The sequence below is a fragment of the Gordonia sp. 852002-50395_SCH5434458 genome (assembly GCF_001665905.1).
Lineage (GTDB): Bacteria > Actinomycetota > Actinomycetes > Mycobacteriales > Mycobacteriaceae > Gordonia > Gordonia jacobaea.
Genome location: NZ_LZTC01000003.1, coordinates 1 through 57,671 on the forward strand (window position 1 = coordinate 1; position 57,671 = coordinate 57,671).

At 65.4% G+C, this 57,671-nt stretch carries 49 protein-coding genes and 1 pseudogene (1 of these 50 running past the window's edge); 31 read left to right on the forward strand and 19 right to left on the reverse strand.

Annotated features, from left to right (window positions below; translation table 11 throughout):
• Nucleotides 1-81 precede the first annotated feature (81 nt).
• Nucleotides 82-858 (reverse strand): methyltransferase domain-containing protein, encoded by a 777-nt coding sequence (locus tag A5785_RS00240; protein WP_064864049.1) that lies wholly within the window; start codon nucleotides 856-858, stop codon nucleotides 82-84.
• 69 nt (nucleotides 859-927) lie between these two features.
• Between A5785_RS00240 and rnhA the strand changes: the two genes are divergently transcribed.
• The 6 genes from rnhA (at nucleotide 928) to A5785_RS00270 (ending at nucleotide 5,174) form a co-directional block, all read left to right on the forward strand.
• Nucleotides 928-1,416, forward strand: a complete 489-nt coding sequence (gene rnhA, locus A5785_RS00245; protein ID WP_049699485.1) for a ribonuclease HI — start codon at nucleotides 928-930, stop codon at nucleotides 1,414-1,416.
• The gene (locus tag A5785_RS00250) at nucleotides 1,416-2,351 is read left to right on the forward strand and encodes a D-isomer specific 2-hydroxyacid dehydrogenase family protein (protein WP_064864051.1); all 936 of its coding nucleotides are present in this window, start codon (nucleotides 1,416-1,418) and stop codon (nucleotides 2,349-2,351) included. Before rnhA ends, A5785_RS00250 begins: the two co-directional genes overlap by 1 nt.
• Nucleotides 2,317-2,823, forward strand: coding sequence for a gluconokinase (locus A5785_RS00255; protein ID WP_231894139.1), 507 nt, complete (start codon nucleotides 2,317-2,319; stop codon nucleotides 2,821-2,823). The genes A5785_RS00250 and A5785_RS00255 overlap by 35 nt, the downstream gene beginning before the upstream one ends.
• Before the next feature lie 29 nt (nucleotides 2,824-2,852).
• Complete coding sequence (locus A5785_RS00260) at nucleotides 2,853-3,320, forward strand: MerR family transcriptional regulator (protein ID WP_064864053.1); 468 nt, start codon at nucleotides 2,853-2,855, stop codon at nucleotides 3,318-3,320.
• On the forward strand, nucleotides 3,317-4,318 hold the full coding sequence (locus tag A5785_RS00265) for an aldo/keto reductase (RefSeq protein WP_064864054.1): 1,002 nt from the start codon (nucleotides 3,317-3,319) through the stop codon (nucleotides 4,316-4,318). Before A5785_RS00260 ends, A5785_RS00265 begins: the two co-directional genes overlap by 4 nt.
• Before the next feature lie 64 nt (nucleotides 4,319-4,382).
• Entirely contained in the window at nucleotides 4,383-5,174 is a 792-nt protein-coding gene (locus A5785_RS00270) for an SDR family oxidoreductase (RefSeq protein WP_064864056.1), read from the forward strand.
• Nucleotides 5,175-5,186: 12 nt separating this feature from the next.
• Here the strand turns inward: A5785_RS00270 and A5785_RS00275 are convergent, their stop codons facing one another.
• Nucleotides 5,187-5,759 (reverse strand): YdeI/OmpD-associated family protein, encoded by a 573-nt coding sequence (locus tag A5785_RS00275; protein WP_064864058.1) that lies wholly within the window; start codon nucleotides 5,757-5,759, stop codon nucleotides 5,187-5,189.
• A gap of 44 nt (nucleotides 5,760-5,803) precedes the next feature.
• On the opposite strand from A5785_RS00275, the gene A5785_RS00280 reads away from it, so the two are divergent.
• Together A5785_RS00280 and A5785_RS00285 are read left to right on the forward strand one after the other, a co-directional pair.
• Nucleotides 5,804-6,472, forward strand: a complete 669-nt coding sequence (locus tag A5785_RS00280; protein ID WP_064864060.1) for a hypothetical protein — start codon at nucleotides 5,804-5,806, stop codon at nucleotides 6,470-6,472.
• 157 nt (nucleotides 6,473-6,629) lie between these two features.
• On the forward strand, nucleotides 6,630-7,622 hold the full coding sequence (locus tag A5785_RS00285; RefSeq protein ID WP_064864062.1) for a type IV toxin-antitoxin system AbiEi family antitoxin domain-containing protein: 993 nt from the start codon (nucleotides 6,630-6,632) through the stop codon (nucleotides 7,620-7,622).
• Here A5785_RS00285 and A5785_RS00290 read toward each other — a convergent pair.
• The 5 genes and pseudogenes from A5785_RS00290 to A5785_RS00310 all read right to left on the reverse strand — a co-directional run bounded on the left by A5785_RS00290 (nucleotide 7,559) and on the right by A5785_RS00310 (nucleotide 15,031).
• Nucleotides 7,559-9,513 (reverse strand): annotated as a pseudogene (locus A5785_RS00290) (ABC transporter ATP-binding protein). The gene A5785_RS00285 and the pseudogene A5785_RS00290 sit on opposite strands and share 64 nt — an antisense overlap.
• Complete coding sequence (locus tag A5785_RS00295; protein ID WP_064864064.1) at nucleotides 9,510-11,243, reverse strand: ABC transporter ATP-binding protein; 1,734 nt, start codon at nucleotides 11,241-11,243, stop codon at nucleotides 9,510-9,512. The pseudogene A5785_RS00290 and the gene A5785_RS00295 overlap by 4 nt, the downstream one beginning before the upstream one ends.
• A 71-nt stretch (nucleotides 11,244-11,314) precedes the next feature.
• Nucleotides 11,315-12,115, reverse strand: a complete 801-nt coding sequence (locus A5785_RS00300; protein WP_049699380.1) for a family 1 encapsulin nanocompartment shell protein — start codon at nucleotides 12,113-12,115, stop codon at nucleotides 11,315-11,317.
• A 64-nt stretch (nucleotides 12,116-12,179) separates the two neighbouring features.
• Entirely contained in the window at nucleotides 12,180-13,256 is a 1,077-nt protein-coding gene (locus tag A5785_RS00305) for a Dyp-type peroxidase (RefSeq protein WP_049699486.1), read from the reverse strand.
• A gap of 98 nt (nucleotides 13,257-13,354) precedes the next feature.
• Complete coding sequence (locus A5785_RS00310; RefSeq protein ID WP_416259141.1) at nucleotides 13,355-15,031, reverse strand: FAD-binding dehydrogenase; 1,677 nt, start codon at nucleotides 15,029-15,031, stop codon at nucleotides 13,355-13,357.
• Nucleotides 15,032-15,377: 346 nt separating this feature from the next.
• Here A5785_RS00310 and A5785_RS00315 point away from each other — a divergent pair, with 346 nt between their 5' ends.
• A complete protein-coding gene (locus A5785_RS00315) occupies nucleotides 15,378-16,337 on the forward strand; it encodes an alpha/beta hydrolase (RefSeq protein WP_049699381.1) in 960 nt (319 codons plus the stop codon).
• A gap of 275 nt (nucleotides 16,338-16,612) precedes the next feature.
• On the opposite strand, the gene A5785_RS00320 is transcribed toward A5785_RS00315, so the two are convergent.
• From A5785_RS00320 to A5785_RS00335, 4 genes are all read right to left on the reverse strand, one after another.
• Nucleotides 16,613-18,175 (reverse strand): DUF3068 domain-containing protein, encoded by a 1,563-nt coding sequence (locus tag A5785_RS00320; protein ID WP_064864066.1) that lies wholly within the window; start codon nucleotides 18,173-18,175, stop codon nucleotides 16,613-16,615.
• An 89-nt stretch (nucleotides 18,176-18,264) separates the two neighbouring features.
• Nucleotides 18,265-19,635 carry an ABC1 kinase family protein gene (locus A5785_RS00325; protein WP_064864068.1) on the reverse strand — a complete coding sequence of 457 codons (1,371 nt, stop codon included), beginning with the start codon at nucleotides 19,633-19,635 and terminating at the stop codon, nucleotides 18,265-18,267.
• 110 nt (nucleotides 19,636-19,745) lie between these two features.
• Nucleotides 19,746-20,102: an ArsR/SmtB family transcription factor gene (locus A5785_RS00330; protein ID WP_049699384.1), complete on the reverse strand. Its 357-nt coding sequence runs from the start codon at nucleotides 20,100-20,102 to the stop codon at nucleotides 19,746-19,748.
• Nucleotides 20,103-20,111: 9 nt separating this feature from the next.
• Complete coding sequence (locus A5785_RS00335) at nucleotides 20,112-21,401, reverse strand: MFS transporter (RefSeq protein WP_231894138.1); 1,290 nt, start codon at nucleotides 21,399-21,401, stop codon at nucleotides 20,112-20,114.
• A 78-nt stretch (nucleotides 21,402-21,479) separates the two neighbouring features.
• On the opposite strand from A5785_RS00335, the gene A5785_RS00340 reads away from it, so the two are divergent.
• From A5785_RS00340 to A5785_RS00365, 6 genes are all read left to right on the forward strand, one after another.
• The gene (locus A5785_RS00340; protein ID WP_064864070.1) at nucleotides 21,480-23,567 is read left to right on the forward strand and encodes a heavy metal translocating P-type ATPase; all 2,088 of its coding nucleotides are present in this window, start codon (nucleotides 21,480-21,482) and stop codon (nucleotides 23,565-23,567) included.
• 76 nt (nucleotides 23,568-23,643) lie between these two features.
• The gene (nadB, locus tag A5785_RS00345; protein ID WP_064864072.1) at nucleotides 23,644-25,311 is read left to right on the forward strand and encodes an L-aspartate oxidase; all 1,668 of its coding nucleotides are present in this window, start codon (nucleotides 23,644-23,646) and stop codon (nucleotides 25,309-25,311) included.
• A gap of 133 nt (nucleotides 25,312-25,444) precedes the next feature.
• The gene (locus A5785_RS00350; RefSeq protein ID WP_064864074.1) at nucleotides 25,445-26,308 is read left to right on the forward strand and encodes a hypothetical protein; all 864 of its coding nucleotides are present in this window, start codon (nucleotides 25,445-25,447) and stop codon (nucleotides 26,306-26,308) included.
• A gap of 110 nt (nucleotides 26,309-26,418) precedes the next feature.
• Nucleotides 26,419-26,754, forward strand: coding sequence for a metal-sensitive transcriptional regulator (locus A5785_RS00355; RefSeq protein ID WP_064864076.1), 336 nt, complete (start codon nucleotides 26,419-26,421; stop codon nucleotides 26,752-26,754).
• A 50-nt stretch (nucleotides 26,755-26,804) separates the two neighbouring features.
• On the forward strand, nucleotides 26,805-27,008 hold the full coding sequence (locus tag A5785_RS00360) for a heavy-metal-associated domain-containing protein (protein WP_005203212.1): 204 nt from the start codon (nucleotides 26,805-26,807) through the stop codon (nucleotides 27,006-27,008).
• 1 nt (nucleotide 27,009) lies between these two features.
• Nucleotides 27,010-29,286, forward strand: a complete 2,277-nt coding sequence (locus A5785_RS00365) for a heavy metal translocating P-type ATPase (protein ID WP_064864078.1) — start codon at nucleotides 27,010-27,012, stop codon at nucleotides 29,284-29,286.
• 85 nt (nucleotides 29,287-29,371) lie between these two features.
• Here A5785_RS00365 and A5785_RS00370 read toward each other — a convergent pair whose 3' ends face one another.
• The gene (locus A5785_RS00370) at nucleotides 29,372-30,832 is read right to left on the reverse strand and encodes an FAD-binding protein (protein ID WP_064864080.1); all 1,461 of its coding nucleotides are present in this window, start codon (nucleotides 30,830-30,832) and stop codon (nucleotides 29,372-29,374) included.
• 94 nt (nucleotides 30,833-30,926) lie between these two features.
• Here A5785_RS00370 and A5785_RS00375 point away from each other — a divergent pair, with 94 nt between their 5' ends.
• From A5785_RS00375 to A5785_RS00410, 8 genes are all read left to right on the forward strand, one after another.
• A complete protein-coding gene (locus A5785_RS00375; protein WP_064864082.1) occupies nucleotides 30,927-32,519 on the forward strand; it encodes a molybdopterin-dependent oxidoreductase in 1,593 nt (530 codons plus the stop codon).
• 85 nt (nucleotides 32,520-32,604) lie between these two features.
• Nucleotides 32,605-33,936, forward strand: coding sequence for a PE-PPE domain-containing protein (locus A5785_RS00380; protein WP_064864084.1), 1,332 nt, complete (start codon nucleotides 32,605-32,607; stop codon nucleotides 33,934-33,936).
• 229 nt (nucleotides 33,937-34,165) lie between these two features.
• A complete protein-coding gene (locus tag A5785_RS00385) occupies nucleotides 34,166-35,263 on the forward strand; it encodes a Re/Si-specific NAD(P)(+) transhydrogenase subunit alpha (RefSeq protein WP_005203205.1) in 1,098 nt (365 codons plus the stop codon).
• Nucleotides 35,263-35,568 (forward strand): NAD(P) transhydrogenase subunit alpha, encoded by a 306-nt coding sequence (locus tag A5785_RS00390; RefSeq protein ID WP_005177965.1) that lies wholly within the window; start codon nucleotides 35,263-35,265, stop codon nucleotides 35,566-35,568. The genes A5785_RS00385 and A5785_RS00390 overlap by 1 nt, the downstream gene beginning before the upstream one ends.
• Nucleotides 35,565-37,082 carry an NAD(P)(+) transhydrogenase (Re/Si-specific) subunit beta gene (locus A5785_RS00395; RefSeq protein WP_082937967.1) on the forward strand — a complete coding sequence of 506 codons (1,518 nt, stop codon included), beginning with the start codon at nucleotides 35,565-35,567 and terminating at the stop codon, nucleotides 37,080-37,082. The genes A5785_RS00390 and A5785_RS00395 overlap by 4 nt, the downstream gene beginning before the upstream one ends.
• A gap of 73 nt (nucleotides 37,083-37,155) precedes the next feature.
• Nucleotides 37,156-39,294 carry a DUF308 domain-containing protein gene (locus A5785_RS00400; RefSeq protein ID WP_064864086.1) on the forward strand — a complete coding sequence of 713 codons (2,139 nt, stop codon included), beginning with the start codon at nucleotides 37,156-37,158 and terminating at the stop codon, nucleotides 39,292-39,294.
• 85 nt (nucleotides 39,295-39,379) lie between these two features.
• A complete protein-coding gene (locus A5785_RS00405; protein ID WP_197494597.1) occupies nucleotides 39,380-40,417 on the forward strand; it encodes a YdcF family protein in 1,038 nt (345 codons plus the stop codon).
• Between the two features lie 124 nt (nucleotides 40,418-40,541).
• Nucleotides 40,542-42,866: a SulP family inorganic anion transporter gene (locus A5785_RS00410; protein WP_197494598.1), complete on the forward strand. Its 2,325-nt coding sequence runs from the start codon at nucleotides 40,542-40,544 to the stop codon at nucleotides 42,864-42,866.
• Here the strand turns inward: A5785_RS00410 and A5785_RS00415 are convergent.
• From A5785_RS00415 to A5785_RS00425, 3 genes are all read right to left on the reverse strand, one after another.
• Entirely contained in the window at nucleotides 42,838-43,578 is a 741-nt protein-coding gene (locus A5785_RS00415; RefSeq protein ID WP_049699395.1) for a metallophosphoesterase, read from the reverse strand. The genes A5785_RS00410 and A5785_RS00415 overlap by 29 nt on opposite strands.
• Nucleotides 43,579-43,750: 172 nt before the next feature.
• Entirely contained in the window at nucleotides 43,751-44,545 is a 795-nt protein-coding gene (locus A5785_RS00420; RefSeq protein ID WP_064864089.1) for a dienelactone hydrolase family protein, read from the reverse strand.
• A gap of 89 nt (nucleotides 44,546-44,634) precedes the next feature.
• Nucleotides 44,635-47,115, reverse strand: a complete 2,481-nt coding sequence (locus tag A5785_RS00425; protein ID WP_064864090.1) for an ATP-dependent DNA ligase — start codon at nucleotides 47,113-47,115, stop codon at nucleotides 44,635-44,637.
• Nucleotides 47,116-47,206: 91 nt separating this feature from the next.
• On the opposite strand from A5785_RS00425, the gene ku reads away from it, so the two are divergent.
• The 6 genes from ku to A5785_RS00455 all read left to right on the forward strand — a co-directional run bounded on the left by ku (nucleotide 47,207) and on the right by A5785_RS00455 (nucleotide 52,777).
• A complete protein-coding gene (ku, locus tag A5785_RS00430; RefSeq protein ID WP_442902827.1) occupies nucleotides 47,207-48,190 on the forward strand; it encodes a non-homologous end joining protein Ku in 984 nt (327 codons plus the stop codon).
• Nucleotides 48,187-49,659: a flavin-containing monooxygenase gene (locus A5785_RS00435; RefSeq protein ID WP_064864094.1), complete on the forward strand. Its 1,473-nt coding sequence runs from the start codon at nucleotides 48,187-48,189 to the stop codon at nucleotides 49,657-49,659. Before ku ends, A5785_RS00435 begins: the two co-directional genes overlap by 4 nt.
• A 29-nt stretch (nucleotides 49,660-49,688) precedes the next feature.
• Nucleotides 49,689-50,990: an MFS transporter gene (locus tag A5785_RS00440; RefSeq protein ID WP_049699400.1), complete on the forward strand. Its 1,302-nt coding sequence runs from the start codon at nucleotides 49,689-49,691 to the stop codon at nucleotides 50,988-50,990.
• Between the two features lie 23 nt (nucleotides 50,991-51,013).
• The gene (locus tag A5785_RS00445; RefSeq protein WP_231894311.1) at nucleotides 51,014-51,760 is read left to right on the forward strand and encodes an SGNH/GDSL hydrolase family protein; all 747 of its coding nucleotides are present in this window, start codon (nucleotides 51,014-51,016) and stop codon (nucleotides 51,758-51,760) included.
• Between the two features lie 121 nt (nucleotides 51,761-51,881).
• Nucleotides 51,882-52,253, forward strand: coding sequence for a DUF4267 domain-containing protein (locus tag A5785_RS00450; protein WP_049699491.1), 372 nt, complete (start codon nucleotides 51,882-51,884; stop codon nucleotides 52,251-52,253).
• 35 nt (nucleotides 52,254-52,288) lie between these two features.
• Nucleotides 52,289-52,777: a cupin domain-containing protein gene (locus A5785_RS00455; RefSeq protein ID WP_064864142.1), complete on the forward strand. Its 489-nt coding sequence runs from the start codon at nucleotides 52,289-52,291 to the stop codon at nucleotides 52,775-52,777.
• On the opposite strand, the gene A5785_RS00460 is transcribed toward A5785_RS00455, so the two are convergent.
• The gene (locus A5785_RS00460) at nucleotides 52,766-53,707 is read right to left on the reverse strand and encodes a LysR family transcriptional regulator ArgP (protein WP_064864098.1); all 942 of its coding nucleotides are present in this window, start codon (nucleotides 53,705-53,707) and stop codon (nucleotides 52,766-52,768) included. The genes A5785_RS00455 and A5785_RS00460 overlap by 12 nt on opposite strands.
• Nucleotides 53,708-53,777: 70 nt before the next feature.
• Between A5785_RS00460 and A5785_RS00465 the strand changes: the two genes are divergently transcribed.
• Nucleotides 53,778-54,398, forward strand: a complete 621-nt coding sequence (locus A5785_RS00465) for a LysE/ArgO family amino acid transporter (RefSeq protein ID WP_064864100.1) — start codon at nucleotides 53,778-53,780, stop codon at nucleotides 54,396-54,398.
• A 255-nt stretch (nucleotides 54,399-54,653) separates the two neighbouring features.
• On the opposite strand, the gene A5785_RS00470 is transcribed toward A5785_RS00465, so the two are convergent.
• The gene (locus A5785_RS00470) at nucleotides 54,654-55,301 is read right to left on the reverse strand and encodes a response regulator (RefSeq protein ID WP_064864102.1); all 648 of its coding nucleotides are present in this window, start codon (nucleotides 55,299-55,301) and stop codon (nucleotides 54,654-54,656) included.
• A gap of 16 nt (nucleotides 55,302-55,317) precedes the next feature.
• On the reverse strand, nucleotides 55,318-56,460 hold the full coding sequence (locus A5785_RS00475; RefSeq protein WP_064864104.1) for a sensor histidine kinase: 1,143 nt from the start codon (nucleotides 56,458-56,460) through the stop codon (nucleotides 55,318-55,320).
• A 123-nt stretch (nucleotides 56,461-56,583) separates the two neighbouring features.
• On the opposite strand from A5785_RS00475, the gene A5785_RS00480 reads away from it, so the two are divergent.
• Complete coding sequence (locus A5785_RS00480) at nucleotides 56,584-57,093, forward strand: hypothetical protein (protein ID WP_064864105.1); 510 nt, start codon at nucleotides 56,584-56,586, stop codon at nucleotides 57,091-57,093.
• A gap of 135 nt (nucleotides 57,094-57,228) precedes the next feature.
• Here A5785_RS00480 and A5785_RS00485 read toward each other — a convergent pair whose 3' ends face one another.
• Nucleotides 57,229-57,671, reverse strand: partial view of an MMPL family transporter gene (locus tag A5785_RS00485; RefSeq protein ID WP_064864107.1) — the final stretch only. 1,798 nt of this gene lie beyond the right edge of the window; the window shows 443 of its 2,241 coding nt (coding positions 1,799-2,241); its start codon lies beyond the right edge, outside the window — the gene reads right to left on this strand; it ends in the stop codon at nucleotides 57,229-57,231.

Here is a 57,671-nt window from a genome sequence, read left to right on the forward strand (position 1 = left end):
GGTGAGCGGCCGATCGCGGAGGACCGAGTAACGCAGTCGGCCCGCCTTCTGATCGGCGCGCAGGACGTGGTGCGGGCGGGGTCAGCGGGGGAGGTAGGCCACGGCGAAGGTGCGGCGGTAGGGCAGCACCGTGCCCCAGTCGCGGGCGGGGTAGGCCGCGCGGAGTCGGAGCTTGAGTTGTTCGCTGAACTCGTCACGCAGTTCGTCGGGAAGCGCCTCGAGGAAGGGACGCGCGCCGGTGCCGGAGATCCAGTCGAAGACCGGGTCGTCGCCCTTGTCCTTGAGTATGTGCAGATACGTCGACTCCCACGCGTTGACCTCGTAGCCGCGCTCGGCGAAGAAGTTCAGGTAGAAGTCGGGCTCGAGCCAGGGGAGTCTGCGGACGTCGCCGAGGTACTGCGCGTACGGCTCCTCCTCAGCGAGTTCGTTGAGGCTGCGATAGGTGGCGGCACCGGTGTTGTTGGGAACCTGGATTGCGAAGGCGCCACCGTCGTTGAGGTGGGGCAGTAGCCGCTCGATCGCGACTTCCTGATCGGGGACCCACTGGAACACCGCGTTCGACAAGAACAGGTCGACGGGTTCGGGAGGTGTCCACTCGGTGAGGTCGGCGACGTCGTAGTTGGCCAGCCCGTCCATGTTCTCTCGGATGGCCTCGGCGATCATCTCTGTCGAGGCGTCGATCCCGAGGACCAGGGCTTCGGGCCAGCGTTCGCGTAGGTGCTTGGTGTGCTGCCCAGGCCCGCATCCGAGATCGACGATGGTCGACGGATTGGTCGGCACCTCGGCGATCAGATCGAGGAAGGGGCGGGCACGAGCGTCGGAGAATTGTAGGTATCGACTCGGATCCCAGACCGGCATGCAACCAACTCTATGCAATTCACAGCGATCATGGCAGTGGGTAACCTGGGAGGAGTGTCAGAGACTCTCGTGAACGATGGTGACAACGCACTGGTGACGGCCGCATCGGCTGCCGCAGACGTCGTCGAAATTTCTACCGATGGCGCCTGCCTGGGGAATCCCGGGCCGGGCGGATGGGGTGCGGTTCTGCGATACCGCGGTCATGAGAAGGAAATCTCCGGCGCTGAACCCGATACCACCAATAACAAGATGGAATTGACGGCAGCGATCGAGGGACTCGCGGCACTGACCAAGCCGTCGAAGGTGATCCTCTACACCGACTCGAGTTACGTGCGAAACGGCATCACCAAGTGGGTGAGTGGCTGGCAGCGCAACGGCTGGAAAACAGCAGACAAGAAGCCCGTGAAGAATGCAGACCTGTGGCGCCGCCTCATCGAGGAGGAGAAGGTGCACGAGGTGACCTGGAAATGGGTGAAAGGTCATGCGGGAGACCACTACAACGAGATCGCCGACACGCTCGCAACATCTGCCGCAAAGAAACTCGCTGGGCGTGAGTGATGAGTTCGGCCGCCTCGCATACTGATTCGACGATCTCGGTCGCCGTCCTCCCCGAGCGCGATCAATACATCGCCGCGGCACTCGACGACGCCGACGCGACGCAGACCGACCTCGACGCCGCACGGGTTCTGATCTGGCTGGGAGGCGCGGCGGGGTTCCCCGATCTCCCCGACACAGTCGAATGGGTAGCACTGAAGACGGCGGGGATCGAAGAGTTCGTCGCCGCGGGTGTTCTCGACGACAAGCGCGTGTGGACGAATGCGTCCGGCTTCTATGCCGAGAACGTCGCCGAGCACGCACTCGCGCTCTTGCTGGCCGGTCTTCGGCAGATCAACACCTCGGTGCGGTGGGGCTGGGACAAAGACCACATCGACCCCGCGGTGCGCACACTGCGCGGGGCGACCGTGGCGATCATCGGTGCGGGTGGCATCGCGAGATCGCTGATTCCTCGTCTGAAGGCCTGTGGCGCTTCGGTTCTCGCGGTCAATCATTCGGGACGCGAGGTCGACGGCGCCGAGCGCACGTTGCCGTCGTCGCGGATGGATGAGGTGTGGTCGTCGTGCGATCACGTGGTCCTCGCCGCCCCGTCGACTCCCGAAACCCATCACCTGATCAACGGAAAGGTGTTGGCGCAGTTGCCTTCCCATGCGTGGGTGGTCAACATCGCACGCGGACCTCTCGTCGACCAACAGGCGCTGTACTGGGCGCTCAAGGGGCATGAGATCGCGGGCGCTGCACTTGACGTGACCGATCCCGAACCGCCTGCGCGAAACGATCCGCTGTGGTCGCTATCGAACGTGATCATCACACCGCACATCGCCAACCCATCGTCGGGTCTCACTCGCGAGCTCGCGCCGTGGATCGCGGAGAACATCCGCCGGTTCCGCGCAGGAGACGATCTTGTGTCCACCGTGGCGGCTGGTCGCGATTACTGAGTCCCCCATCGTCGTCTGCGGTGTGTCGGGGTGTGGGAAGAGCACGGTCGGCGCGGCGCTTGCTGCACGGTTGAAGGCGCCGTTCGTCGACGCCGATGACCTTCATCCGGCCGCGAACATCGCGAAAATGGCTGCGGGACATCCACTCACCGACGCCGATAGGATGCCCTGGCTCGAGGTGGTCGGTACCTGGCTCGCCGAGCATGACGACGGCGTTGCCGCCTGTTCGGCACTGCGTCGCAGCTATCGGGATCGACTGCGCCGTAAGGCGCCCGGAGTGTTCTTCGTGATGCTCGCCCTCGACCGTCACGCTGCACTGACACGCGTACGCGGGCGGCGAGACCACTTCATGCCCGCGGCGCTCATCGACTCGCAGTTCGCCGCACTCGAACCACTCGGACCCGACGAGCAGGGGATGACCGTCGACGCCACGCTGCCGCTCGAGGTGATCGTCGATCAGGTGTTGCGTTAGAGCGCGCTCTAAGGCCTAGCGTTGCTGTCATGAGTACAGATCACCTCATGAGCAGGGCGTTGGCCACGTTGAACGAACTCGACGGTCCGCTGTCGGTCGAGGTCATCCACCGCCTGGTCGAAGCGGACGAGATCGACGAACCGCTGACCATTGCCCAGGCGGCGGAGATGCTCGACGTCTCGGCGCACACACTGCGGTACTACGAGCGGATCGGACTCGTCTCCGTGCCCCGCGATGCGTCGGGAAACCGGCGCTACGACGCCGACGCCGTGCGGAGGCTGGTCTTCCTGACACGAATGAGGCTGTCGGGCATGGCCATTCGTGACCTCCAGCACTACGTCGAACTGGTCGACGAGGGCGAAGACACCGTCCCGGAGCGGCTCGAGATGTTGCTGGAACATCGCGACACGATTCGACGCCAGATCTCAGAACTCACGCTCTCGCTGGCAGCAACCGAATACAAGATCGCCACCTACGGCGGAAGGACTCAGCCATGACCGCATCAACAGACTCGACAACCGCGAACCGCAGGCGCATCGGCTCCCTTGAGGTCTCACCGCTCGGATTGGGTTGTATGGGAATGAGTTTCGCCTACGGCGAGGCCGATCAGGACGAGGCGAGGTCGACGCTGCATCACGCTCTCGACGTCGGGGTCAACCTGCTCGACACCGCAGACGTCTACGGTGCGGGAGCCAACGAAGAACTTCTCGCGGGAGTTCTGGCCGACCGCAGAGACGACGTGGTGCTCGCGACCAAGTTCGGCATCGTGCTCGACCCCGAAACCGGTTATCCCAACGGCGAAGTCGACGGTTCGCCTGCGTATGTGCGGTCGGCGGTCGACGCCTCGCTGCGACGTCTCGGCGTCGACACCATCGACCTCTACTACCTGCATCGTGTCGACCCGAAGCTGCCTATCGAGGAGACTGTCGGGGCGATGGCAGAGTTGGTGGCCGCCGGAAAGGTTCGGGAACTCGGGATCAGCGAGGCCAACGCCGACACCCTGCGTCGCGCAGCGGCGGTGCATCCCATTGCCGCGCTGCAATCGGAGTGGTCGTTGTTCAGCCGGGACGTCGAATCGTCGGATGTTGTCGCCGCACGCGAACTCGGCGTCACGATGGTCCCCTACAGTCCGCTCGGCCGCGGCATGTTGACGGGATCTGCTGCGGCAGTGCAGGTTTCCGACGGTGACTTCCGTTTGACGCTCCCGCGGTGGCAGGCCGAGAACCTCGACCACAACCTCGCGCTGGTCGACGAGATACGTGCAGTGGCAAGCGAGGTCGACGCCACCCCGGGGCAGGTCGCGTTGGCGTGGCTGCTCGCTCAGGGTGGCGACGTCGTGCCGATCCCCGGCACCAAGCGCACTCGCTACCTCGACGAGAACCTCGGCGCGCTGTCGGTGGAGCTGAGTTCGGATCAGCTCGAGCGATTGTCGACGCTGCGCCCCGCGGGCGACCGCTACCCCGACATGGACTGGGTGGCGGGCAGGTCGTCGTAGTCCGTGCCGCACTCCTGCGCCAAAATCTAGAACGTGTTGCAGTTCTGTGGCATTGTCGGGAGTCGTGATCCTGGACAGATTCCGACTCGACGACACCGTCGCGGTCATCACGGGCGCGGGCCGCGGCCTCGGAGCGGCGATCGCTATCGCGTACGCCGAGGCGGGCGCCGACGTGGTGATCTCAGCACGCAGCGAAAGCGAACTGGAGAAGGTGGCCGCGCAGGTCGCCGACCTGGGCAGGCGTGCGCGCGTCGTCGTCGCCGACCTCTCCAATCCAGACGCTGCGGCAGCCCTCGCGCAGACCGCCGTCGACGCGTTCGGACGGCTCGACACCGTCGTGAACAACGTCGGCGGCGCGATGCCACGACCGCTGCTCGACACCTCGCCAAAGAATCTGAGCGACGCCTTCGGTTTCAATGTGGCCAATGCTCATGCGCTGGTGACGGCCGCGGTTCCGCTGGTGTTGGAGACGGCCGGCTCGGGATCGATCATCAACATCACCTCTGCGATGGGGCGGCTGCCGGGCCGTGCGTACGCGGCGTACGGAACGGCCAAGGCCGCGCTCGCGCACTACACGCGGCTCGCGGCGATGGACCTCAATCCGCGTATCCGGGTCAACGCCATCGCGCCTGGGGCGATCCTGACGTCGGCCCTCGATATCGTGGCGGCCGACGACACGATCCGGGCGGCAATCGAGAACTCGACACCGATGCATCGGCTCGGCGAGCCCGAAGACATCGCCGCCGCGGCCGTCTACCTCGCGTCGCCTGCCGGTGCCTACGTGACCGGAAAGGTTCTCGAGGTCGACGGCGGAATCATCGCTCCGAACCTCGATCTCCCGATCCCCGATATGTAGGACGGGTTCGCCTTACGACGGCCGTTCGTTGCGGGATGCACGCTCGACGATGGTCGCGATGCGAGCGGACTTGGTCTCGGGTTTGCGTGCCATCGCGATCTGGGTGAGCGCCAGCTTCCGCGCACTCGGCGGAAACGCGTCCCAGTGCTCGCGCGCCTGCGGCGTCGCGTCGAGTGCCGCGGTCAGCTCGGGGTGCTCAACACCCGCCTCCGCGTCGTCGAGGAGATTCCAGAGGCCGCGCGCCTTGGCGTCGTCGATCACGGCCTGGCCGGCGGGTTGCATGCGGCCGGCGGCGCGGAGTTCGGTCACCCGCTTCTTGTTCGACGCCGACCACGCGCTGGAGCGGCCCCGGCGCGTGAACCACATTCCGCGACGCTGCTCGTCGAGTGTGCGGGTGTGGCCGTCGATCCATCCCCAGCACAGCGCCTCGCGGACGGTTTCGTCGTAGTCGAGGGCGACGCGGCCGGAGTCCTTGCGCCAGAACACCAACCAGATTCCCGACGACGAATCGTGGTTGTCCGCGAGCCAGTTCCGCCAGTCGTCGATGGTGTCGAAGACGTGCGTAGGGGCGTCCGCTTTGGCCATGTCCACACGGTAGTCGCGGCCGCTGACGTGGGTACTGTTGTCTCATGGATCAGTTCTTGCACTTCATGGGCAATAACTGGTGGCTGATTTTCCCGATTGGCGGAGTTATCGGCGGTTGGGCCGGGTCGGTCGCCCGCTACAACGAGAAGCGTCGACGCGACAAGATCGAACTCGCCCGGGTCAAGGCGAGTGCGCAGACCGAGCAACTACGACTCACCCAGGCCGACAAGTCAGCCATCACCAAGGTGCTCGAGAAGCACGACGCGATAGATCAGCGATGGTTCGATTTTGAACTCGACCTGGCGACACTGATCGAGTTCCCCATGATGACCGACATGCGCGAGCCGCTGACGCTGGCGTTTCATCGCGCGAAGATCCGCGCCGACGATCTGCGCCCGGCGTCGGCCGACCAGAAGCTCGACCCGCTCGAGTTCGAGCGCTACCGCGACGCCGTCGGCGACTACGCAGCGGCCTTCGACGCGGCCGAACGCGAGGCGCGGCGTCGCAAACAGTCCGACTTCTCGCCCATCGAGCGCGAGTCGCTCGACCGCGCGCGCAAGCTGATCTCCGTCGCCGCAGACGCCGCCGCCACACCCGCGGAACGCCAGGCCGCCTACCGCAAGGCCCGCCAGGAGCTCGACGGACTCATCGACGTCCCGGATGTCGCCGCCGCCCAGATCGAGCAGCGAATCGCGGGCGAGCTGGAGCGCTGAGCGGGCGCTGCGTCGAGGAAACACGTGTTTCTGACAGATGCGCGCGGAACTTCGCGCGCATGTGTCAGACGCGCGTGTTTCTTTCGGCCCGGCTGTCGGTTGTGCACAGGCCCGGAATCGGGTGGATCCAGATCGGCGTTGTCGACGTCGGATATGCATGGACACTTTCCCGGTCAACGAACACGGATTGATACTGCGACGCACGGCGCTCGACGCGGGCGCCTCCGATCGACAACTCACGCGAGCCGTCGACGCGGGCACTCTCGTGCGGGTGTGGCCCGGCGCCTACGTGCTGCCCGACAAGAGCCGCACGCCGGAGGTCAAGCATCGGCTGAAGGCGGTCGCGGCAACGCTGCTGTCCGAATCCGACGTGCCGCTGAGCCATCAGTCGGCGGGAGTGCTCCACGGGATGTCGCTGTTGTTCCCCGACCTGTCGCGGGTCCACCTGACCACCGGGCACAAGACCGGCGGGCGCATCGAAACCCAGCGACATCTGCACTCCGGTCGTCTGGGGCCCGACGACGTCACGGCGATCGACGGCATCACGGTGACGTCGCTGGAGGTCACCGCCGTCGACATCGCGTGCAGCGGCAACTTCTTCCAGGCACTGGCCGTGCTCGACTCCGCGCTCCGGCTCGGTGCTGACCGCGAGAGGATGTCGGCGCTCCTCGATTCTCGACGTCGTGGTGTCGCCGTCGCACGAAGGGCGCTTGCGTTCGCGAGCCCACTGGCCGACAACGCGGGCGAGTCGTGGGGCAGAGGTCAGATGATCGTCGCCGAACTGCCGGTCCCGCGTCTGCAGCGAGAATACTTCGACGCCGACGGCCGATTCGTCGCCAAGGTCGACTACGACTGGGAGGGCAAGCTCGTCGGCGAGTTCGACGGTATGCGCAAGTACACCAAGGATCTGGGCGACGACGAGACCGCGCTCGACGTGATGAAGCGCGAGAAGGCCCGCGAAGATGGCGTCAGGCGCCTCGGGCCGATGGTGATCCGATGGGTCTGGGCCGATCTGCGACAAAACCGCATGGTGCCGATGGTGCGAGAGTGGCTGGAGCGCTTGGAGATTGGCGGAATGGGTAGCGCTCAAGCCTCCGAGTCGACGGCCCCGGCGAACTGGCTGCGGTACAGCCGGCAGTACGCGCCCTGAGCGGCGAGGAGCTCGTCGTGGTTGCCCTGCTCGACGATGTGCCCATCCTCCATCACCACAATGACGTCGGCATCGCGGATGGTCGAAAGGCGGTGCGCGATAACGAAACTCGTACGGTCGGTGCGCAGTGCCGCCATCGCCTTCTGGATGAGCAGCTCGGTGCGGGTGTCGACGGAGCTGGTGGCCTCGTCGAGAATCAGGATGGTCGGGCGTGCGAGGAAGGCGCGCGCGATCGTGATGAGCTGTCGCTCACCGGCACTCACGCCGCCGCCCTCGTCGTCGAGCATCGTCTCGTAGCCGTCGGGCAGGATGCGGACGAAGTGGTCGACGTGGCTCATGCGCGCGGCCTCGAGGACCTCCTCGCGCGACGCGGTGGGGTCGCCGTAGGCGATGTTGTCGTAGATGGTTCCGCCGAACAGCCACGAATCCTGCAGCACCATTCCGGTGCGTTCGCGTAGGTCGTCGCGGGTCATCTGACGGGATTCGACGCCGTCGACGGTGATGGTTCCGGAGTCGACGTCGTAGAAGCGCATGATGAGGTTGACCAGGGTGGTCTTGCCCGCGCCGGTCGGCCCGACGATGGCGACCATGTGGCCGGGACGCGCGACGAGTGAGAGGCCGTCGATGAGCGGCTTGTCGGCGACGTAGCGGAACGAGACGTCGTCGAATTCGATGAGCCCACGGTCGTGCTCAGGCGTCTTGGGGTTCTTCGGGTCGGGGGTCTGCTCGTCGGCGTCGAGGATGTCGAAGATGCGCTCGGCCGACGCGACGCCGCTCTGCAGCAGGTTGACCATCGACCCGATCTGCGTGAGTGGCTGCGTGAACTGTCGCGAGTACTGGATGAACGCCTGCACCTCGCCGAGGCTCAACGCACCCGATGCCACGCGCAGTCCGCCGACGACCGCGACCGCCACGTAGTTGAGGTTGCCGAGGAACATGATCGTCGGCATGACGGTGCTCGAGATGAATTGTGCACGCCAACTCGACTGGTAGAGCTTCTCGTTGCGCTCGTCGAATTCCGATTCGACGTCGGCCTGGCGGTTGAACGCGGTCACCAGTTCGTGCCCGGTGAACGCCTCTTCGACCTGTGCGTTGAGCTTGCCGGTCGACGACCACTGCGCGAGGAAGTGCGGCTTGGAGCGTTTGGCGATCAGCGCGGTTGCACCCGCGGCGAGCGGCACGGTGACGAGCGCGATGAGCGCCAGCAGTGGCGAGATCCAGAGCATCATCACCAGGATCGCGATCACCATCAGGATGGAGTTCAGCAACTGGGAGATGGTCTGCTGCAACGTCTGTGACAGATTGTCGAGGTCGTTGGTGACGCGACTGAGCAGATCGCCGCGTGCGGTGGTGTCGTAGTAGCTCAGCGGGAGGCGGTGGATCTTGGCCTCGACCTCTGCGCGCAGATGCTTGACGGTTCCGACGACGACGATGTTGAGCAGATACGCGCCAGCCACGACAACAGCGACGAGCCGATGTAGAGCGCCAGCACGATCAGCAACACGCGGCCGACGTCGCCGAAGTCGATGCCCACGCCCGGGGTGACGTTCATCGAGTTCACCATGTCGGCGAGGGTGCCGTTGCCGCGCTCACGCAGCCCCTCGACGGCCTGCGCCTTGGTCGTTCCCGCGGGGAGCATCTTGCCGACGACGCCGTCGAAGATGATGTTGGTGGCGTCGCCGAGCACTCGCGGTGCGAACGCCGTGAGGATCACCGATCCGATGATCGACAACACGACGACGCTCATCGACGTCCGGTAGGAGAACAGCAGTCCGATCAGCCGCTTGATCGACGGACCGAACGATCGCGCCTTCGCCACGACCGGCCCCGCAGCCATCGGGCCGCGGCCGGGCCCCGGGGATGCGGGGGCGCCGCCGCCAGCGCGGGTCATGCCGACTCTCCGATCGCGAGCTGCGACTCCGCGATCTCGCGGTACGTCTCGGAGGTCGCGAGAAGTTCGTCGTGTGTGCCGATCCCGACGATCCGACCGCGATCGAGCACGACGATCTGCTCGGCGTCGACGATGGTCGAGATGCGTTGGGCGACGATGATGACGGCGGACTCCGACGTCGCGGGCGCGAGTGCGGCGCGGAGGCGGGCGTCCGTGGCGACGTCGAGTGCCGAGAACGCGTCGTCGAAGAGGTAGACCGACGGTTTGCGCACCAACGCGCGGGCTATTGCGAGGCGCTGACGTTGACCACCCGACACGGTGGTGCCGCCCTGGGAGATCGGGGTGTCGAGGCCGTCGGGCATGCGCTCGACGAAGTCGGCGGCCTGCGCGATCCGCAACGCCTCCCATATCTCGTCGTCGGTGGCGTCGGGTTTGCCGTTGCGAATGTTCGACGCGACGGTCCCCGAGAACAGGTACGGGCGCTGCGGGACGAGGCCGATGGCGTCGCGCAGGGCGTTGGGGTCGAGGCGTCGGACATCGGTATCGCCGACACGAACCTCACCGGCGGTGACGTCGATGAGTCGGGGCACCAGACCGACGAGCGTGGTCTTGCCGGAGCCGGTCGAGCCGACGATGGCGGTCGTGGTGCCGGGTTCGACGCGAAAGCTGATGTCGGACAACACGGGATCGTCGGCGCCCGGATAGCGGAACTGAGCCCCCCGGAACTCCACAGTCGACGGTTGCGCGGCGAAGGGCACCGGGTTTTGCGGTGCTCCGACGGAGGTCTCGGTGTCGAGGACCTCGCAGATGCGCTCGGCACAGACCGTCGCGCGTGGCGCCATCATTGCGAGGAACGACGCCATCATCACCGACATCAGGATCTGCATGACGTAGGTGATCATCGCGGTCAGCGCACCGATCTCGATGCTGCCGTCGGACACCAGGTGGCCGCCGAACCAGATGATCGCGACGATCGTGACGTTCGTGATCAGCATGACGGCGGGGAACATCAACGCCTGCATGCGGCCGACACGCAGCGTGGCCTGGGCGAGGCTGTCGTTCGCGGTGGCGAAGCGGTCGATCTCGTAGCGTTCGCGCACAAACGCCCGGACCACTCGGATGCCCGTGATCTGTTCACGCAGAACACGATTGACCGCGTCGATACGCTCCTGCATCGCGCGGAAGCCGGGAATCATGCGCGCGATGATGACCCCCATCGCGACCGCGAGAACGGGCACCGCCACGACGAGCACCCACGACAACTGCGACCCCACTTTGATGCCCATGATGATGCCGCCGATGCACATGATGGGCGCCATCACCAGGATGGTGGTGCTCATGACGATCAACAACTGCACCTGCTGGACGTCGTTGGTGGTGCGGGTGATCAACGACGGCGCGCCGAACGTCCCCATCTCCCTGGCCGAGTAGGTGTTGATCCGGTGCAGCAGGTCGTGCCGGATGTCGCGTCCGGTCGCGAGCGCTGCCCGCGAGCCGAAGTACTGGGCGATGATGGTGCACACGATCTGGGCGATCGTGATGACGAGCATGACCGCACCGATGCGCAGGATGTACGACGTGTCGCCCTTCGCGACGCCGTTGTCGATGATGTCGGCGTTCAGCGTCGGCAGGTACAACATGGCCACCGTCGCGACGAGCTGCAGTATCACGACGGCGAGCATGTGCCAGGGGTACCGCGAGAGGTATGTCCTGATCAGGCGGGTCAGCATGTGGCGCTCACTCACACGACGCTAGCAAGGTGTGCCGACACGGTGCGAGGGAAATACCCCGGGGGCTCGCGTCAGGCGGACGTCAATGCGACTGCCGCTTCACCGGTGTAGGTGAGGTAGGTGAAGGACTCCTGGAAGTACAGGTTCACCACGTCGGCGTCGTGCGAGTCGTAGCCGATCGAGACATCCTGGCCGATCGTCAGCTCGAAATCGCCTCCACGCGTGGACAATACGAACGCTCCGGTGATCGCGGGCGCCCACACGATCTCGCCGTCGATCAGACGCTGAATGTGCTGGCGGACCGGGTAACCGTGATTCGACGTCTCGTTGACGAGGTTGTACACATCGGCTGCGAGTGCGATGGAGTACGGCCCGTCGATCGACGCGAGCTTGAGCGTCGAGAGCGCCGCGCTGAACGCCTCGGGGTAGTCACGCACGTCCTCGGGCAGCGGGATGGGGGTTGCGGTGGCCTCGGCGCGGATGCCCGAGATGCCTGCGGCGGCGTAGCCCTCGAAGATCGCGCGGTCTTCGGCCAGCGCGAGTTCGCGCGCGGCGTCGACCACCGGATCCCAATCCGAATCCTCCGCGCCGCGGTCGACGTCGTCGATGGCCTCGCGCGTGACGGTGAACGGCACCTTGAGTTCGATCAGCGGCTGAACGCTGCGCTTGAACGCCTGGATGCCGTCAGCGGGGGCGTCGATCTTGGTGCGGTGTCCGCGCGTGACCGACGACGCCTCGAGTCCGAGCGGTCCCTTGACGTCGACGAGTCGACGGCCCGCGATGTTGCGCTTGAACGACCGAGCCGCCTCTTCTTCGATGGCCTCCCAGGCGGACGCGGAGATGGGGGCGAGTTCGCGATGCAGATTGTTCATGGTGCGTCTCCTGGTAGTCGGTGTTGGTGGCGGGTTGTGTTGTCAGGCAGAAGGTGCGGAGGAGTCACGAGGGGCGCAGTGATCCGATTCCCAGCGACCCGTCGCCGGGGTCAGTCGGCTCGGGTGGTGGAACCGGCGATGCGGCGTCGAGCGTGACCGGCGCGGGTGCGTCGTGGGGAGCGTCGTCGTCGGAATCCGACTCAGCGGCGGGTGGGGCATCGGGGAGGTCGTCGAAGAAGTCGACGGTCGGGGTGAAGAACTGTGCCCCGGTGACGGCGGTGGTGAAGTCGAGCAGCCTGTCGTAGTTTCCGGCGGGATCGCCGATGAACATCTTGCGCAGCATTTCCTCGGTGACGTCGGGTGCCGAGGAGTACGCGATGTAGAAGGTGCCGGAGTCGCCGATGCCGGAGGCCTCGCCGTAGGGCATGTTGTCGCGGACGACGTCGATCTGCTCACCGTTGACGTCGTTGACCACATTGAGTGCGATGTGCGAGTTGGTCGGTTTCACGTCGTCGGACATCTCGATGTTGTCGAGTTTGGTTCGCCCGATCGCCGCCTCCTGGTCTTCGACGGAGATCGAATCCCATTCCTTGAAGTCGGTGACGTAGCGCTGGATGGCGACGTAGCTACCGCCCGCGTACGCGGGGTCTTCGTCGCCGACCGTGATCGCGTCGATCGCGGCCTGGCCGACGGGATTCTCGGTGCCGTCGACGAAGCCGATGAGGTCGCGTAGGTCGAAGTAGCGGAAGCCGTGCACCTCGTCGACGACGGTCACGGCGTCGCCGAGTTCACTCATCAGCATGCGGCCGAGCTCGTAGCAGAGGTCCATCGCGTCGGCCTTGAGGTGGAGCAGGAGGTCGGCGGGAGTCGCTGGGGCGGTGTGGACATCGCCCGCGTACTCGACGAAGGGTCGAAGCGACTTGGGGCGGTTGCCCGCGAACAAGCGGTCCCACGCGTCCGAGCCGATCGACACGATGCCCGCAAGTGCCTGCTCGGGCGCTCGGGACGATACGGAGTTGATGCGTGACCCGAGGACGTCGAACATTCCTCGGACAGCGTCCTCGCCACCCGCGTTGATCGTCAGGACGAGGAACAACGCGTGCTTTGTCTTGCGTGTCAGAATCGTCTGCGGTACGGGCACGGTTTTCACTCTAGTGCAGCGCGCAATGCGCGCCGGTGAAAGTGTGTCCTCACAAAACTCAGGTCAGGCACGCCTGGTCGTGTACGACAGTTGTCGGTTCAGCCGCGCGCGACCGCTCGTCCGGCGGCGCGGCCGGAGAAGATGCAACCGCCGAGGAATGTTCCCTCGAGCGCGTTGTATCCGTGCACGCCACCGCCGCCGAATCCGGCGACCTCGCCCGCGGCGTACAGTCCGTCGAAGACCGAACCATCTGGTCGCATCACGGCCGACTCGAGGTTGGTCTCCAGACCGCCCAACGTCTTTCGCGTCAGGATGTTCAGTCGCACCCCGATCAGCGGCCCGTGTTCAGGGTCGAGGATCTTGTGGGGCTTGGCCACGCGCACGATCTTGTCGCCGAGGAACTGGCGAGCGTTGGTGATCGCCATCAGCTGCGCGTCCTTGGAGAATTTGTTGTCGATCTCGTTGTCGCGGGCGGAGATCACGCGCTCGACATGCTGCAGATCGAGCTTGGGGCCGCGAGTGATCTCGTTCATGCCTGCGACGAGTTCTGCGAGATTGTCGGCGACGACGAAGTCGCTGCCGTTCTTCAGAAAGGCCTCGACAGGACCGGGCGCGCCCTTCGCGAAACGACTCTTCGCGGCGAACTTCAGGTCTTTGTCCGTGATGTCGGGGTTCTGCTCCGAACCCGACAGCGCGAACTCCTTCTCGACGATCGACTGCGTCAGGATGAACCACGAGTAGTCGTGGCCGGTCGCGAGGATCTCGCGCATCGTCGAATTGGTGTCGAAGCCGGGGAAGTTCGGCGGCTTGAGTCGATTGCCGTTGGCGTCGAGCCAGAGCGACGACGGCCCGGGAATGATGCGGATGGCATGGTCGGGCCAGATGGGATCCCAGTTGTGGATGCCCTCGGTGTAGTGCCACATGCGGTCGCGATTGACGAGGCTTGCGCCCGCCTCCTCGGCGATGCCGAGCATGCGGCCGTCGACGTAGGCGGGGACGCCGGAGATCATCGTCTTCGGTGCGGGCCCGAGACGTTCCGTCGGCCAGTTCTTGCGAATCAGTTCGTGGTTGTGGCCGATGCCGCCGGTCGTCACGATGACCGCACCGCCGCGGATCTCGAAGTCGCTGATCTCGTCTCGGTTCGACGCCTCGCCGCGCCCGGCGGCCGTCGGAGCGAGCTTTGACCCGCGCACACCGACAGCGGTGCCGTCTTCGACGACTATCTCGTCGACGCGATGTCGGAAGCGGAACTCGACGAGTCCGCGACGCTCGGCGTCGAGCACGGGCTCGGCGAAGATCCGGACCACCTCGGGTCCGGTGCCCCAGGTCAGGTGGAAGCGGGGCACCGAATTGCCGTGGCCGTCGGCGAAACCGCCGCCGCGTTCGGCCCAGCCGACGACCGGCGTGATGCGCAGGCCGAGGTCATGCAGGTACTGACGCTTCTCGGTGGCTGCGAAGTCGACGTAGGCACGAGCCCACTGTCGAGGCCAGTAGTCCTCGTCGTCGCGGTCGAAGCCCGCAGAACCCATCCAGTCCTGAAGGGCGAGTTCCGCTGAATCGTGGATGCCGAGTCGACGCTGCTCGGGAGTGTCGACGAGGAAGAGTCCGCCCAGCGACCAGAACGCCTGCCCACCGAGGTTGTTGCGGTTCTCCTGGTCGACGACGATCACCCGACGACCCGCCTTGGTGAGTTCATAGGTCGCGACGAGTCCGGCAAGGCCGGACCCGACAACGATGGCGTCGGCTTGTCCTGCATCCACGTGCGCTGTGTTCACGAGAGCCTTCCTCGATATGTCCTGCTTGTGGGATCGACCCTATCCCCGGAGCCCTCGGTGAGGTAGCGCCGACGGGTATCGAGATGTGACGACCGACATGTGACAATTGGGCGCCCTGTGACCTAGTTGACGCAGCGCAGGTATGGACCGCGCGTGTGACGTGGGTAATGATCATCTGCGTGTCTCAACCGACGGTCAAGGGTCGATGTACCTTTTGCTGCTGCGTTATGCAGCCGTTACACTCTGTCGCGTTGGGGACCAACTCAGTCGGTATGGCCGCTGACCCCCATTTCCTGCCCGTATGAACGAGGCCCGTCCGGGTCAAGATCGTAAGGACTCTTCTCATATGTTGACTCGTGCGCGCAAGCGCCTCGTTGCCGCTGTGGGCGCCATGGCGGCGCTCGGCGGCCTGACCATGGCCGTGGCCCCGGAAGCCCACGCGGCCGGCCAGACCGAATACGTGTACTCCGCATCGATGCACAAGAACATCCCGGTTCGCATCGTCGACGGTGGTGGCGGCGGCCCCAAGCCCACCCTCTACCTGCTCGACGGTCTGCGGGCTCCCAACAACACCAGCGGTTGGCTGCAGAACAACACCGGCGCCGACCGCTTCATGGCCGGCAAGGGCACCAACCTGGTCATCCCCTTCGGCGGTGGCGGCAGCTTCTACACAGACTGGGAGCGTCCCGACCCCAAGCTGGGCGTGAACAAGTGGGAAACGTTCCTGACACGCGAACTGCCCGCGTACATGAAGAAGAACCACAACTCCGACAACCGTCGTAACGGCATCGCCGGTCTGTCGATGTCGGGAACGTCGGCGCTGAACCTCGCGTCGCGGCACCCGGGCTTCTACAAGGCGGTCGCGTCCTACAGCGGCTACCCGACCGTCACCTTCCCCGGCTTCACGCAGGGCATCCAGGCGTCGGTCGCGACCATGGGCGGCGACCCCAACAACATGTGGGGCTTCTACCCGGCAGGCCAGTGGTTCCAGAACGACCCGTTCCTGAGTGCCAACAACCTGGCCGGCGACTACGTGTACCTGTCGTCGGGCACCGGACTCGGTAGCAAGTTCGACAGCTCGATCAACCCGACGAGCGCGAACTTCAACCCGGTCAAGTTCTCGCAGATGGTTCCGCTCGAGGTTGCCGCATCGGTCAGCACGCGGCTCTACATCCCGCGCGTCGCAGCGGTCCCGGGCGTCAAGCTCACCACGCACGTGACCCCGGACGGCGACCACTGGTGGGACTACTGGCAGGAGAACTTCCGCCAGTCGTGGAACACCACCTTCCGCCCCGCGTTCTTCTGAGCCGCGGCCAGGTAGCTGAACGACTGAACAACTGAACACGACGAGGGCCGGCGATCGGATCGATCGCCGGCCCTCGTCGTGTGTGGGTGCTGCGTTGGGTGGTGCGGTGTGCGGGTGAGTGGTTTCGACTCGGCTGCTCGCTTCGCTCGCGGCCGCTCAACCAGCGGTAAAGGCGGCTCACCCAGCGGGGTGTGGCCGCTCAACCAGCGAGAGAAGTGGCCCCGGCTCAACCAGCGAGGGTGAGCCGGCCCGACCAGCGGCGAGCTAGCTGCGGCCTACTCGCCCGAGTCCTGCGTGCCGCGGCGGCGGAAGGCGCGGGCCTCGTCGAGCGCGGAGCGCGGGGTGTCGGATGAGTCGTCATCGACTGCGGGCACCTGGCGGGTCGGCTGGTCGTCGCCCTCCGGGGCGTCGGAGGCCGTGGGACCTTCGACGCGCGGGATGCGCTGAGTCGGGCGGTCCCACATGTACGCGTCGTCGTCCTCGTCGGCGTTCGCTTCCGTCCCGGTCGCACCGATCGACGTCGTCGCGGCGTCGTCCGTGTCGTCGGCCGCGGCGTGGCGGTTGCGGCCAGCGAGGCCTGCACCCGCGGCTGTTCCGGCGAGGGCGGTCGTTGTCGCGGCGCTGCTGCGGTCGGACTCGCGTTTGTCGAAGAAGCCCGGTTCGTCGTCGTAGACGTCGGGGTTCTCGAGGTTCTTGTCGGCGCTGTTACGTGTCCGCCAGATGATCAGAAGCCATGCGAGAAGTAGCAGTGCTCCGACGATGCCGAGGATGAGCGGCAACCAGAATCCGCCGAGCTTGAGCAGATTCATGTAGTGGCCAGCGCGATCGGCCTGCGCGTTGACGGTGCCGTCCGCCCACTGGAACGTGGCCTTCAGGGCGTCGAGCTTGAAATCGCGGACCGGTGCGGGCGTTCCGTCGCTCTGGTCGGGCGACTTGAAGTACTGGCGCTGGTCCTCGCGGCCGTTGACGATGGTGCCGGTCTCGGGCTCGACGAAGACGTGGCGCGTCGCCGATGCGTAGCGGTGCATCGTGATCTTGTCGTCGGGCTTCACGCCGCGCCCGGTGATTCCCCACCACTTCGCGGGCATCGTGAGCATCGTGCCCAGCGCGGCCTCACCCTGTGCGTTGGGCAGCGACGAGAGGTCGGTCTCGGGAACCTCGGAGACGAACTCGTAGGTCTTGACCCCGTTGAAGGTCTTCTCGCCGACGTACTTGGCAGGCTGATCCTGGCGGGTGTTGAGGTCGTAGTACAGGTACGACCGCTTCTTGACGTTGAAGCCGAACTTGTACTGGAACCCCTTACGGTCGGGCAACTGGACCGACACGTCCTTGACGTTCACGCCCTCCGGTGCGGCCTCGAGCTGCAGAGCGCTGACGGTGCCGTTGGGCACCGATGTCTTGCGGTTGACCGAAACCCTGTCGATGGTTGCGGTGAGCAGGCCGTCGTCGCATTTCAGGTCGCCGTCGGCGCGCGGGGCCGGTGGGTCCGTCTCCTTGCCGTCGGCGTCGCGGATGCGGTCGATCTGGACGGTTTGCGCCGACTGCAGAGTGGCCTGTCGCTTGTCCGAAGGCTCGATGATCACGCTTCGACGCTGCTGCGTCAGGTGTGCGTCAAGCGTGCGGGCCTTGGGCTGTGAGACCGAGCAGCGATCGAAGATGACCGCCGGGAATCGTTCGCCGGCCGATCCGTCGGCAGGAACCGTCGAGGCAACAGACGTGATATCGAGATCGAGTGGCACCACCCGCAACTGAGGCACCAGGAACGCCGGGATGGCGATCGCCGCGGTGATGCAAGCAACCCCGAGGAATGCCAGCAGCGCCAGCCAAACTCGTCTCATTCTCGACTCCTGTGCGGTTCGGCCTGGCCCGTCGTGTCGACGAGCAGGCCACGGTCAACGCTCTCACCCTAATGGTCGGCCAACGGGAATCAGCCCATGCCGGTGCGATCGGCACGCCTGTCCCGTTCGGCTTCTTTCATGATTCCGGCCATGTAGCCGTAGATCTCCGCGTCCGACATCGCCTTCCAGCGCGGTGCCAGCAGCTTCATGTACTTCTCGACGTAGAGCAGTTGCTTTCCGACGAGCACCAACTCGCGCGGCAACCGGGCGTCGTGTGCCCGTGCGACCGCCGCGAGTTGTCGCCCGAGGTCGGTGTAGCTCATGTCGCCGAGATCCGTGGTCGACAGCGGTGTGGTGATCTTGCGGATGTCAGCCCCACCCTGCGTCGTCGAACCGGGGTTACGCACAGCTCCCAGCAGGAAGATGGCGCGACCCGCCGATTCGTAGTCGTTGCGGACGATGAGGTCGACGACGAGCTGACGCAGGATGCGTCGGGTGCGTGGTGTGAAGCGTCCGACGATGCCGAAGTCGAGCAGCACCAGCCGACCGTCTGCGTCGACGAGGACGTTGCCCGCGTGGAGGTCGCCGTGGAACAAGCCGCCGTGGAACGCCGACTCGAGCAGCGACAGCAACAGGTTTCGGCACAGCGCGACCCCATCATGCCCGGCGGCGCGCACAGCGGCGACGTCGTCGATGCGGGTGGCGTAGATGCGTTCCATCGTCATGACGCGCGCGGTGGTCAGGTCGTCGTAGACGTGGGGAACGCGGACGCGATCGCCGAACTGTCCCGGTTTGAGACATTCGTACCATTCGCGCATGGCGTCGGCCTCATTGCGGAAATCGAGCTCGGCGTCGAGACCGTCGGCAAAATCCTCGACGACGTGTCGCGCCGACAACATCCGGCCGTACTCCGAGATCTCGGCGAGGCTCGCGAGTCGTTCGAGGATCGCGACGTCGGGTGCGAGGCGCTCGGCGATTCCGGGACGTTGGATTTTGACGACGACCTCGTCGCCGTTGTGCAGCCTCGCGGTGTGGACCTGGGCGATGGATGCCGATGCGATCGGCTCGGGGTCGAACTCGGCGAAGACGTCCTCGGGGGCGCGGCCGATCTCGTCGATGAAGACCTGTCGGATCTCACCGGGGTCGGCGGGCGGCACGCTGTCGAGGAGCGACTCGAACTCGGACGCCAACGTCTCGGTGAAAACACCGGGACTCGACGCGATGAGTTGTCCGAGCTTTACGTAGGTGGGGCCGAGATGCTCGAAGGTCGCGCGCACCTGCGCCGCTGCGCGCTTCCCGCTCGGTGCGCGCAGATGCACTGCGTCGAATGCGGTGTCAAGGAGGAATCTGCCGACGCCCAGCGTTGCGTGGGCGGTGGTCACACCGAGGCGCGTGACCTCGGCGATCGGCGACGCCGGGCGTAGACGCGCGTGGCGACCGTCGTCAACTGTGCTGTCCATATTCCCCCCCTGCTCGTCGTGCTTGCGGGTTCCCGCGTCGCGCCCAGTGTAGGAGGTCGGTGTCGGGAATCGGACAAGGCGTACGAACGGCCCAGGTGTCGGGTCGCGCCTCAGCCGTGCTCGGGCTCCCCTGAAACGCGGTGGTCGGCGTGGTTGAGAGCCTCGGCGATGACCCTGCCGACGTGCCCGTCGCGTAGACGATAGATGATTCGACGCCCCTCGCGTCTGGTGTCGACGAGCCCGGTGAAGCGCAGTTTTGCCAGATGCTGACTGACCGCAGTCCGCGACGCTCCGACGGCCTCGGTCAGAGCCGTGACGTCACGCTCCTCGTCGCGCAACAGCCACAGGATGTGCAGCCGAGTGGGGTCGGACAGCATGGTGAAGAGCGCTGTTGCGGTACCGAGGAGCTCGGGGTCGGGGCTGACCCGGTGCTCGAGGCTCGGGGCAGGGGTGGCTGCCTGTTTCATCGGCGGTGATCACCGTTCGTCGGCGGTTGCGGTTGCTCGGTTCATCGTAAGTGAGATCCGCGGGTGGATTCGTAGGTTCGCCGGTCGTGTGTTCGCTGTTCGGGTGGCAGTCGCTGGTCGCCAGCTGTACGCGGCGCCGACAAGTCCGAGCAGCGCGAGCGCCGACAGTGCGAGTGCACACACCACTTGCCCGCTGGTCGAGGCGCCGAGACCGGCGAGTGGATAGGTCACCAGGAACGCGGCATGCGAGAGCGAGAACTGGGCGGTGAACACCTCGTCCCGGTCGGCGTCGGTGCTGTGATCGCGCAGCACACGTGCGGTGCCGGTCGAGATGATCGACGTCGCGGCACCAAGCACTGCCCAGAGTGCGAGCAATGTGATGTACGACGACGCGCCCAACCAGACAGCCATCGCCCCGACGCCGATCACGCAGGCGAGGGCGCAGGCCAGCATCGGCCGCGAGGTTCCCGCGCATCGGAAGATCGTCGGGCCGAGGAGCGCGGCGGCGATCGACCCCGCGCCGAACACGGCGAGCGCCACCGCGACCGCCGTCGCGGAACCTCCGAGGTCGGCGCGGACGAAGACCACTGTCCCAACCATGACAAGCGCTGTGGCCGCTGCGACGACGACGTTGATCCACAACACCCCGCGAAACGAACCGCGCGCCAGCATGATCCGACAACCCGCGAGGGTTCGCCTGGCGAAGCTCTCGGCGGTGGAGGTGGGCCTTTCTTTGATGCTGCGGCGGCACGAGATGACGAGGACGGCGGACGCGGCGAAGCCGAGCGCGGTGCCGACGAACAAAGTCGAGTACGACACGACGGTCAGCAGCGCCGCTGCGATCAGCGGGCTGCCGACGGATTCGAGGTCGTAGGCGATCCGCGATGCCGCGACGGCCGACGAATAGTCGTCCCGGTCGTCGACCACACGCGCAACGGTTGCCGAGAAGGTCGGCGTGAAGGTCGCCGATGCGGTCTGCAAAGCGAACACCAGGAGATAGATCTGCCAGACGTGGCCGACCCATGGCAGACAGCAGGCTATTGCGACACGTACGACGTCTGCGCCGACGAGCACTCGCGAGGCCGGTAGGGCGGTGACGAGCGCGCGCATCACCGGGGCCATCACGACGTACGCGACCATCTTCACCGCGAGTGCCGTGCCAAGAACCCGACCGGCGTCGGGGCCCACGAGGTCGTAGGCGAGCAGACCCAACGCAACGGTGAGCAGGCCGGTGCCCAGCAGCGACACCACCTGCGCGCCGTAGAGCCGACGGAAAGTCGGATAGCTGAATGCCCGCACGGGGCGATATTAGCTATATGTGCGCATCTGCGCACATATATTCGTGCGATATATACCCTAGGGGGGTATAAAGAGGATATGGAAACGCACGGGCACGCGGCCAAGGGCGCAGAACCAGGTAGCGACGAACACATGGGCCACGAGCACATGGACCACGGCGGCATGGACCACGGGGATATGGCGCACGGGCACATGGACCACGTCGCGATGTTCCGACGGTTGTTCTGGATCATGTGCGTGATCGCGATCCCGGTCGTTGTGGCTTCGCCGATGTTTGGGTCGATCGTCGGCTACACCGTCCCCGACAACGCGGTGCGCCTGATCTCGCCGGTGCTCGGCACGGTCATGTACCTCTGGGGCGGACGGCCGTTCCTGACCGGTGCCGTGAGCGAACTACGTTCGCGCACACCCGGAATGATGACCCTCATCGCGCTGGCGATCACGGTCGCATTCGTCGCGTCGTGGGGTGCGTCGCTTCACCTGCTCCCTCACGATCTCGACTTCTGGTGGGAGCTGGCACTTCTCATCGTCATCATGCTGCTCGGGCACTGGATAGAGATGCGCTCGATCGCGCAGACCACGTCGGCACTCGATTCGCTCGCATCACTGATGCCGGACGAAGCCGAGCGCGTCGTCGGCGATCCAGGTGGTGGGCAGACCGAGACGGTCGCCCCGGCCGACCTCGTCGAGGGCGACGTGGTGATCGTGCGTCCAGGGGGCAGGGTGCCCGCGGACGGTGTAATCATCGACGGCACAGCAGAACTCGACGAGTCGATGATCACCGGAGAGTCTGATCTCGTCACCCGCAAGGTCGGCGACAAGGTGGTCGCAGGAACGGTCACCGCAGACTCGGCGATCACGGTGAGGGTCAGAGCTGTCGGCGACGACACGACGCTCGCGGGCATCCAGCGCCTTGTCGCGCAGGCGCAGAATTCGACGTCGCGTGCGCAACGACTCGCCGATCGTGCTGCGGGCTGGCTCTTTTGGTTCGCGCTTGGCGCCGCGGCGCTGACCGCCATCATCTGGACGGCGATCGGACAACCCGAGGACGCAGTCATCCGCACGATCACGGTGCTGGTCATCGCGTGCCCGCACGCACTCGGACTCGCGATACCGCTGGTGGTCTCGATCGCCACCGAACGTGCCGCCCGGATGGGTGTGCTCGTCACCAATCGGATCGCGCTCGAAACCCTTCGGCAAATCGACGTCGTCTGCTTCGACAAGACCGGAACGCTTACCCGTGGACGGCCCGAGGTGACCGATATCGTTGCGCGCGAGGGGTATTCGAAGGAGGAGCTTCTCGGTCTCGCAGCGTCGGCCGAAATGCACAGCGAGCACCCGCTCGCCCACGCCATCGTGCGTGCCGCGCAGGACGAGGGTGTGCGCACCGCGTCGTCGAAGGATTTCAGTACGCACGCCGCAACGGGTGTGCGCGCTGTCGTCGACGGTCGGCAGGTGTCCGTCGGAGGTCCGAGGCTCGTCGAAAATGTGTCTGTCCCAGATGATCTCGCCTCGGCTGCACGGGATGTTCGGGGAAACACGGTGCTGTACATCATGATCGATGACGAGGTAGTCGGCGTGATCGCACTCGCCGACGAGCCGCGTCCCGAATCGGCCCAGGCGGTCGCCGAACTCCGTGACCGCGGCATCGAGTCGGTGATGATCACCGGCGATGCCCGAGACGTCGCCGACCGGGTGGCCAAGGCGGTGGGCATCACCGAGGTACACGCGCAGGTGCGGCCGGAAGACAAGGAGCAGATCGTCTCCGAACTGCAGAAGCAGGGCCACACCGTGGCTTTCGTGGGTGACGGCGTCAACGACGCCCCAGCCCTCGCGCGCGCCGACGTCGGTATCGCAATCGGCGCGGGTACCGATGTGGCGATCGGGTCGGCCGGCGTCGTGCTCGCCGGAGACGACCCGCGGACCGTCGTGTCGGCGATCGAACTCTCACGCAAGGCGTACCGCAAGATGAAGCAGAACCTCTGGTGGGCCGCCGGGTACAACCTCATCTCTGTGCCGCTCGCGGCGGGCATCCTCGCGCCGATCGGCTTCGTGCTCCCGATGGCGGTCGGAGCCCTGCTGATGTCGTTGTCGACGATCATCGTCGCGCTCAACGCCCAACTCCTGCGTCGAGCCGATCTACACGAACCGCGAATCTCGGCGTAGTCTTCGTGGAGGGTTTTCGACTGTGGGTCGAAAACGCTCAGGGTCGACAACATCGATTCGGCGAAGGAGCACGCACATGGGGCTCGGTCTGGCACGTGCCGATCTCGTCGTGGTCGGGGCGGGGGTCGCGGGACTCACCGCCGCACTGCACGCAGCAGAGCTCGGGCTGCGCGTGGTGATCTGCAACAAAGGTGCTGCGTACAGCCCTGAATCGCTTCAAAATGCCGGATCGCTTGAACATGCGGGACCGGTCGAACACAGCACGTCGACGTACTACGCGCAGGGCGGCGTCGCGGTGGTCGCACCCGACGATGTCGACGACAGCGTCGAATTGCACCTGCACGACACCCTGGCCGCCGGTGCAGGACTCGGCGATGCCGAGATCTCACGGGAGATCCTCGCGGACGGATGGTCTGCGGTGTCGCGCCTGCTCGGATGGGGTGCGCAGTTCGATCGCGATGCCTCGGGGAGATTCACCCGTACGCGTGAGGGCGGGCACAGCGTGCGTCGGATCATCCATTCCGGCGGCGACGCCACGGGCGCGCAGATTCAGCTGGCACTGTCGGAGGCGGTCTCCTCCGTAATTCGACGCGGCGATGTGCGCGTTCTCGACGACTGCACTGTCACCCGCGTACTCACCGTGAACGGACGCGCCGTTGGCGTCGCGTACCTCGGCGCGGACGGACCGGGAGTGGTGCATGCCCCGACGGTGTTGCTCGCGACGGGCGGCAGCGGACACCTCTTTGCCGCGACCACCAACCCGGCGGGCGCCACGGCAGACGGCCTCGCGCTCGCACTACGCGCGGGTGCCGACGTTGCCGACCTCGAGTTCGTGCAGTTCCACCCGACGATGCTGTACACGCCGGGAGCGCGAGGTCGGCGCACGCTGGTCACGGAAGCCATCCGAGGCGAGGGCGGACGTCTCGTCGACGCCGACGGAATGTCGGTGACCGAGGGCGTCCATCCGCTCGGCGACCTGGCACCGCGCGACGTCGTCGCCAACGCCGTGACGGCGGCGATGGAACGCACCGGACATCCGTGCGTGTACCTCGACATCTCGGCAATCGACGACTTCGTCACACGGTTTCCGACGGTCACCGCCGGACTGCGCGCGGCCGGCCTCGACCCAGCGGACGGGCGCATCCCGGTGGTGCCGGGCGCCCACTACCAGTGCGGTGGCGTCGTCACCGACGCGCACGGGCGCACGACGGTCGCAGGTCTACTCGCGGCAGGCGAGGTAGCCCGCACCGGGCTGCACGGCGCCAACCGGCTCGCATCCAATTCATTGCTCGAAGGGCTGGTGATGGGTGTCCGTGCTGCCGATGTCGCAGCGCTGACCAGCACCGACGTCGCCGTGGCGATCGGGTCACTCGGCGACGAGGCCGGTGTCGAGCAGGTGGTGGACCGAGATGTGCTGCAGGATGCGATGTCGCGTTTCGTCGGGTTGCGCCGCGACGCGGAGGGACTCGGGCGAGTCGCGGCGATGCTCGACGATGCGAGTCCACGCGTCCTCGCGACGCGGCGCGACGTCGAAGATGCGGCGTTGACACTTGCCGCGCGCGCCGTCGTGACGGCCGCCTTGGCGCGGACCAGCTCACGCGGGTGCCATGTGCGTACCGACGAGCAATACCCGGGTGCGGATCATCACGGGACCGGCGAACAGCGCTCGCGACCCTTCCGATTGGTCGACGGCAACATCTGCGCCGTCGGGGTAGAAGTGCCGGCGCTGACTTCCGTAGACTGACGCCGGGGAGAGGGTCGGTCGACGCACCGCACGGCCGTGATGACAGTCGATTCGACTGTGACGTGCCGGGTAATCGCGAGTAGCGTCGTCGCCACACGTAAGCAGCGCGTATTCGGGCCGATGGGAGGACCGTATGGACGGCCAGGGTTGCTGGTCAACGGTTGTGTGCTCCGCGGAGGAACGTCGCGCGCTCGGTTTGAGCGGGTCGTCGGAATGGTTGCTGCAGTGTCGGCTGGCGGCCGGACACGCGGGTAACCACGCCACGGATGCGAGTGCTCGACCGCGAAGCGACAGACGTCTCTGGCTCGAGTGGAACGACTTCGACGACCGCGCTCAATCGCTCATCGAGCGCAACCCGTGCCCGGTCCCGTCGCCCGAGGGAGCGCGCTGCGTCTTCTTCAACGGACATGGCGGACCACACTTCTATGCCCGGTCGAACGGGCATGCCCCGAGCCCTCGTCCCGGCAGCGGTGGTCCCCGGCGCGCGCCCGGTGGCGATGCCCGGGAGCCCGTCGGTACACCCGATCAGCCGCAGCGCAGCGGCCCGTCGACCGGCGATCTCCCGATCGCCGCGGGTAACGCCGGGTCGCATCGCCTCGACGATCCGCGCGGGTCGTCGCTCCGCGAGGCCCCGCCCGCACAGCATCCCGTCTCGTCACATTCGGGGTCGGGGCAGTCGGCTGCGGCACACGCCTACCGCGGTGGACGGCGGTCGACCAACGCTGAACCACCCTCGACGCCTGTCTACCAAGCCAACAGGCACCAGGCTCTCGACGTCGCTGGTCAGCGGTCCGTCGAGCAGCCCCAACCGCCGTCACCTCAACCCCCGTCACCCCAACCACCGTCACCTCGACCCCCGACGCCGCAGCGCGTCGATCCGTTGCAGGGTGGTCACCCGACATCCGGGGCGCAGGCCGATCCGGTGAGTGACGCGCTACACGAGGTTGCCGCGGCGTTGTCGAAGCTCGCCGACGCTCTCCATCACGCGCGCTCCTGAGACGTCTCTCGTCTTCCGCTCTCAGCTGTTGGCTATCCAGATACCCTAGGGGGGTACCGTTTATTGTCATTTCCTGGTATACCGGTAAGGGGTATACGAGGAGAGTGACCATGACCGTAGACGCGACACCGGACGCCGGGGCCAACACAGACGCCGAGCACAACGCACACGGGTACATCACGCGCAAGGACGACTACCTCAAGCGTCTTCGACGCATCGAGGGTCAGGCGCGTGGGCTTCAACGCATGGTCGACGACGAGGAGTACTGCATCGACATCCTCACCCAGTTGTCGGCAATGACCAAGGCGCTGCAGGCCGTTGGGCTCGGTCTGCTCGAAGAGCACATGAACCACTGCGTGGTACACGCAGCGCAGGAGAGCGACGAGGCCGGCCGAGCCAAGGTCGACGAGGCAATGGCCGCGATCGCCCGGCTCGTCAAGTCCTGATGCAGCCGGCCACTACGACGATCAACCATTACGAAAGGTAACCGAACACAATGACCACGAGCACCTACACCGTCACCGGGATGACCTGCGGGCACTGCGTCGCATCGGTTCGCGAGGAGATCGGCGAGATCCCCGGCGTGAACAATGTCGACGTGACTTTGGAGACGGGCGTCGTCGAGATCTCCAGCGATCGCGAACTTGCTCGCGACGAGGTTTCCGACGCCGTGTCCGAAGCCGGATACGAGCTGGTCTGACATGTCGACGACGTACACGACGCACGGTGAGGGGCCGGCCACCGTCGTCGACCTCGACATCACCGGCATGACGTGTGCGTCGTGTGCGAATCGTATCGAGCGCAAGCTCAACAAACTCGACGGCGTCCACGCCACGGTGAACTTCGCGACGGAAAGGGCGACGGTCGACGGCACGGCCGACGTCGACACCCTCGTCGCCACGGTTAAGGACGCCGGATACACGGCCACACCCGTGCGCCCGAAAACTGTTGGTGGGTCACCTGATTCGGGGCTGGGTGACGGGATCGAGCCCGATGGGGTCGATTCGAGTCCTGCTGCCGTCGAGTTGCGGGGATTACGTCAACGACTTGTCATCTCGGCGCTGCTGTCGATACCGGTCATCGTCCTCGCGATGGTGCCGGCGTGGCAGTTCACCAACTGGCAGTGGCTGTCGCTGACTCTTGCTGCACCCGTGATCATCTGGGGCGGCTATCCGTTCCATCTCGCCGCGTGGCGCAATCTGCGGCATGGCACTGCAACCATGGATACGCTGGTGTCGATGGGCACTCTTGCCGCCTTCGGGTGGTCTTTGTACGCCTTGTTCTTCGGTATGGCCGGAATGCCGGGCATGACACACGGATTCGAGCTACTCCCCGATCGCGGAGCGGGAGCGTCGTTCATCTACCTGGAGGCCGCAGCGGGCGTCACAACGTTCATCCTCGCCGGTCGCTACGCGGAGAAGCGTGCCAAAATCCGTGCGGGGGATGCACTTCGGGCTCTGATGAACCTCGGCGCGAAGGATGTCGTGATCCGACGTTCGGGCGGTGAGGTCAGGGTCCCGATCGCAGAGCTCGCCGTCGGAGACGAGTTCGTTGTTCGTCCCGGCGAGAAGATCGCCACCGACGGAGTGGTCGTCGAGGGTGCCTCCGCTGTCGACATGTCCATGCTCACAGGCGAATCCGTGCCCGTCGAGGTGACCGTCGACGACAACGTCGTCGGCGCGACGATCAATACGAGCGGTCGACTCGTGGTTCGTGCGACCCACGTCGGTTCCGACACCGCGCTGGCACAGATGGCCAGGATGGTCGAGGCAGCGCAGGCGGGTAAGGCACAGGTTCAACGACTCGCTGACCGGATCTCCGGCGTGTTCGTGCCCGCAGTCATGCTGATCGCCCTTGCCGCACTGATCTTCTGGTGGGTCGACGGCTCGGTGCTGACCGCGTTCACCGCAGCCGTCTCGGTTCTGATCATCGCGTGCCCCTGTGCGCTCGGACTGGCGACACCGACTGCTTTGATGGTCGGCACCGGACGTGGTGCGCAACTTGGAATCCTGTTGTCGGGTCCCGAAGTGCTCGAGAAGACTCGACGCATCGACACCGTCGTGCTGGACAAGACCGGCACCGTGACCACCGGGGAGATGCGTGTCGACGCCATACACCCTGCAGCCGGGGTCACCTCGGAAGAGGTCACCACTCTCGCCGCAGCGGTGGAGAAGGGTTCTGAACATCCGATCGGTCACGCGATCGTCGTTGCCGCTCAGGATCTTCCGGTACCCGAGGTCGATGAATTCGACGCCGCTCACGGTGTCGGTGTGTCAGGCAGGGTCGGAGCCAGCAGCTTGGCCGTCAGTGGGCCCGCGCATCTCGACGTCGAACTCGACGAAGGACTTCGCAGTGCCATCGACGATGCACAGGCCGCGGGAGCGACTCCCGTCGTCGTGCTGCGCGACGGTGCGCCCATCGGTGTCATCGTGGTGTCGGACACGGTGAAACCGGGCGCCGCCGAAGCGATTTCGCGCATGAAGAAGGCGGGACTGCGACCGGTTCTGTTGACCGGAGACAACGCAGGCGCCGCCCGGCACGTCGCCGGCATCGTCGGTATCGGCACCGTGATCTCCGATGTGCGGCCCGAGGACAAGGTCGCCGAGGTCGTCCGCCTACAGCAGGCCGGCGCGACCGTGGCGATGGTCGGCGACGGCATCAACGACGCGCCGGCCCTCGCGCAGGCCGACCTCGGCATCGCGATGGGTACCGGTACCGATGTCGCGATCGCCGCCAGCGACGTGACCGTCGTCGACGGCGACCTGAACAAGGTGCTCGACGCGATCACGTTGTCGCGCGCGACATTACGGACGATCAAGCAGAACCTCTTCTGGGCGTTCGGCTACAACGTCGCCGCGATCCCGCTCGCCGCTGCCGCGCTGCTCAATCCGATGATCGCGGGCGCCGCGATGGCGCTCTCGTCGGTGTTCGTCGTGCTGAACAGCCTTCGCCTGCGGCGGTTTACGCCGCGGCGGTGATCTCGACAAGCTCGATCAGCGGGGAGCAGCTCGATTAGCGTGGGGTCGCTCGATCGGCGGGTGGGCGGCTCGATCGGCGGTGGGGTCAGCGGCGCGCGGCGGCGTGGCGGCCGGCGCGGCGTCCGAAGTACGAGCCCTCGCCTAGCTGTGTTCCGCTGGCGTAGCCCTTGCTGTCCTGTGCGATGTTCGCGGCGCACGCGCCCGCTGCGTAGAGTCCGGGAATCGCGGTCCCGGATGCGTCGAGCACCTCGCCGTCGACCGAGGTCGCCATGCCGCCGAGGGTGAACCCCGCGTACATCGCCTTTCCCAGACTCATGTCGAAGACCGCCCACGGGCCCTTGTCTTGCGGCGCAAGGTATTCGGGCGCCTTGTGGAAGTCCGGGTCCTCGCCGCGTGCGGCGTTCTCGTTGTACCGATCAAGGCTCGCCTGCAGCCTCCCGGTCGGAATGCCGAGTGCCTGTTCGGCTTCGGCAATCGTCTCGTAGCCGTCGACAAACGGCACCAGCGGCATGCGTGGTCGCTTCATGTGTGCTTCGTCGACGATCAGATACGCGGTCGAATCCGGTTGTTCGAGAACAAAACTCGACGTCCGCGAGTGGTAGGAGTCTTCCGCCACGAACCGATCGCCATTCTTGTTCACCGCGATCCCGGTCAGCAGAATGGCCGGCGGGTAGACAGGTGCAGTGCAGAATGCCTGATCCATGTGCTTGAGTTCGGCGCCCACCGAGACACCCATGCGGAGTCCGAGGCCGTCGTCGTAGGTGTTGCCGAGGACGTACGGCTTTTCGGTGAGCCACGGCACGTTCTCCGCGACCATGTCGGAGTTCATCACGAACCCGCCCGCGGCGATGACGACTCCCTGCGCCCTGATCACCCCGTCGCCACTGCCGGGGCTGTGCCACGCGACTCCGGCGACAGCGCCGTCGTCGACGACGAGTTGCCGAGCGCCGGTCTCGTAGCGCACCTCCACTCCGAGGTCGGCGAGACGTTTGACCAGCAACTCGACGATCATCGCGGCCCCGCCCGTGTCGCCGGGGACCGGAACCTTGTGCCCACGCGGGGCGGGAACGGCCATGGTGTTGAACGGCCACACCTTCTCGTTGCCGGTGTACATCAGACCCTGCGTCTCGGGCTGGACGACGGCCTTCTCCGGGTAGTAACTGCGCTCGAACTGAAAGCCGAGAGCTTCGAGCCAATCGAAATGCTCGACGCTGTCGACGCAGTACGCATGGATCTTGTCCGGCTCGGGGTCGCTGGAGACCGCGGTGATGTACCGCTCCATCTCTTCGGCGGAATCGTCGTGCCCGGTGGCTTTCTGGACCGCCGTACCGCCGCCGAGGTAGAAGTGTCCGCCCGCCAGTGCCGTCGTGCCGCCGGCCGCCGCCGCACGCTCGAGAACCAGAACGCGTGCTCCATTCGACGCCGCCTCCACCGCGGCGCATCCGCCCGCGATGCCCAGTCCGATCACCACGACGTCGACCTCGTCGCTGAACTGCGTCACCGCGCCGAGGGGGAGGGTGTCGGGAATCCGTGTGCCGTCAGCCATGCGGCTTAGCGTAGACCACAAACTAGAACGTGTTCTAGTGATTGAGGGTCGCGTGCGTTTGCCTTCTCCTCAGGCTTTGGAGGTATCAAGGGGTGTGTCCTCTGGACGAACCCTTACCAGACCCGACGTCGACGACAATCGTCGACCGTCGACGCATGACGGCCCCGCAGCGGTCGCCGGGCTGATCGCCGTCGGCGCAGGCCTCGCCGTTGGCGAGTTGTGTGCGGTTCCGATCTCGGAGAACAGTTCGCCGTTCTTCGCCGTCGGGTCGACGGTCGTCGACCACACGCCGCAGGCGGTCCGTGAGTGGGCGATCGGGGTGTTCGGCACCTCGGACAAGACGGCGTTGTTCACCGGGATGGCACTGATCATCGTCGTCCTCGCAGCGGCGACGGGGGTGCTCGAGCGGCGTCGACCTCCCTTCGGCTGCATCGTGATCGGAGTGTTCGCCGTGCTCGGGGTGGTCGCGGCGCTCAACCGGTCGGGTTCGAGCGGCGCCTACGTCATTCCGTCGCTGCTCGCCGGAGTCGTCGGTATCGGGGTGCTGCGACTGCTCCTGCGACAACTCGACGCCCCGCAAGCCACCAACGGCGACGAGCAACAGGACGACGAGCGACAGTCCGGGGTCCCACGGCGCTTCGTCCTGACGGCTGCGGGAATCGCGGTCGCCGCCATCGCGGTGGGCGCCATCGGCCGCAAACTGCTTGCCGACGCCGCGCGCACCGTCGCCGATCGCGCGGGCATCAAGCTGCCCGCGCCCGCCTCACCCGCGCCGCCGATCCCCGCGGGCGTCGATATCGGTGTGCAGGGAGCGACGTCGTACGTCACCGACAACGCGTCGTTCTATCGCATCGATACCGCCCTGCAGGTGCCTCAACTGACCACCACGGACTGGAAGCTGCGGGTGCACGGCCTCGTCGACGAGGAGTTCACCCTCACCTGGGACGAACTGCTCGCCATGCCCATGACTGAACGCGTCGTGACGTTGACCTGCGTGTCCAACGAGGTCGGCGGCGACCTCATCGGCAATGCCCGCTGGCTCGGCGTGCCGATGAAGGCCATCCTCGACAGGGCCGGAGTGCGCCCTGGCGCCGACATGTTGCTCTCGACGAGCTCAGACGGATGGACCGCGGGCACCCCGGTGTCGGCGATCACCGACAAGCGTGACGCGCTGCTGGCAGTCGCTATGAACGGCGAGCCGCTTCCCATCGAACACGGATTCCCTGTGCGACAAGTGATTCCGGGGCTCTACGGGTATGTGTCGGCGACGAAGTGGGTGACCGACTGGGAACTCACTCGGTTCGCCGACGCTCAGGCGTACTGGACGACGCGCGGTTGGTCGGCGCTTGGTCCGATCAAACTCGCGTCGCGCATCGACCGTCCAGCGGGCGGCTCGGTCAAGCCCGGAGAGGTGATCATCGCCGGGACGGCGTGGGCGCAGCACACGGGTATCTCCGCTGTACAGGTCCGCGTCGACCGCGGGCCCTGGCAGGACGCGCAATTGGCAACCGAGTACAGCATCGACACCTGGCGCCAGTGGAAGTTCACCTGGCAGGCGACGAGCGGCCAGCACACCGTCGAATGCCGTGCCATCGACAAGAACGGGAAGACGCAGACCGAGACCGAGGCCGACCCGGTTCCCGACGGCGCGACCGGACTCGATTCTCGCGACTACACCGTCGGCTGATGAGAGCACGGAGTGGTGCCGCCGTGGGCGTGAGGCTATTGCCGGGGTTACCCTTCGACGCAGCACACGTTGAGGGGTGGGTCACATGCGCGGGGTTGTCACTTCTGGACTCGCTGTGTGCGCCGCGGCCCTACTGCTGACCCCCGGCACCGCCGGTGCGGCTTCGCAGGGCGCGCAGGGTCCCGTCCGGCTCCCCACGGTTCAATTGCCCGGGTCCTGGTACGAGCCGACGCCGATCCGGGACAAACCCAGCTGGCTCCCGGAGGGTCTCGGAGAAGACTCGACGGTGCTCCTCATCCCCGGCACCAGCGACTTCACACCGATCAGCTCGACGGTGATCGGCGGCGCAGGCTCCCCGATGGGAGGCGACCAGTACGGCCGCACGGTCGACGTCGGGTTCTACGACGCACCCCATGGCGCGGGCTCCTACAATCCGAAAATCCCTGTCGTGCAATACCCTGCGGCATTCGGAGTCGTAGTCGGCAATAAGAAGTTCGATCTCACCGGCAACGGCACCTACAACGATTCGGTCTACATCGGTACCGCCGACGGGGTCGCTGACGCCGAGCGGGCATGGGTTGATCGCGGTAAATCGGGCACCATCGTTCTCAATGGCTACTCGCAGAGCGGGCCCATCGCGATGAACGTCGCCTACAAACTCCACCAGAAGTACTTGGCGGGAGACGCGGATGCGATCCCGGATGCCAACGTTGTCGTGGTGGTCGGCGCCGACTCGCGATTTCCCAACACCGGCATCGAAACGGTCATACCCAGCGTCATTCCCGGTGCCTACACGAACGGTCCGCGCGACGAATCGAGTACCGGCGACATTCGGGTCATTTCCTACTGCGTGCGCGGAGACTCGGTGTGCGGCTTGGGAAATCCCCTCGCGCACCCGTTGACCTCCGCCTTGTACTTCTTGCCCGGCGCTACGATCCACGGCCAAAAGGGCAATCTGGTGAACCAGTACCGGGTGGTCTCGACCAAAGAAGTCGGCGCCACCACCTACGTGGTCCTCGACGGCGGCAATCCGCAGGGGATCTTTCTGCGCAGCTTGGGCATACCCGTTCCACCAGAATTCGACGACGCGCTCGACACTCTTGTCCCCGTACCGGAGCCGGGCGAGGCGTCGAAGAATGCAGGCGAGAAGCTGCCGACACCGCGCGAGATCCAGGTTGCTCTGTACGACGCGTTGGGGCTGCAGGTACCGGTCACCGACCCCGACGCCCTCGCTGCACAGGGCAAGACGTGGCAGCCGCCGCAGAACACCAGTGCGACGCCGACCCCTGCTCCCACATCCGGTGACCAGCTCCCCGCAGCCGCCGACACCGCGCCCGCAGCGGTCCCCGAGGACCCCGTCGGCGACTTGGTTGCCCATTTAGTTCGGTGGGCAGCCGGCAACGTCAAGCAAAAGTGAGCAATTCAACGGCGTGATCTGCGTCTGCTGAGGTCATGCTATGTTCGTCGCACCGAATTTCGAGCGGGCGCGGCGTGCGGATGACCACCTCATTGACGAACGCGCCCCGACGAGGCGCCAAACGCAGTGGCCGGAGGAGTAAACCCGCGGATCACCGTGCGCTCGTACCCAAACAGATCGAGCACTGACGAAGACCAGTGCCGAAGAAGACAGAGAAGAAACTGACAACATGAGCGTGGGAGTCGTGCGCGAAACGGCCGAGGGTGAGCGTCGCGTGGCGCTCGTCCCGAAGGTCGTTGCGACGCTGGTAGGTAAGGGAGTGCCGGTAACCGTCGAATCGGGCGCCGGTGTGGAGGCGTTGATCCCCGACGACGCATACGTCGAGGCAGGAGCGACGATCGGCGATCCGTACGCGGCGGATGTGGTGCTTCGTGTGTCACCGCCGAGCGACGCCGAGATCGCCAAGCTGCGGCGCGGCCAGAAGCTGATCGGCTTCCTCGCGCCGCGCAATGCCGACACCAAGGTCGGAGCGCTGAAGGAAGCGGGCGTCGAGGCGTACGCCGTCGAGGCGATTCCGCGCATCTCGCGTGCGCAGGTCATGGACGCACTGAGCTCGCAGGCCAACGTGAGCGGCTACAAGTCGGTCGTCGTGGCAGCCGACAAGTCGACGCGATTCTTCCCGATGCTCACCACCGCGGCGGGCACGGTCAAGCCCGCAACCGTACTGGTGCTCGGCGTGGGTGTCGCCGGGCTGCAGGCGCTGGCAACGGCCAAGCGCCTCGGCGGCCGCACCACCGGCTACGACGTGCGACCCGAGGTGGCCGAGCAGGTCCGTTCGGTCGGCGCGCAGTGGCTCGATCTGGGAATCGACGCCGCCGGTGAAGGCGGATACGCCCGTGAACTCACCGACGACGAGCGTGCCAAGCAGCAGCAGGCGCTCGAAGACGCGATCAAGGGTTTCGACATCGTCATCACCACCGCGCTGGTTCCGGGCCGCCCGGCGCCTCGCCTGGTCACCGCCGCCGCAGTCGAGGGAATGAAGCCCGGCAGCGTCGTCGTCGATCTTGCAGGTGAAACCGGTGGCAACTGTGAGTTGACCGAACCGGGTCAGACCGTCGTCAAACACGACGTCACCATCACGTCTCCGCTGAACCTGCCCGCGACGATGCCCGAGCATGCCAGCGAGCTGTACTCGAAGAACCTGCAGGCGCTGATCGAGCTCATGCTCGACGAGAACGGCGCCATCACACCCGATTTCGACGATGAGGTCATCGCATCCGCATGCGTGACCGGGTCGACGTCGACCAGTTCGGAGGTGAAGGCCTGATGTACACCGGTCTCATGGCGAACATCGCCATTCTCGTTCTCGCGGGATTCGTCGGCTTCGCGGTCATCTCGAAGGTGCCCAACACGCTGCACACCCCACTTATGTCCGGTACCAACGCTATCCACGGCATCGTTGTGCTCGGCGCGCTGGTCGTGCTGGGTTCGCTTCCGGCAGATGCCAATTGGGGTACCCGGATCATCGCGTTCGTCGCGCTGATCTTCGGCACGCTCAACGTGGTCGGCGGATTCCTCGTCACCGACCGCATGCTCGGAATGTTCAAGGGTAAGAAGGAGTCTGCCAAGTGAGCGCCATCCTCGCCTCGACGGTGCTGGCGAGCGAGTCGACGGGACAGGTCTCCGAAGGCCTGGGCTACGGCGTCACGGCTCTTTACATCGTCTCCTTCTCGCTGTTCATCTACGGCCTGATGGGCCTGACCGGCCCCAAGACCGCTGTGCGCGGAAACTGGATCGCCGCAACGGGTATGGGCATCGCGATCGTCGCGACCCTGCTCAGCGTCTACAACGACGCAGGCGACGTCGGTGTCCCGACTGTCAACTGGGTGCTGATCGCCATCGGTCTCGCGATCGGTGTCGCACTTGGTATCCCGCCCGCGCTCAAGACCAAGATGACGGCGATGCCGCAGTTGGTCGCGCTCTTCAACGGCGTCGGCGGTGGAACCGTCGCGCTCATCGCATGGGCCGAATACATCGAGTACGACGGCTTCACCCAGGTGCCGCACGAGCCGAACGTGGCCGTGATCGTCGGATCGCTCTTCGCGGCGATCATCGGTTCGATCTCCTTCTGGGGCTCGCTGGTCGCCTTCGCGAAGCTGCAGGAACTGCTCAACAAGAACCTCGAGAAGAAGCTCGTCGCAGCCGCCAAGCTGTTCCAGGTCGCCAACGTCGTGCTGGCGATCGTGGCCGTCGCGGTGGCCGTGGTCATCGGTGTGAAGGCGAGCTCGACCAACGCGACTCCGTGGTACTGGATCGTCATCCTGCTCGTGGTCGCGGGCCTGATGGGTCTGTTCGTGGTGTTCCCCATCGGCGGCGCCGACATGCCCGTCGTCATCTCGTTGCTCAACGCACTCACCGGATTGTCCGCTGCCGCTGCGGGTCTCGCGCTGAACAACCAGGCGATGATCGTGGCAGGCATGATCGTCGGCGCGTCGGGTTCGATCCTGACGATGCTGATGGCCAAGGCCATGAACCGTTCCATTCCCGCAATCATCTTCGGGTCCTTCGGTGGCGGCGACGCCGGTGCCGCGGGTGTCGCGGGTGGTGCGGGCGGCACGGTCAAGGCCACGTCGGCTGCCGACGCCGCGATCCAGATGGCGTACGCCAACCAGGTCGTCGTCGTTCCGGGCTACGGTCTCGCCGTCGCCCAGGCGCAGCACACGGTCAAGGAAATGGCAGACCTGTTGGAGGACAAGGGCGTCGAGGTCAAGTACGCGATTCACCCGGTCGCCGGTCGTATGCCCGGCCACATGAACGTGCTGCTGGCCGAGGCCGACGTGCCGTACGACTCGATGAAGGAGATGGACGACATCAACGGCGAGTTCACTCGCACCGACGTCACCATCGTCATCGGCGCCAACGACGTGACCAATCCGGCGGCGCGCAACGACCCGTCGTCGCCGATTCACGGAATGCCGATCCTCAACGTCGACCAGTCCCGATCGGTCATCGTTCTCAAGCGTTCGATGAGTTCGGGCTACGCCGGTATCGACAATCCGCTGTTCACCGCGGAGCAGACGTCGATGCTGTTCGGCGACGCGAAGAAGTCGGTCGCCGAGGTCATCGAGGAGCTCAAGGCGCTGTAGCAGCCTCATGAAGTGCTTTACGATTTGGTAGCAGCGGGCGGCACATTGTGCCGCCCGCTGCTATGTGTATGTGATGGCAGTCGACGCTTCCCGAGTTCGCACGGTGATTTCGCACGTTGTTTTCGCGCTCGGAGTGCTGTGTCTGCTCGGCGGGTTGTTCTCGGGTGTGGTCAACCGCGAGGCCGTCAACAGCGCCCGGTTCGCCGCGCATGTCGACTCGATCCGGCAGGATCCCGCGGTCGCGCGGCAACTCGGGCTGCTCGTGTCCGGCAAGATCATCTCGGCGTCGCCGGAACTCGTCGCGCTGCGTCCGCTGGTGGAATCGGTGTCGATCTCGGCGGTGTCGAGTCCCGCGGCGGGGCCCGCGGTGCGAGGACTCACCGCGTCGATCCATAGGTCGATAACCCAGGGTGACAGCAATCTGTTCGTGTTGCGTCTGGCCGATCTCGGGGCGGTTACCGTCGCCGCGCTGCGGACGGTGGCACCCGACGTCGCTGCTCGACTACCCGACAACATGGATGTCACGCTCTCGGCGATCGGTGCGAGTGAATGGGATTCGGGCATCCTCGATTACGTCAGATGGGTACGAGTCCTCGCGTGGTTGTTGCCGCTGCTGGGCCTACTGCTGATTGTGGGTGCGGCGTTCATCCGACCTCCGCCCGCGGCTACGGGTCGGGCCTCGCGCATCGCCGCGGTCACCGACTCCCTTGGTGCTGCGATCATCTGGCTCGCGGCACTCGTCGCCGCAATCCTGCTCGCCTGCACCATCATTACCGCCTTCATTCCGACCGACACCCTCGACGGCGCCCTCACGGTAGCGGTCTGGCGCGAGGTCGACGGCAGGCTGTGGATCATCGCTGCGGTTGCGGCGCTCATCGGGCTGGCCGTGCGCGCGGCGTCGAGTCTCGCTCCGGTCGACGATCTCGACAGACTCGCAGAGCGTCTGCGCGAGTGGGTGATACGACGACCGTCGACCCCGGCGGCCATTGCCGCGCGTGGCGGAGTGCTGGTGTTGCTGGGCGTGCTGGCGGTGGTGCGACCGCTGACCTTCGTCACTGTCGTCGCTGTGCTGCTCGGAGCATTCGCGCTCATCGCAGGCGCGGGGGAGTTGCTGCGGGCAGCGAATCGGCAACTGCAGCACAGCGATCGGCGCCAGATCGTCGGCCGGTTGGCGATTCCGGCGGTGGCGATAGTCGGCGTAGCGGTCCTGCTCGCGACTGTCGGCGTACTGTCATGGCCGCAGCCGACCCCGGCCTTGAGTTCCGCTGTCGCCGAGAATGATCCGAACGCGTGCAACGGTCACGTCGAGTTGTGCGACCGGCCATACAACGACGTGGCGTTTCCCGCGACGCACAATTCGATGTCGGCGGCCGACGGCAATCGATGGTTTCTCGCGGAACAGGAAACCGGCGTCATGGGGCAACTCGACGACGGCGTCCGCGTGTTCCTCATCGACAGTTGGAACGGTCAGATGTCGAACAAGCCGCCGATCATCGCCAACACTCAGGACAGCCGCGCGCAGGCACTGGCAGCGGCAGAGCAGCTGTACGGCGCGCAGACCGTGCAGAGTGCCTTGAGGGTGCGCGACGCCCTCGATCTGACTCCCGTCGGACCGGTCAAGCCCTACCTGTGTCACGAGCTGTGCGAACTCGGTTCGACGGAGTGGCTGCCGCTGATGATCAAGGTGCGCGAGTGGATGGACGCCCACCCCAATGAGGTGGTCACATTCTTCGTGCAGGACATGGTCGCACCCGCCGACGTGGAGACCTTGCTGCGGCAGGCGGGACTCTACGACCGGCTCTACACCCCGACCATGGGCCAGCCGTGGCCGACGCTGCGGCAGATGATCGACAGCCGTCACAACCTGGTCTGGCTGCACGAGAACGTCGGTGGCGGCGCCGAGCGCCCCTGGCTGCTCGACGGCAAGGAGTGGACCCAGGACACACCGTATGAATTCCGGACGACAGCCGAGTTCAACTGCGATCGGAACAGAGGGTCGACCACAGCGCCACTGTTTCTGGTGAACCACTGGATGAGCAACTTCACCAGCAGGATCCGCGACGCCGGTGTGGTCAATCGCGAGGAGTTCTTGTTCAACCGGCTCGAGCAGTGCCGCGCAGAGCGGAACATGATTCCGAATTTCGTCGCGGTGAACAACTATCGGGTCGGAGACCTGTTCGCGTCGGTAAACCGGCTCAACGGGGTGAGCTAGCTCTTACTACTGCTGAGTCTCGCTGTTATCGACTTGGGATCGCAGGGAGACCCAGTACTGGACAAGTCAACCTAGAGTTACACGAGTGACTCATGTGGCCAGAGTGAAACGGATTCGACGCGGCGTCGTCGCGGTCGTCGCTGCGGCAGCGGTCGGCGGTGTGGTCGGTTCGTTGCCGGTGGTGCACCACGCGCAGGTGCAACCGACCGTGACCGCCATCGATCCGGCGTCGCTCTACAACTCCGCCCAGCAGAAGTTCGCGTCCGGTGACGTGGCTGGCGGACTCGAGTCGCTCAAACAGTCGCTGATCGTCGCGCCCGCAGACGCCGATTCACTTGCGCTGCAGTCGGTATGGTCCGATCAGGTCGACGATGCCGCCACCGGGAAGGCGGCACTGAGCCGACTCTCGATGATCAATCCGACGCTCGCGACGAGCGTCCGCAACATCACTGCCGGCGTCTCCGCCGCGGCCGCGATCGTCCCGTCCACCTCGCCCGCTCCCGCGTCGGGGCAGCAGGCGATTGTGATACTCGGCTACGGGCTCGGCGCCGACGGCACGATGGCACCCGAACTGGTGAAGCGGCTGACGGCGGGCAAAGCCCAAGCCGACGCAGCCCCGTCGCTCCCGATCGTCGTCACCGGTGGCGTGCCGAAGAAGGGCATCACCGAGGCGTCGGCGATGAAGAAGTGGCTTGTCGCCAATGGCGTCGATGCGTCGCGGGTGACGACGGAGGACAAGTCGGTGTCCACGGTGTCGAACGCACAGAACACGGCCGCAATTCTCGGTGCGCGGGGGATTGCCGACATCGTGCTGGTCACCTCACCGAATCACATTCGGCGAGCTGCGGCCGACTTCGCTGCAGTGGGACTGAAGGTGAGCGGATCTGTCACGACGCCGACCGATATGGCGAAGTATCTCAAACCCTTGACGAAAGATCAGCAGAAAGGCATTCGCCTCGAAGCGACTCGCGCCGCAAGAATTCCCACCACTAAGAATTCAGAATTACCGATCCCGAATATCCCAGGTCTGCCGAATGATCTTCCGGACACAGGACCAGGCCTTATCCCTGAAATCGGCGGCAAGATTCTTGATCAGCTTCTACAGACCGGGTCGAAAAGTTGAACAGCGCAACGACTTTCGACGATGGCGTGAACTGAATCACAATCAAAATCGGGCTGTGTAAGTCTCACAAGAATTTTATGCCTCAGGGCATCTCTAATTAACTCTGCATCTGTACGTTCGTTTCATGGCAACTACCCCGGCAGATTCTCGACGGATAGACACGGCCCAACAATCACGCGACCGATGGCGATGTGTTCTGAAATATGACGTACCGGCATCGCTGGTTGTTTTCCTTGTGGCACTGCCACTTTCGCTCGGCATCGCAGTAGCCTCCGGTGCGCCCGTCATGGCGGGGCTGATCGCGGCGGTGGTCGGTGGTGTGGTGGCGGGAGCGATCGGAGGTAGCCCGCTTCAGGTGTCGGGGCCTGCGGCGGGACTGACAGTGGTGGTGGCAGAACTCGTCGCCAACTTCGGTTGGAAGGTGACGTGTGCGATCACCGTTGGCGCGGGAATCCTGCAGATTCTGTTCGGTGTCAGCCGGATCGCGACCGCCGCGCTCGGCATTGCGCCGGTGGTGGTGCACGCGATGCTCGCCGGAATCGGAATCACCATTGCGCTGCAACAGATCCATGTACTGCTCGGCGGTAAATCGCAGAGTTCTGCACTTGCCAACATCAGCGAACTGCCCGAGCGGATCGGCGACATAAGCTGGGCAGACGTCACGATCGGAGTGATCGTCATCGTGGTGATGGTTGGCTGGAAGTATCTTCCCGCACGTGCACGCAAGATTCCGGGACCGCTCGCGGCGATCGCGCTCGCGACCGTGTTGGCAGCTGTGCTCAACCTCGACGTCGAGCGGGTACGTCTCGACGGCAACTTCTTCGACGCCATCTCGCTGCCTGAACTGCCCCATGGCAATTGGGGTGGATTCGTTCTCGGCGTGCTCACCGTCGCACTGATCGCCAGTGTCGAATCCCTGCTTTCTGCCGTTGCCGTCGACAAGATGCACGACGGTCCGCGCAGCAGATTCAATCGCGAACTCATCGGGCAGGGCAGCGCGAACATGACGTCCGGACTCCTGGGCGGGCTTCCGGTCACCGGCGTGATCGTGCGGAGCACCGCGAATGTCGCTGCCGGAGCGCGTACTCGGTGGTCGGCGGTTCTGCACGGCGTGTGGGTCTTCGTCTTCGCGGTGTTCCTGACGGCACTGGTCGAGCAGATCCCGCTGGCTGCGCTCGCCGGGCTCCTCGTGGTGATCGGCATGCAACTGGTGAAGTTGGCGCACATGAAAACCGCCCTGCGCACCGGCGATCTGTGGGTGTACGGCGTGACCGTTGTCAGCGTCGTCTTCCTGAACCTTCTCGAGGGTGTGGCAATCGGCCTTGCCCTCGCTGTGGCACTTGTCCTGTGGCGGGTCATCCGAGTCGAGATCAAGTCAGGACCGGTGGCGACCGGCGAATCGGACGAGTGGCTGATCGCGGTACGGGGATCGCTGAGCTTCCTGTCAATGCCGCGATTCAACAGCACTTTGAGCAAGGTTCCCGACGACGTCCCGGTCACATTGGAATTCGACGTCGACTTCCTCGACCACGCGGCGTCGGAGATGATCTCCGACTGGGTGCGTGCGCGCGAGGCCACGGGCAACGAGGTCACGATCGTCGAGCGCGGTCGAGCTCGAATCGAGCATGCACCGCTCGCTCCGCCCCGTCGACACACCGGCGGCATCGTCGGTCTTACCCCCTGGCGCAGCCAACGGATCCCGGTCGACGACAAGGCGGTCGCCGACGTCCCGGCATCGCTGCGGTCGATCATGGCGGGCGTCACCGACTATCACCGCGAACACGCCGACGTGCTGCGTGGCCACCTGCAGGATGTTGTCGACTACCAGCAGCCGGACGCCTTCTTCCTCACCTGTGCCGACTCGCGCATCATGCCGAATATCATCACCTCGAGCGGTCCTGGCGACCTGTTCACGGTGCGCAACGTCGGCAATATCGTCGGAGGGCCCAACGGCGGCGCCGAATCCATCGAGGCCGCACTGGATTTCGCGATCAACGAGGTCGGCGTAACCGCCGTGGTGGTCTGCGGACACTCATCGTGTGGTGCGATGCGAGCGGTGCTCGACCAGAGTCGTGGCCGCGAATCGTCCTCGGATGCGGCGTCGAGTTCGCCGATCCGCTCGTGGCTGGCCCAGGCCGAACCGAGTAGGACAGCACTGCAACTCGGGCATCCCGCTGGAAGGTCGGCCGCCAGAATGGGTTTCAACGATGTGGACCAACTCGCGGTGGTGAATGTCGCCAAGCAGGTGGAGATTCTGAGTCGCCATCACCTCGTCGGGCGGGCAGCGGCCGAGGCGCGCCTGCGAATCATCGGACTCTACTTCGATATTCGTACCGCACAGGTCTACGAGGTCACCCAGACCGGTATCCACCTCGCAGGCGTCGGCCATCACGTGAGTGGCTTGCTGGACCGCGAAGGCGCTAGAACATCACCGAGCGAAAGTGTGTGATCAGCCGTCCGGCGTCGTCGAGTACATGAAAGGCGATGCCGGGCGGCTGGCCGCGGTTCACGATGTCATGGCCCTCGAAGGGCAGGTTCAGCGTCGACGAGACGCCGGGTGCTACGCACAGCGGGCGGTCGGCGAATCGGGTGACCGCCGGTGTGTGTGCGTGTCCACACAGGAACGCGACGATGTTGGGATGCGTGTCGACGAGGGCCGCGATGCGCTCCTCGCCGGTCTGGCGGATGCTGTCCATGAACGGCATCTCCAACGTGACCGGCGGATGGTGGAATGCGACGAACACCGGGGTGTCGGGTCCGTGCGCGGCGATCTCCGCAGACATCCACGCGAGCGTGTCGTCGTCGATGTAGCCGTCGTTGCGGCCCGGGATGGAACTGTCGACCACTACGAACAAGACGCCGTCGACGAGGCTCGACGAGTTGATCGGCGCAGATGATTCGGCCCGCAGAATGCCTGCGTTGAACGCGACGCGCTCGTCGTGGTTGCCCTCGGTGATGAGGATGGGCAGCGGGCTGTCGATGACGAGGGATGCCTCGCGGTACTCGCTCGGGCTGCCTTCGTCGGCTACGTCACCGGTGATCAGGAGGACATTGATGCCGTCCGCGCGCGCGTTGATATAGCTCAACGTCGATTCGATTCGGGCGCGATTGAATCGGGTGCCGTTGAAATGCAGGTCGCTGATGTGCGCGACAACGAACACTGGCTCTCCCGGGGTTGGACACCACTGAACATAGCCAACAGAGTTCCCGATCGCGAAGCGAGGTCGGTGGGCGTGGCGAGAGACTCACTTATGGCGCCCATATGACCGATGACGGCGATCGTGTGCAACGTGGCATTCGGTGCAAAGTTCGCATTCAGGGCCGCGTCGCCATTCAGTGCAGCGTATGTGCGAACAACTTCCGAAGCTCGGCGAAGTGGTACTCGGAGGCGTCGTGGTTGTACGACGCGGTGTCGGCCATCGTGTAGCCGTGCTCTGCGCCCGGATACACGGTCGCGGAGTGAGTAACTCCCGCGGTGATGAGAGCGTGCTCGAACTGGGCGATCGCTTCGGAGGGAAGCGAACGATCGCGGTCGGCGTGCACGGCGAGCACCTGGGCGTCGACGTCCGCGAGGCGCAGATGCGGACTGCCTGACGACTGTGTGACCAACCCGCCCGTGTGGAACATGCCGAGAGCTGCGACGTCGTCGGGCCGGGTCGCCGCGGCCAGCAGGGCGAGTCTGCCGCCCGCGCAGTACCCCGTCACGCCGATCGGGCCTTTCGAGACGCCGGGTGTGGCCTTCAACGCGTCGATATATGCGGAGAGGTCGGGTTCGGCGAGATCGTCGGTCAGAGCATGCACGCGCGGCATGGCCACGCTGAAGAACTCTTTGCGCGCGTCGGCGTCGAGGAGCTCGTCCTCCGGCGATGTTTCCTCCGCGGTGCCCCAGCGGTAGAAGACATTCGGAACCAGCACGACGTAGCCCCACGACGCGATGCGGTCGGCCATGCGGCGGGTCTGTGGGCGCAACCCGATGGCGTCGATGATGAAAAGCACGCCGGGGTAATCGGTTTCCGGGTTTTCACCGGCGGGATCGTCACCGGCGGGTCGGACGAGGTATGCCTCCGCGTCGCCGTCGGCGGCCGCGACGGTGATGTGCTTCCCGACGGTGTCGTGGGTGATGGTCATCTTCGGTGTCCTCTCGCTGGTGCGGGTGGGCCTGTCATCCGGTGTTTGTCAGAAGTTGTTTGCCAGAGGTTGTTTGTCAGAGGGTTTTGTCAGAGGTCGCCCGGAAGCTTGTCGCGGCGGATTCCGCGCCAGCTCGGGTGGCGGAGGTGGCCGGTGCTGGTCCAGTCCATGAACCTGACCTCGCCGACGATCTTCGGTAGCACCCAGGTCGCGGTGGACGCGACGGGGCGGTCGAGCTTCTCCAGGAACGGACTTCGTGAGATCTCCAGTGGCTTGAGTTCTTCTGCAAGGCTTTTCAACGACGCCTCGGTGAATCCGGTGCCCACCCTGCCTACGTAGCGCAGGCCGGTCTCTTCTGGCAGCCCGACCAGCAGTGACCCGATGGCACCCTCACGATTGCCGCGACCGAGTCGGTAACCGCCGATGACGACCTCGATGTCGCTCCAGTTCTTCTGCTTGCGCCACTGGCTACTTCGTCGTCCCTGTTGATATGTCGACGTCTTGCGTTTGGCGATGACGCCCTCGAGTCCGTGGTCGCGACTATGGCGCACGGCAGCCGAGCCGGGAGCGGGTAGCAGCGGCGGAATCTCCACGTACGCAGACTCTTTGAATGCGGGCGCGAGAGCCTCCAGGAGTTGTCGACGCTCCGACCACGGTTTACGCAATAGCGATGTGCCGTTGAGGTAGAGGATGTCGAAGAGGTACAGCTTGAGCGAGTACGTCTCCGTGGTATTGCTGCGTGAGGCAAGCAGGGTGAAGTTGGTATGCCCGGCGGAGTCAACGGCAACGACCTCGCCGTCGAGGACGACGTCGATGAGGCCGAGTTCGTCTGCCGCCGAGCGCAATTCGGGGAAGTCGTCGGTCATGTCGATTCCCGATCGCGAGGTGAGGCGGAAGTCTCCATCGATGGAGCGCAACAGAATTCGATACCCATCCCACTTGCCCTCGAACGCCCAGTCCCTGCCGTCGAGACGTTCGACAGGTTCGTCGGTGGCCAGCATCGGGCGCGGGTGTGTGAGGCTGTCGGGGAGGATGGGCCGCGGCTCGTCGCTCATCAGGTGCGCGAGCCAGTTCTTGTCGCCGGTCTTGATGAGCGCGTAGCGGCCCTGGATTCGCTCGCCGTGAAGGCGGACGATGACCTCCGACTCGCGCCACTTCTCGGTCTCGTATGTGCCGTGATCCCAGATCTCCACGTGCCCGGCGCCGTACTCCCCGCCGGGGATGTCGCCGGAGAAGTCCGCGTAGTCGAGAGGGTGATCCTCGGTGTGTACGGCCAGCCGGTTCTGACCCGAATCGGTCGGCAGGTTCTTCGGCACGGCCCAGGAGACGAGCACTCCGTCGCGCTCGAGCCGGAAGTCGTAGTGCAGGCGGCGAGCGTGATGTTCCTGGATCACGAAGATCGGTCCTGCCGACGCCGCGCTCACCGTGTCGTCGGAGTCCTCGGGGTCGCTCTCGTCGTCGCTGTCGGACGACTGGGCGCGGCGTCGACGATGCTCCTCATCGCCGAAGGGTTCCGGGGTTTTCGACGCATCGCGCTTGGCACGGTAGGTGCTCAGGTCGACGACCGGGCGCGCGCCGGCGTCCTCGACTTGCTCCTCGGAGTCGTCTGCGGAGTCCGCGGAGCCGCTGGTGGTTGTCGTCGCGTCGTCGGTGTCTGGTGAGTAGGGGTCGTCGAGGCCGTCGAGCAGATCGCCGTCGGCGGCGCGCTCGAGCACCTCGCCGAAGTGCAACTGTGTCAGTCCCGGACCGGCGAGTTCGTCCCACGTCCGCGGTGCGGCGACCCAGGGCTCTTCGCGACCGCGCATGGAGTACGGCGCCAGCGTCGTCTTCGACGCGCTGTTCTGGCTCCAATCGATGAAGACACGGCCGGCGCGTTCGGATTTCGACATCGTGGCGGTGATCGTCTTCGGATGTGCCGCCGCGAGCGTCGAGGCGATCTCACGTGCAACGGTGCGTGCGGAATCCGGCGCGACGGGTCGGTCGAAACGCGCGTAGACGTGAATTCCCTTGCCGCCGCTGGTCACCGGATACGACGCAAGGCCCGCGCCGTCGAGCATCTCGTGCATCATGAGGGCCACCTGCGCGCATTCGTCGAGTGACACGTCGGGGCCCGGGTCGAGGTCGAGGACGAGTCGATTCGCGCGGATCTCGCCGAGTCCCTTGGGGCCGGACTTCTCCGGATCGGCCTGCATGCCGGGCGGCGGGACGAGCCACTGGGGTGTGTGGAGTTCGAGCGCGGCCATCTGTGCCAGCCATACGAGAACGGCTGCAGAATCGGCCATCGCGTAGGTGATGGTGCGTCCGCTGTGTGCGACGGCGTGGCGGGGAATCCACTCCGGAACGCTGCTCGGTAGATCTTTCTCGAAGAAGGGCGTCGACTCGACGCCATTGGGCCAGCGTTTGCGGGTGATCAGCCTGCCGCGCAGATGCGGAAGCATGACGTCGGCAATGCGGGTGTAGTAGTCGACGACGTCGACCTTGCGCGTGCCGGTCGCGGGATACAGCACCTTGCCCAAGTTGGTGAGAGCGATCGTGTGACCGTCGATCTCCAGGCTCTGGGAGGGCGCCATGAGTTCATTGTGCCCAGAATCTGGTCGCGTGCCCATATCCGGTGTCGGTACGCGGCCACTTTGCGACGTGACCGATGGCACAATGGTGCCCATGCGCTCGATCTGGAAGGGCGATCTGAGCTTTGGCCTGGTCAACGTGCCCGTCAAGGTGTATTCGGCGACGGAGAGTCACGACCGCAAGTCGTATCAGGTCGATTCGTCCGACGGCGCCCGCATCCGTTATCGCAGGGTGCGGGAGGGAACCGATACCGAGGTCGACTACTCCGACATCGCCAACGCCTATGAAACCGACAGTGGCGAGTCGGTGATCCTGACGAAGGACGACCTTGCGAGTCTGCCGGTGCAGAAGAGCCCGGAGATTTCGATCGTCGAGTTCGTACCCGTCGACCAGGTCGACCCGATCTACTTCGACAAGCCCTACTATCTCGAGCCGTCGTCGAAGTCTCCGAAGGCATACGTGCTGCTGGCGAAGGCGTTGCAGGAGACCGACCGGTTGGCGATCGCGTCGTTCACCCTGCGCAACCGCACGCGCATGGCGGCGCTGAGGGTCATCGAACCCGGCGTGATGACCCTGCAGACGCTGCTGTGGCCCGACGAGGTGCGCAAGCCCGACTTCGACTTCCTCGGCGACGACGTGCAGATCCGCGACCAGGAATTGAAGATGGCGTCGTCGTTGATCGACTCGATGGCCACCGACTACGACCCGGACGAGTTCTCCGACACCTACCAGGACGAACTGTCGAAGCTGATCGAGGCGAAAGCCGAAGGCGGCGAGGCATTTCCGGAGAGTGATGAGAAGGAAGAAGCCGCCGACGAGGACTCCGACGTCGCGGATCTTCTTGCCGCACTGCGTGCTTCGGTGAAGGACAAGGGAGACGCGAGCGGCGGTTCATCGGACGCTGCCGACAAGCCGCCCGCAAAGAAAGCCGCGGCGAAGAAGGCGCCGGCAAAGAAGGCTGCCGCCAAGAAAACTGCAGCCAAGAGCACCGCAGCCAAGAAGACAACAGCCGACAAGACAACGGCCGAGAAGTCCACAGCAGCCAAGAAGACGACCCGAAAGCGAGCGGCAAGTTGAGCGACGTACTGGATTTGCTCATCGTGGGAGCAGGGTTGGCGGGGATCGACGCCGCCTACCGTGTGACGGAGCGAAATCCGGGCTTGCGGTATCGGATCGTCGAACAGCGTGAACGTATCGGTGGCACGTGGGATCTGTTCCGCTATCCGGGAGTGCGGTCGGACTCCGACATCTTCACGCTCAGCTTTCCGTTCCGACCGTGGCGCGGAACCAAGACCATGGCGTCGGGTGCCGAGATTCGTGACTATCTCGAAGACACCGCCCGCGACACCGGGATCTACGATCAGATCGACTTCGGCGTCACGGTCACCGCAGCCGACTTCGACACCGCGTCCGACACCTGGACTGTCACGACCAATGCGGGCGGCGAAACCCGCACGTACACAACGCGATTCCTCTATCTGTGCACCGGCTACTACCGATACGACGAGGCCTACACCCCCGACTTCGCCGGCACCGAGGACTTCTCCGGAACCATCGTGCATCCGCAGTTCTGGCCCGAGGATCTCGACTACGCGGGCAAGAACGTCGTCGTGATCGGCAGTGGCGCAACGGCTGTCACCCTCATCCCGAGTATGGCCGACCGCGCCGGTCATGTGACGATGCTGCAGCGTTCGCCGACGTACCTGTTCCCCGTCGGCTGGCAGGAGCCGACGACGCCCTGGATTCAGCGGTTGCTGCCGAGGCAGTGGGCACACGACGTGATCCGGTACCGCAACGCACTTGTCACGCTGTCGATCTACCTGTTCGCGCGGCGGTTTCCGCGTACGTCGCGAAAGCTGCTGCGGCAGATCGCGATCCGCAACCTGCCCAAGGGATACGACGTCGACACGCACTTCCGTCCGCGGTACAACCCGTGGGATGAGCGATTGTGCATCATCCCCGACGCCGACTTCTACAAGGCTCTCGGCTCCGACCATGCCGACGTGGTCACCGACCAGATCGACCGGTTCACGCCCGGCGGGATCAAGCTGGTGTCGGGCGAGGAGCTGCCCGCCGACATCATCGTGACCGCGACCGGACTCGAACTGCTCGCCTTCGGCGGCGCGCAGCTGTCGATCGACGGCGTCGAATTCAAGCCGCACGAGAAGTTCGCCTATCGCGGGTACATGCTCAACGACGTACCGAATCTGGTGTGGTCCATTGGCTACACCAACGCGTCGTGGACGTTGCGCGTCGATCTGACCAGTAAGGCGGTCGGTGATCTGATCGCGTACATGCGGGCGCACGGATACACGTCTGCGGCGCCGACCGTCGGGTCGGCGACGCTGCCGGAGCACATGTTGTTTGCACTGGATGCGGGCTATGTCCGACGCGGCGCCGTCGCTCTCCCCAAGTCGTCGGATCAAGCGCCGTGGCAGGTCCGGCACAACCTGGTACTCGATGCCATCGATTCGCGTCGCTACGAGGTCACCGAAGCGATGGAGTTCCACACCGTCGGCGAGTCGGCGGCGAAAAGCGCTGGCTGAACGGGTGCGCTGACGGGCATCCTCGGGAGGTGACCATCACCGCCAGCGAGTCCCGGCTGCCGCGCGCTCTACGGCCATTGGCCGGCGCGCAGTTCCGTCGGCTCGTGGCTGGCCTCATCTTGGCGTTGTTCTCCGACGGCGTCTGGGCCATCGCGCTGGTATGGCAGATCATCGAACTCGGTGGCGGCCCGACGCAGGTCGCGTGGGCGTCGGGTGTGTCGGCGGTGGGCATGATCGTCTCGACGCTCGCGGGCGGAGTGCTCGCCGACCGGGTCTCGCAACGATCGATCATCGTGGCGCTCGAAGTGGTCAAGATGGGTGTGTTCGGACTCGTCGGAGTGCTGTCGATCTTCGGGGTGCTCACCCTGCCGATGGTGGTGATCGCCGCGTTGCTCGGTGGAGTCACCACCGGTATGTACTACCCGGCCTACTCGGCGCTGCTTCCGCGGATCGTCTCGGCATCGGAGTTGCAGGCCGCCAACGGAATCGAAGGGTTCTCCCGGCCCGTCGTCTTTCAGGCGATCGGCCCGATGGTTGCTGGATTGATCGTGTCGGTTGCCGCGCCGGGACCCGCGGTCGTCGTTGCCGCGGTCGCGAGTATCTGTTCCGGCGCGTGCTATCTCACGATGAAACCGCTACCTCAGCGTCGAGAAGCGTTGCGGGGCAACCCGGCACGATCGGCGGTCACCGATCTGGTCGAGGGCTTCGGATACGTCCTGCGGACTCCGTGGCTATGGGCCACGTTGTTCTTCGCGACGCTGCTGGTGCTGGCAACGATGGGTCCGATCGAGGTGCTCGTTCCCTTCGCGCTGCGCGAACGCGTAGACGGTGGCGCGGGAGACCATGCGCTCGTCCTCGCCGCTTACGGGGCGGGAGCGGCGATCGGTTCGGCGTACTTCGCGTCGATCAGGATGCCTCGGCGATACCTCACCGTCATGTTCGTCATCTGGGGTCTGTCGAGCCTGTCGCTTGTTGTCATGGGCGTCGCCGAGCACACCTGGCTGTTCATCGTCGCCGGTGCATTGCTGGGATTCGGATTCGACGCCCCGTCGGTGCTGTGGGGAACATTGCTGCAGCGGCGGGTGCCGCCTGAGCTGTTGGGTCGGATCGCGAGTCTCGACTTCTTCGTATCCGTCATTCTGATGCCGGTGTCGATGGCGATCGCCGCACCGCTGAGCAACGCCATCGGGCTCACCGCGGTGTTCGTGATCGGCGGCATCCTGCCTGTTCCAGCCGCAATCGCCTTCTACGTCGCCGCGCGACTCTGGCGCGACGAGATCGAGCATCCGTTGGACGACGCTGTGGTGGTGACGGCCCCGAGCGAGTCCTGAGTGGGATTGCGACAATGGATGCCATGCGCGAGATTGTGACCCTGGCTGCCGCCGCCACCTGGCGTACCCCGGTGATCGCGTGGCAGGGGCTACGAGCCAAGCGGAGCGTCGTCCGATTGCCGCAGGCCGAGGGCGACTTCGGGACCGTCGGCGACGCGTCGGATCCGAATTGTCTGCGCCTCGTGGTCCTCGGCGACAGTCTCGCCGGCGGCGTCGGGGTCGACAACCACCTCGACACCCTCGCCGGCGGAGTCGCGACACGGCTCGCCACCAGAGAGGGCCGCTCGGTGCAGTGGGTTGTTGCCGCACGAACTGGTTTCACCGCTGCGCAGGTGATAACACTGATCGACGACGCCGTGCTTGCACAGGCCGACGTCGTGGTCGTGTCCGTCGGGGCCAACGACGCGAAGAACATGCACACGGCCCGTCGGTGGCGTGACGAGCTGACTGCTTTGCTCAACGCCGTGTGCGCGGCGGCGGAGCGGGCCGAGATCGTGCTGCTGCCGGTGCCGATGCTGCAGATGTGCCCGGCGCTGCCGGGTGCGCTGGCCCAGACGCTGGGCATGCGTGCCGCGCAATTCGACGCGATCGCAGACGACGTGGTCGCCGGATCCGGGCGAGTCCGCAGAATCATGCGCTTCGAGCCGTCCGGCGACGGATTGTTCGCCGCCGACGGATTCCATCCCTCCGCGGCGTTCCACGCGATCTACGCCGAGCAGATCGACGCCGCGCTGAGCGCTACCGATGGAGATTCTCCGGCGCGTCGCTGAGTCCTCGGCGGCGTGCATTCTTTTTTCGAGCGAATCCCTCGTGCCTTCGATCTATCACTGATAGAGTTTGGTTCGTTGGAAGTTAACGACGATAGAAGAAATCCTCTTGGAAGGAATCGCGATGCTCGCGACCTCGATCGGACTCATCCTCAGTTGGGCCGGCGCGCTGATGATCATTGCAGTCGGCTGCGCTTACCTGGCGAGGAACGAGAAGAATGCGGCCGGTTTCGGACTGCCGACGCCTCCGGCTCCGGACGCACGGGGCTGGTGGCAGGTGAAGGGCATCCGCGACGTCGTGACCGGACTACTCGTCATCGTCTTCACCTTCGTCGCACTCGACTACCTCGGTGTTCTGGTCCTCGTGCTTGCCTTGATCCCGTTGGGGGACATGGTGATCGTGCTGACAAATCGGGGCAGTAAGGCAGCCGCCTACGGCATCCACGGCGCGACCGCACTTGCACTGATCGTCGCCGCAGTTCTGCTCTTTCTCTGATCCGACAGTCAATCAACAAGACAATGGAGACCACGATGACCACCACCGCACCCGTATTCCGCAGCGCCAGTGACGATGTCGTCGGCAACGAGCGCGCGTCGATGCACCTGCTGTTCGACGCATCCGACACCGCAGGCGCGCTGAGCTCACTCGAAGTTCGCCTCGACGCGGGTGTCGACGGCGCCGCGCCTCACTTTCACCGGCAGTCGTCCGAGATGTTCTACGTCATCGAGGGTGGCCTGCGCCTGATGGCCGGTAATGAGATCGTGACAGTCGAAGCTGGTGCGGCAGTGTCGATTCCGCGACTCATGCCGCATGCCTTCGGTGCGGTGCCCGACGCTGCGGCACGCGTCCTGATCGTCCTCACGCCCGGCGTCGAACGATTCGAGTACTTCCGACTGCTTTCGCGAATCCAGGCGGGCGAGGCCACATTCGAGGAGTTGGCGGCTGCGCAGGAACCGTACGACAACCATTTCGTCGACGCGCCCGAGTGGTGGAGTGACCGCCACAGCTCACGTGGTTGAGGAGTCGGTGTCCGGCGGCGCGATGAGATGGCGACGAGCGCCGTCGACGACGAGGTCGGTGAGAGTGCGCAGCAACGACGACCCGAGCTTCCAGTACTGCCAGTAGAGCGGCACGTCGACGTGGAGGTCGGTGAAGGTGACCACCCGGCCGCTGTCGAGAGCATCGGCGATCTGCGCCAGAGGGACTGCACCCCAACCCATTCCGGCCTCGATGGCACGGTGGTACTCGGTCGAGGCAGGGATGTAGACGGCGGGCGGATCGAGTCGCTGTCCCGACATCATTCGGAGCACTCTGCGTTGCAGCTCGTCGTTGCGATCGAACTGCACCATCGGGGCCTTGGCGAGGGATTCGTCGTCGACGCCGTTGGGCATCCAGGTGTCGAGGAACTGCCCGGTGGCGACGGGTAGATAGCGCATGATGCCCAGCGGTCGCAGTGTGGTCCCCCGGATGGGCAGGGGATCGGAGGTGATGGCGCCCATCACCTCGCCGGTCACCAAGCGCGAGCTGTTGACTGCTTCGTCGTCGCGGATCACTTCGACGGCAACAGGGTTCTCGCGGTGGAAGCGCGCGAGCGTGGGGAGGAGCCAGGTCGCGAGCGAGTCGGCGTTGGCTGCAATCGGGAGATGGACGCGCGGGCGGTCGGTGAGTGAGGCGGTCACGGCGTCGTCGAGGTCGCCGGTCAGTTCGAGCTGAGCCTCGAGGGCGAGCAGATTCCACTGCTTGGCCATCCGTGCGAGAACCTCGCCGTCGCGCGTCGCGGTGATCGGCTTGGTGCGACGGACCAGGATGCGTCCGACGGAGACCTCGAGCGCCTTGATGCGTTGGCTGACCGCCGACGGTGTGATGTGCAGTTGCTCGGCCGCGGCGTCGAACGTGCCCGCGTCGAGTACCGCTGACAGCGTGCGTAGTGCGTCCGATCCGAGATCCACATAAGAGAGTCTAATGTTTCGACAGAAACATTCGCTGTACTTGTCAGCGACGTGCTCTTACGTTCGTGTCATGACGACATATCTCCTCGCGGCCATGATGGGGTTGCTCACCGGAGCGGGCTTGATCGTGGCCATCGGGCCGCAGAACATCTTCGTGCTGCAGCAGGGTGTGCGCCGTGTGCATGTGAATCCGGTGATCGCGGTGTGTGCGCTCTCCGACGTGGTGCTGATCGTCGCGGGGGTCGCGGGACTCGGCGCGTTGGTGTCTGCGCATCCTTCCGTGGTCACCGTCGCGAAGATCGCGGGCGGGGCGTACGTCATTGTCTTGGGTCTGCTGGCTGCGCGACGGTGTCTTCGGTCGAGCGAGGCCATCACGGCCAACGCCGACGAGGTGCGCACCGCGTCGCGCTGGGTGGCGATCGGGTCGGCGCTCGCGCTCACGTGGCTCAATCCGCACGTGTATCTCGATACGGTGCTCACGATGGGGGCGATCGCCAACAGTCACGGAAATGCGAAGTGGGCGTTCGCGATCGGCGCGTGCGCGGCGAGCGTGCTGTGGTTCACGCTGATCGGCCGCGGCGGGAGCAGGCTCGCCCCGCTGTTTGCCAAACCCCGGGCGTGGAAGATTCTCGACGGCATCGTGGCCGTGATCATGGTGGGCATGGGCGCTGCGCTGCTGTTCTCGGCGTGAGGTGGTCTTTTTCCGTTGATTGAGCCGGCCGCGAGCGGGCGTGGCCCCTTCTCGCTGATTGAGCCGGCCGCGAGCGGAGCGAGCTGCCGAGTCGAAATCACTTTGGTGGTCTCGACAAGCTCGACCAGCGGGTTCAGCTCGACCAGCGGGTGCGGTTTGACCAGCGGGTGGGCCGTTTCCGCTGATTGAGCTGGCCGCGAGCGCAGCGAGCTGCCGAGTCGAAATCACCAGCGGGTATGGCTCGACCAGCGGGGCTCAGGCCAGCCCGAGGCGGTAGGCGTAGGCGACGACGGCCGCGCGGTCGCGGCATCCCGTCTTGGCGAGGATGTGGTTGATGTGCGTCTTGACGGTGCTCACCCCCAGGACGAGTGTTCGGGCGATCTGTTGATTCGACAGCCCCTCCGCGATCAGCGTGATGACCTCCGACTCGCGTTCGGTGAGGCCGTCGGGGTTGAGCGCGCGTGGATTGCTCTGGTTTGGCGTCGCCGATGTCCGAGACAGCAAGGCGCGCATCGCCTTTTCGTCGAGCAGTGAGCGGCCTGCCGCTGCCGAGAGCAGCGCTGACTCGATCGCCGTGGGGTCGGCGTCCTTGTTCAGGAAGCCGACGGCACCGGCGTCGAGTGCCTCGACGATCGTCGCGTCGTCGTCGTAGGTGGTCAATGCAACCGCGCGGGTCGTGGCCCCGGACGCGACGAGTCGTCGAATTCCTTCGATCCCACCGATTCCCGGCATCCGGAGGTCGGTGAGAAGCACGTCGGGAGTCTGCTCGGCCACCAACGCGAGAGCGTCCTCGGCCGACGACGCAACGCCGACCACGTCGAGAGAGTCGAACAATCCGAGCATCGAGCGCAACCCTTCGCGCACGACCGTCTGATCGTCGGCGATCACCACCCGTACTGTCATGAACCCACCTGTACCGTCATGAACCAAACCGGACCGTCAGATCGAAACCCTGTGCGGTCGTGCCGTATTCCAGCGATCCACCTGCCGCTGTGATGCGTTCGGCCAACCCGGTCAGCCCGTTGCCGCCGCTGGTGTGGCCACGATCGACGAAGGTCGACGGGTCGCCGACCGAGCGCACCCGAACGAGTTGCGGTGTGAACTCGATACGTATGGGTGCGCCTGCGGCGTGACGCATCGAGTTGGTGAGCCCCTCCATCAGCACCGCGCGCACGTCGTCGTGCCAGATCGCTGGCACAACGTCGACATCGCCGGACACTTCGACGTCGAGCCCCGCACCGGTTCGCAACTGCGCCAAGGTCTTCGGTAGCCAGTGGTCGAGTGGCTCCGACTCTCGCGTTGCGCTGTCGCGCAGTGATTCGACGGCGGTCTTCGCCTCACTGAGGCCATCACGCGCCAACGCGGTTGCGGTGCGCAGCTTTTCGGTCAGTTCCGCAGACGCGGACTCGCGCTCAGCCTGCAGAGTGGCGCCCTGCAGTGTGACGATGAGGCCCGAGAGTGTATGCGCGAGAACGTCGTGGAGTTGTGCGGAGATCTGGCGTTGCTGCTCGGCCAAGGCCGCCCGGGAGCGTTCGGCGGCAATGATCTCGCGTTGGGTTGCGGCAAGCTCTGCGGCTTCGCGTTGACGGCGCCGCAACTGCATGAAGGCGAAAACCGCTGCCGCACTGGCGACATTGATGCAGACAGCCCAGGCGTTGTGGGTCTGCCACCACATCAGTATTCCCAGCGCGGTCAGCGATGGCGATGCGATGAGCGCCGACACGAGGACCGTCGTTTGCGACATCGCCGCCGCGGCAACGCCGATATAGGGCAGCCAGACCGTCGCGCCACCGTGAAATGCGAACGCTGCGACAACCGACGCCGCCACCGTGGCGATGGCGTGCAGGGCCGAGGCCTGAGTGCTCCAGCTCCGCGCATTCTTGTCGCGCAGCACCGAACGCAATAGCAACACCACCAAGACACAGGTGGCTATCCAGCCGATGGCGGTCGCCCAGATCGGCTGCTTGCCGGTGTCGGCGAACGCTGAGACCAGCACCGAGACCGCGACGATCCCGCGGATCAGCAGGCGGTCCGTCGCCACCGGATCTTGACTCGTTGTCACATGGCAACCGTAATGTCGACGTCGGAGATCAGGGGCGTAGGAGTAGCACGATCCACCCGATCTCCACCCGGGTTCCACCCTCGGGTTGATGTTTCGCCTGCTTCGCGAGCCGATGCTCAAAGCATGAACATTGCAAGCACAGCAGTCATCACCGTCCTGGTCGTCGTCTTCATCCTGTACCGCCAGACGCGGGAACAACCACTCAAGGACAACTTGTTCAAGCTGCCGTTGATCATCGGGATCATCGGCGTCTTCGAAACCGCGCAGTATCTCGGCGGCGGACACCATGTCACTGTCGGCGCGACGGTGGCGGTCCTCGTCGGCTTCGTCGTCGCGGCGATTCTGGCGGTGCCGCGAGCGCACAGCATGCAGGTCTACCGCAATCCGGCAGGCGTGATGGTCCGCAAGGGAGGTGCGCTGACCATCGTGCTCTGGGTGGTCGCGATCGCGGCACATGTCGCCATCAGCCTGGTGGTGCCCGCCTTCTTCGGCGACGGCATACAGCACGGAATGGGCGGACTCGACGGCGCGAGCATCATGATCTACCTCGCGATCAGCCTCGGCGCGCAGGCCGCGGTCACCAGCGGCAAGGTCGCCGAGCATCACCGGACACACAGCGCGATGTCGCGGTGAGCGGGTGGTCTCGACAAGCTCGACCAGCGGGGGACGCTCGACCTGGGGGTGGTCTCGACAAGCTCGACCAGCGGGTGCAGCTCGACCAGCGGGTGCAGCTCTACCAGCGAGGGGACGCTCGACCTGCGGGGCGCCTCAGCTCCGACCCGCCGAGACGGCTTCGCGCGTCTCGGCGGGTTCGTCGTCGATCGGGATCTTGCGGATCTCGGTGCCCTCGATGTCGACGTTGGGCAGGATGCGGTTGAGCCAGCGGGGAATCTTCCACGCCCAGTCGCCCATCATCGTGATCACGGCGGGCACGACGGCCATGCGGATGATGAAGGCGTCGAAGAAGACCGCGGCGGCCAGTGCGAAGCCCATCATCTTCGCGATCGTGTCGGGCGCGAGCATGAAGGCGGAGAACACCGAGATCATGATGACCGCAGCGGACGCGACCACGCGCGCTCCGTGCTGGTAGCCGACGATCACCGAATCCTTCGCCGACAACCCGTGCACGTACTCCTCGCGCATTCGTGTCACGAGGAAGACCTGGTAGTCCATCGCGAGTCCGAACACCACGCCGATCAGGAAGATCGGCA

Excerpts from the sequence above, each read along its gene's own strand:
- A5785_RS00240 (WP_064864049.1), bottom strand. The coding sequence starts at position 858 with ATGCCGGTCTGGGATCCGAGTCGATACCTACAATTCTCCGACGCTCGT.
- A5785_RS00250 (WP_064864051.1), top strand. The coding sequence starts at position 1,416 with ATGAGTTCGGCCGCCTCGCATACTGATTCGACGATCTCGGTCGCCGTC.
- A5785_RS00260 (WP_064864053.1), top strand. The coding sequence starts at position 2,853 with ATGAGTACAGATCACCTCATGAGCAGGGCGTTGGCCACGTTGAACGAA.
- A5785_RS00265 (WP_064864054.1), top strand. The coding sequence starts at position 3,317 with ATGACCGCATCAACAGACTCGACAACCGCGAACCGCAGGCGCATCGGC.
- A5785_RS00275 (WP_064864058.1), bottom strand. The coding sequence starts at position 5,759 with ATGGCCAAAGCGGACGCCCCTACGCACGTCTTCGACACCATCGACGAC.
- A5785_RS00280 (WP_064864060.1), top strand. The coding sequence starts at position 5,804 with ATGGATCAGTTCTTGCACTTCATGGGCAATAACTGGTGGCTGATTTTC.
- A5785_RS00285 (WP_064864062.1), top strand. The coding sequence starts at position 6,630 with ATGGACACTTTCCCGGTCAACGAACACGGATTGATACTGCGACGCACG.
- A5785_RS00295 (WP_064864064.1), bottom strand. The coding sequence starts at position 11,243 with ATGCTGACCCGCCTGATCAGGACATACCTCTCGCGGTACCCCTGGCAC.
- A5785_RS00300 (WP_049699380.1), bottom strand. The coding sequence starts at position 12,115 with ATGAACAATCTGCATCGCGAACTCGCCCCCATCTCCGCGTCCGCCTGG.
- A5785_RS00315 (WP_049699381.1), top strand. The coding sequence starts at position 15,378 with ATGTTGACTCGTGCGCGCAAGCGCCTCGTTGCCGCTGTGGGCGCCATG.
- A5785_RS00320 (WP_064864066.1), bottom strand. The coding sequence starts at position 18,175 with ATGAGACGAGTTTGGCTGGCGCTGCTGGCATTCCTCGGGGTTGCTTGC.
- A5785_RS00325 (WP_064864068.1), bottom strand. The coding sequence starts at position 19,635 with ATGGACAGCACAGTTGACGACGGTCGCCACGCGCGTCTACGCCCGGCG.
- A5785_RS00330 (WP_049699384.1), bottom strand. The coding sequence starts at position 20,102 with ATGAAACAGGCAGCCACCCCTGCCCCGAGCCTCGAGCACCGGGTCAGC.
- A5785_RS00340 (WP_064864070.1), top strand. The coding sequence starts at position 21,480 with ATGGAAACGCACGGGCACGCGGCCAAGGGCGCAGAACCAGGTAGCGAC.
- nadB (WP_064864072.1), top strand. The coding sequence starts at position 23,644 with ATGGGGCTCGGTCTGGCACGTGCCGATCTCGTCGTGGTCGGGGCGGGG.
- A5785_RS00350 (WP_064864074.1), top strand. The coding sequence starts at position 25,445 with ATGGACGGCCAGGGTTGCTGGTCAACGGTTGTGTGCTCCGCGGAGGAA.
- A5785_RS00355 (WP_064864076.1), top strand. The coding sequence starts at position 26,419 with ATGACCGTAGACGCGACACCGGACGCCGGGGCCAACACAGACGCCGAG.
- A5785_RS00360 (WP_005203212.1), top strand. The coding sequence starts at position 26,805 with ATGACCACGAGCACCTACACCGTCACCGGGATGACCTGCGGGCACTGC.
- A5785_RS00365 (WP_064864078.1), top strand. The coding sequence starts at position 27,010 with ATGTCGACGACGTACACGACGCACGGTGAGGGGCCGGCCACCGTCGTC.
- A5785_RS00370 (WP_064864080.1), bottom strand. The coding sequence starts at position 30,832 with ATGGCTGACGGCACACGGATTCCCGACACCCTCCCCCTCGGCGCGGTG.
- A5785_RS00380 (WP_064864084.1), top strand. The coding sequence starts at position 32,605 with ATGCGCGGGGTTGTCACTTCTGGACTCGCTGTGTGCGCCGCGGCCCTA.
- A5785_RS00385 (WP_005203205.1), top strand. The coding sequence starts at position 34,166 with ATGAGCGTGGGAGTCGTGCGCGAAACGGCCGAGGGTGAGCGTCGCGTG.
- A5785_RS00390 (WP_005177965.1), top strand. The coding sequence starts at position 35,263 with ATGTACACCGGTCTCATGGCGAACATCGCCATTCTCGTTCTCGCGGGA.
- A5785_RS00400 (WP_064864086.1), top strand. The coding sequence starts at position 37,156 with ATGGCAGTCGACGCTTCCCGAGTTCGCACGGTGATTTCGCACGTTGTT.
- A5785_RS00410 (WP_197494598.1), top strand. The coding sequence starts at position 40,542 with ATGGCAACTACCCCGGCAGATTCTCGACGGATAGACACGGCCCAACAA.
- A5785_RS00420 (WP_064864089.1), bottom strand. The coding sequence starts at position 44,545 with ATGACCATCACCCACGACACCGTCGGGAAGCACATCACCGTCGCGGCC.
- A5785_RS00425 (WP_064864090.1), bottom strand. The coding sequence starts at position 47,115 with ATGGCGCCCTCCCAGAGCCTGGAGATCGACGGTCACACGATCGCTCTC.
- ku (WP_442902827.1), top strand. The coding sequence starts at position 47,207 with ATGCGCTCGATCTGGAAGGGCGATCTGAGCTTTGGCCTGGTCAACGTG.
- A5785_RS00445 (WP_231894311.1), top strand. The coding sequence starts at position 51,014 with ATGCGCGAGATTGTGACCCTGGCTGCCGCCGCCACCTGGCGTACCCCG.
- A5785_RS00450 (WP_049699491.1), top strand. The coding sequence starts at position 51,882 with ATGCTCGCGACCTCGATCGGACTCATCCTCAGTTGGGCCGGCGCGCTG.
- A5785_RS00455 (WP_064864142.1), top strand. The coding sequence starts at position 52,289 with ATGACCACCACCGCACCCGTATTCCGCAGCGCCAGTGACGATGTCGTC.
- A5785_RS00465 (WP_064864100.1), top strand. The coding sequence starts at position 53,778 with ATGACGACATATCTCCTCGCGGCCATGATGGGGTTGCTCACCGGAGCG.
- A5785_RS00470 (WP_064864102.1), bottom strand. The coding sequence starts at position 55,301 with ATGACAGTACGGGTGGTGATCGCCGACGATCAGACGGTCGTGCGCGAA.
- A5785_RS00480 (WP_064864105.1), top strand. The coding sequence starts at position 56,584 with ATGAACATTGCAAGCACAGCAGTCATCACCGTCCTGGTCGTCGTCTTC.